This is a genomic window from Cystobacter fuscus, from assembly GCF_044360685.1.
Lineage (GTDB): Bacteria > Myxococcota > Myxococcia > Myxococcales > Myxococcaceae > Cystobacter > Cystobacter fuscus_C.
This window is the reverse complement of record NZ_CP043491.1, coordinates 11,362,754-11,418,480: the sequence shown is the minus strand read 5'-3', so window position 1 is coordinate 11,418,480 and position 55,727 is coordinate 11,362,754. Positions and strand designations below refer to the sequence as shown.

At 69.8% G+C, this 55,727-nt stretch carries 52 protein-coding genes (1 of these 52 cut by a window edge); 23 read left to right on the top strand and 29 right to left on the bottom strand.

What is annotated here, in order from left to right; genetic code table 11:
* On the bottom strand, positions 1 to 161 hold the beginning of the coding sequence (locus tag F0U63_RS46735; RefSeq protein WP_395841627.1) for a hypothetical protein. It extends 529 nt beyond the left edge of the window; 161 of the gene's 690 nt are visible here — the first part of the coding sequence; its start codon is at positions 159 to 161; the stop codon falls past the left edge of the window.
* 203 nt (positions 162 to 364) lie between these two features.
* On the opposite strand from F0U63_RS46735, the gene rpsN reads away from it, so the two are divergent.
* Positions 365 to 667: a 30S ribosomal protein S14 gene (gene rpsN / locus F0U63_RS46730; protein ID WP_395841625.1), complete on the top strand. Its 303-nt coding sequence runs from the start codon at positions 365 to 367 to the stop codon at positions 665 to 667.
* Between the two features lie 12 nt (positions 668 to 679).
* Positions 680 to 916 (top strand): 50S ribosomal protein L28, encoded by a 237-nt coding sequence (gene rpmB, locus F0U63_RS46725; protein WP_071897742.1) that lies wholly within the window; start codon positions 680 to 682, stop codon positions 914 to 916.
* Between the two features lie 66 nt (positions 917 to 982).
* On the opposite strand, the gene F0U63_RS46720 is transcribed toward rpmB, so the two are convergent.
* The 3 genes from F0U63_RS46720 to F0U63_RS46710 form a co-directional block, all read right to left on the bottom strand.
* The gene (locus F0U63_RS46720) at positions 983 to 1,207 is read right to left on the bottom strand and encodes a hypothetical protein (RefSeq protein WP_395841622.1); all 225 of its coding nucleotides are present in this window, start codon (positions 1,205 to 1,207) and stop codon (positions 983 to 985) included.
* Positions 1,204 to 1,368, bottom strand: a complete 165-nt coding sequence (rpmG, locus tag F0U63_RS46715; RefSeq protein ID WP_002628749.1) for a 50S ribosomal protein L33 — start codon at positions 1,366 to 1,368, stop codon at positions 1,204 to 1,206. The genes F0U63_RS46720 and rpmG overlap by 4 nt, the downstream gene beginning before the upstream one ends.
* 258 nt (positions 1,369 to 1,626) lie before the next feature.
* Positions 1,627 to 2,079, bottom strand: coding sequence for a Fur family transcriptional regulator (locus F0U63_RS46710; RefSeq protein WP_395841620.1), 453 nt, complete (start codon positions 2,077 to 2,079; stop codon positions 1,627 to 1,629).
* A gap of 230 nt (positions 2,080 to 2,309) precedes the next feature.
* On the opposite strand from F0U63_RS46710, the gene F0U63_RS46705 reads away from it, so the two are divergent.
* Positions 2,310 to 2,474: a hypothetical protein gene (locus F0U63_RS46705; RefSeq protein WP_395841618.1), complete on the top strand. Its 165-nt coding sequence runs from the start codon at positions 2,310 to 2,312 to the stop codon at positions 2,472 to 2,474.
* Positions 2,475 to 2,478: 4 nt separating this feature from the next.
* Here the strand turns inward: F0U63_RS46705 and F0U63_RS46700 are convergent, their stop codons facing one another.
* Both F0U63_RS46700 and F0U63_RS46695 read right to left on the bottom strand, forming a co-directional pair.
* A complete protein-coding gene (locus tag F0U63_RS46700) occupies positions 2,479 to 3,489 on the bottom strand; it encodes a TerC/Alx family metal homeostasis membrane protein (protein ID WP_395841616.1) in 1,011 nt (336 codons plus the stop codon).
* A 36-nt stretch (positions 3,490 to 3,525) separates the two neighbouring features.
* Positions 3,526 to 5,517 carry a S9 family peptidase gene (locus F0U63_RS46695; RefSeq protein ID WP_395841614.1) on the bottom strand — a complete coding sequence of 664 codons (1,992 nt, stop codon included), beginning with the start codon at positions 5,515 to 5,517 and terminating at the stop codon, positions 3,526 to 3,528.
* A 337-nt stretch (positions 5,518 to 5,854) separates the two neighbouring features.
* Between F0U63_RS46695 and F0U63_RS46690 the strand changes: the two genes are divergently transcribed.
* From F0U63_RS46690 to F0U63_RS46670, 5 genes are all read left to right on the top strand, one after another.
* On the top strand, positions 5,855 to 7,279 hold the full coding sequence (locus tag F0U63_RS46690; RefSeq protein WP_395841612.1) for a CHASE3 domain-containing protein: 1,425 nt from the start codon (positions 5,855 to 5,857) through the stop codon (positions 7,277 to 7,279).
* Positions 7,276 to 7,728 carry a response regulator gene (locus tag F0U63_RS46685; protein ID WP_395841610.1) on the top strand — a complete coding sequence of 151 codons (453 nt, stop codon included), beginning with the start codon at positions 7,276 to 7,278 and terminating at the stop codon, positions 7,726 to 7,728. The genes F0U63_RS46690 and F0U63_RS46685 overlap by 4 nt, the downstream gene beginning before the upstream one ends.
* Complete coding sequence (locus F0U63_RS46680; RefSeq protein WP_395841608.1) at positions 7,725 to 9,353, top strand: ATP-binding protein; 1,629 nt, start codon at positions 7,725 to 7,727, stop codon at positions 9,351 to 9,353. Before F0U63_RS46685 ends, F0U63_RS46680 begins: the two co-directional genes overlap by 4 nt.
* Positions 9,354 to 9,423: 70 nt before the next feature.
* Positions 9,424 to 9,621 (top strand): hypothetical protein, encoded by a 198-nt coding sequence (locus tag F0U63_RS46675; protein WP_395841606.1) that lies wholly within the window; start codon positions 9,424 to 9,426, stop codon positions 9,619 to 9,621.
* A gap of 157 nt (positions 9,622 to 9,778) precedes the next feature.
* Entirely contained in the window at positions 9,779 to 10,087 is a 309-nt protein-coding gene (locus F0U63_RS46670) for a hypothetical protein (RefSeq protein WP_395841604.1), read from the top strand.
* Positions 10,088 to 10,132: 45 nt separating this feature from the next.
* On the opposite strand, the gene F0U63_RS46665 is transcribed toward F0U63_RS46670, so the two are convergent.
* Positions 10,133 to 11,008: a mannosyltransferase family protein gene (locus F0U63_RS46665; protein WP_395841602.1), complete on the bottom strand. Its 876-nt coding sequence runs from the start codon at positions 11,006 to 11,008 to the stop codon at positions 10,133 to 10,135.
* Positions 11,009 to 11,229: 221 nt separating this feature from the next.
* On the opposite strand from F0U63_RS46665, the gene F0U63_RS46660 reads away from it, so the two are divergent.
* The 4 genes from F0U63_RS46660 (at position 11,230) to F0U63_RS46645 (ending at position 15,608) form a co-directional block, all read left to right on the top strand.
* On the top strand, positions 11,230 to 11,907 hold the full coding sequence (locus F0U63_RS46660) for a hemolysin III family protein (protein ID WP_395841600.1): 678 nt from the start codon (positions 11,230 to 11,232) through the stop codon (positions 11,905 to 11,907).
* A 207-nt stretch (positions 11,908 to 12,114) separates the two neighbouring features.
* Positions 12,115 to 13,056, top strand: coding sequence for a hypothetical protein (locus tag F0U63_RS46655; protein ID WP_395841598.1), 942 nt, complete (start codon positions 12,115 to 12,117; stop codon positions 13,054 to 13,056).
* Positions 13,057 to 13,290: 234 nt separating this feature from the next.
* A complete protein-coding gene (locus F0U63_RS46650) occupies positions 13,291 to 14,970 on the top strand; it encodes a hypothetical protein (protein WP_395841596.1) in 1,680 nt (559 codons plus the stop codon).
* An 11-nt stretch (positions 14,971 to 14,981) separates the two neighbouring features.
* A complete protein-coding gene (locus F0U63_RS46645; RefSeq protein WP_395841594.1) occupies positions 14,982 to 15,608 on the top strand; it encodes a hypothetical protein in 627 nt (208 codons plus the stop codon).
* Positions 15,609 to 15,632: 24 nt separating this feature from the next.
* Here F0U63_RS46645 and cutA read toward each other — a convergent pair whose 3' ends face one another.
* From cutA to F0U63_RS46585, 12 genes are all read right to left on the bottom strand, one after another.
* Positions 15,633 to 15,971 carry a divalent-cation tolerance protein CutA gene (gene cutA / locus F0U63_RS46640; RefSeq protein WP_395841592.1) on the bottom strand — a complete coding sequence of 113 codons (339 nt, stop codon included), beginning with the start codon at positions 15,969 to 15,971 and terminating at the stop codon, positions 15,633 to 15,635.
* A gap of 16 nt (positions 15,972 to 15,987) precedes the next feature.
* Positions 15,988 to 16,473, bottom strand: coding sequence for a PilZ domain-containing protein (locus F0U63_RS46635; RefSeq protein ID WP_395841590.1), 486 nt, complete (start codon positions 16,471 to 16,473; stop codon positions 15,988 to 15,990).
* 44 nt (positions 16,474 to 16,517) lie between these two features.
* Positions 16,518 to 17,009, bottom strand: a complete 492-nt coding sequence (locus F0U63_RS46630; protein WP_395841588.1) for a PilZ domain-containing protein — start codon at positions 17,007 to 17,009, stop codon at positions 16,518 to 16,520.
* Between the two features lie 50 nt (positions 17,010 to 17,059).
* Positions 17,060 to 18,463 (bottom strand): glycoside hydrolase family 1 protein, encoded by a 1,404-nt coding sequence (locus F0U63_RS46625; protein WP_395841586.1) that lies wholly within the window; start codon positions 18,461 to 18,463, stop codon positions 17,060 to 17,062.
* On the bottom strand, positions 18,460 to 19,122 hold the full coding sequence (locus F0U63_RS46620) for a hypothetical protein (protein ID WP_395841584.1): 663 nt from the start codon (positions 19,120 to 19,122) through the stop codon (positions 18,460 to 18,462). Before F0U63_RS46620 ends, F0U63_RS46625 begins: the two co-directional genes overlap by 4 nt.
* A gap of 29 nt (positions 19,123 to 19,151) precedes the next feature.
* Entirely contained in the window at positions 19,152 to 20,843 is a 1,692-nt protein-coding gene (locus F0U63_RS46615) for an ATP-binding protein (protein WP_395841582.1), read from the bottom strand.
* A gap of 137 nt (positions 20,844 to 20,980) precedes the next feature.
* Positions 20,981 to 22,036 carry a chemotaxis-specific protein-glutamate methyltransferase CheB gene (gene cheB, locus F0U63_RS46610; protein ID WP_395841580.1) on the bottom strand — a complete coding sequence of 352 codons (1,056 nt, stop codon included), beginning with the start codon at positions 22,034 to 22,036 and terminating at the stop codon, positions 20,981 to 20,983.
* The gene (locus F0U63_RS46605; RefSeq protein WP_395848532.1) at positions 22,033 to 24,261 is read right to left on the bottom strand and encodes a response regulator; all 2,229 of its coding nucleotides are present in this window, start codon (positions 24,259 to 24,261) and stop codon (positions 22,033 to 22,035) included. The genes cheB and F0U63_RS46605 overlap by 4 nt, the downstream gene beginning before the upstream one ends.
* Positions 24,262 to 24,263: 2 nt before the next feature.
* Positions 24,264 to 25,913, bottom strand: a complete 1,650-nt coding sequence (locus tag F0U63_RS46600; RefSeq protein ID WP_395841578.1) for a methyl-accepting chemotaxis protein — start codon at positions 25,911 to 25,913, stop codon at positions 24,264 to 24,266.
* Positions 25,910 to 26,539: a chemotaxis protein CheW gene (locus tag F0U63_RS46595; RefSeq protein ID WP_395841576.1), complete on the bottom strand. Its 630-nt coding sequence runs from the start codon at positions 26,537 to 26,539 to the stop codon at positions 25,910 to 25,912. The genes F0U63_RS46600 and F0U63_RS46595 overlap by 4 nt, the downstream gene beginning before the upstream one ends.
* Positions 26,539 to 28,035 carry a CheR family methyltransferase gene (locus F0U63_RS46590; protein ID WP_395841574.1) on the bottom strand — a complete coding sequence of 499 codons (1,497 nt, stop codon included), beginning with the start codon at positions 28,033 to 28,035 and terminating at the stop codon, positions 26,539 to 26,541. The genes F0U63_RS46595 and F0U63_RS46590 overlap by 1 nt, the downstream gene beginning before the upstream one ends.
* Positions 28,032 to 28,508: a chemotaxis protein CheW gene (locus tag F0U63_RS46585; RefSeq protein WP_395841572.1), complete on the bottom strand. Its 477-nt coding sequence runs from the start codon at positions 28,506 to 28,508 to the stop codon at positions 28,032 to 28,034. The genes F0U63_RS46590 and F0U63_RS46585 overlap by 4 nt, the downstream gene beginning before the upstream one ends.
* 229 nt (positions 28,509 to 28,737) lie before the next feature.
* On the opposite strand from F0U63_RS46585, the gene F0U63_RS46580 reads away from it, so the two are divergent.
* Positions 28,738 to 29,202, top strand: a complete 465-nt coding sequence (locus F0U63_RS46580) for a response regulator (RefSeq protein ID WP_395841570.1) — start codon at positions 28,738 to 28,740, stop codon at positions 29,200 to 29,202.
* 12 nt (positions 29,203 to 29,214) lie between these two features.
* On the opposite strand, the gene F0U63_RS46575 is transcribed toward F0U63_RS46580, so the two are convergent.
* The 3 genes from F0U63_RS46575 to F0U63_RS46565 are packed head-to-tail and all read right to left on the bottom strand — an operon-like array spanning position 29,215 to position 33,614.
* Complete coding sequence (locus tag F0U63_RS46575; protein WP_395841568.1) at positions 29,215 to 30,033, bottom strand: helix-turn-helix domain-containing protein; 819 nt, start codon at positions 30,031 to 30,033, stop codon at positions 29,215 to 29,217.
* 35 nt (positions 30,034 to 30,068) lie between these two features.
* Positions 30,069 to 32,264 carry a cation:proton antiporter gene (locus tag F0U63_RS46570; protein ID WP_395841566.1) on the bottom strand — a complete coding sequence of 732 codons (2,196 nt, stop codon included), beginning with the start codon at positions 32,262 to 32,264 and terminating at the stop codon, positions 30,069 to 30,071.
* Between the two features lie 60 nt (positions 32,265 to 32,324).
* Positions 32,325 to 33,614, bottom strand: a complete 1,290-nt coding sequence (locus tag F0U63_RS46565; protein ID WP_395841564.1) for an ATP-binding protein — start codon at positions 33,612 to 33,614, stop codon at positions 32,325 to 32,327.
* A 352-nt stretch (positions 33,615 to 33,966) separates the two neighbouring features.
* On the opposite strand from F0U63_RS46565, the gene F0U63_RS46560 reads away from it, so the two are divergent.
* Positions 33,967 to 35,541, top strand: a complete 1,575-nt coding sequence (locus F0U63_RS46560) for a phytoene desaturase family protein (protein ID WP_395841562.1) — start codon at positions 33,967 to 33,969, stop codon at positions 35,539 to 35,541.
* Between the two features lie 50 nt (positions 35,542 to 35,591).
* Complete coding sequence (locus F0U63_RS46555; RefSeq protein WP_395841560.1) at positions 35,592 to 36,911, top strand: RIO1 family regulatory kinase/ATPase; 1,320 nt, start codon at positions 35,592 to 35,594, stop codon at positions 36,909 to 36,911.
* Here F0U63_RS46555 and F0U63_RS46550 read toward each other — a convergent pair.
* On the bottom strand, positions 36,908 to 37,078 hold the full coding sequence (locus F0U63_RS46550) for a hypothetical protein (protein WP_395841558.1): 171 nt from the start codon (positions 37,076 to 37,078) through the stop codon (positions 36,908 to 36,910). The genes F0U63_RS46555 and F0U63_RS46550 overlap by 4 nt on opposite strands.
* 211 nt (positions 37,079 to 37,289) lie before the next feature.
* On the opposite strand from F0U63_RS46550, the gene F0U63_RS46545 reads away from it, so the two are divergent.
* The 3 genes from F0U63_RS46545 to F0U63_RS46535 all read left to right on the top strand — a co-directional run bounded on the left by F0U63_RS46545 (position 37,290) and on the right by F0U63_RS46535 (position 41,689).
* Positions 37,290 to 37,526 (top strand): hypothetical protein, encoded by a 237-nt coding sequence (locus tag F0U63_RS46545; RefSeq protein WP_002628781.1) that lies wholly within the window; start codon positions 37,290 to 37,292, stop codon positions 37,524 to 37,526.
* Between the two features lie 117 nt (positions 37,527 to 37,643).
* Complete coding sequence (locus F0U63_RS46540; RefSeq protein WP_395841556.1) at positions 37,644 to 39,581, top strand: hypothetical protein; 1,938 nt, start codon at positions 37,644 to 37,646, stop codon at positions 39,579 to 39,581.
* Positions 39,578 to 41,689: a hypothetical protein gene (locus F0U63_RS46535; protein WP_395841554.1), complete on the top strand. Its 2,112-nt coding sequence runs from the start codon at positions 39,578 to 39,580 to the stop codon at positions 41,687 to 41,689. Before F0U63_RS46540 ends, F0U63_RS46535 begins: the two co-directional genes overlap by 4 nt.
* 88 nt (positions 41,690 to 41,777) lie before the next feature.
* Here the strand turns inward: F0U63_RS46535 and F0U63_RS46530 are convergent, their stop codons facing one another.
* Complete coding sequence (locus F0U63_RS46530) at positions 41,778 to 43,202, bottom strand: glycoside hydrolase family 76 protein (protein ID WP_395841552.1); 1,425 nt, start codon at positions 43,200 to 43,202, stop codon at positions 41,778 to 41,780.
* 291 nt (positions 43,203 to 43,493) lie between these two features.
* Here F0U63_RS46530 and F0U63_RS46525 point away from each other — a divergent pair, with 291 nt between their 5' ends.
* The gene (locus F0U63_RS46525) at positions 43,494 to 46,946 is read left to right on the top strand and encodes a CARDB domain-containing protein (RefSeq protein WP_395841550.1); all 3,453 of its coding nucleotides are present in this window, start codon (positions 43,494 to 43,496) and stop codon (positions 46,944 to 46,946) included.
* Positions 46,947 to 47,024: 78 nt separating this feature from the next.
* On the opposite strand, the gene F0U63_RS46520 is transcribed toward F0U63_RS46525, so the two are convergent.
* From F0U63_RS46520 to F0U63_RS46510, 3 genes are read right to left on the bottom strand one after another with little or no spacing between them, the layout of a single operon-like run.
* Complete coding sequence (locus F0U63_RS46520; protein WP_395841548.1) at positions 47,025 to 47,606, bottom strand: transposase; 582 nt, start codon at positions 47,604 to 47,606, stop codon at positions 47,025 to 47,027.
* Positions 47,607 to 47,652: 46 nt separating this feature from the next.
* The gene (locus F0U63_RS46515; protein ID WP_395848531.1) at positions 47,653 to 48,120 is read right to left on the bottom strand and encodes a helix-turn-helix domain-containing protein; all 468 of its coding nucleotides are present in this window, start codon (positions 48,118 to 48,120) and stop codon (positions 47,653 to 47,655) included.
* A 55-nt stretch (positions 48,121 to 48,175) separates the two neighbouring features.
* A complete protein-coding gene (locus F0U63_RS46510) occupies positions 48,176 to 48,679 on the bottom strand; it encodes a hypothetical protein (protein ID WP_395841546.1) in 504 nt (167 codons plus the stop codon).
* A 131-nt stretch (positions 48,680 to 48,810) separates the two neighbouring features.
* Between F0U63_RS46510 and F0U63_RS46505 the strand changes: the two genes are divergently transcribed.
* The 4 genes from F0U63_RS46505 (at position 48,811) to F0U63_RS46490 (ending at position 53,419) form a co-directional block, all read left to right on the top strand.
* On the top strand, positions 48,811 to 50,643 hold the full coding sequence (locus F0U63_RS46505; protein ID WP_395841544.1) for an ABC transporter ATP-binding protein: 1,833 nt from the start codon (positions 48,811 to 48,813) through the stop codon (positions 50,641 to 50,643).
* Between the two features lie 90 nt (positions 50,644 to 50,733).
* Positions 50,734 to 51,222, top strand: a complete 489-nt coding sequence (locus F0U63_RS46500; RefSeq protein WP_395841542.1) for an NUDIX hydrolase — start codon at positions 50,734 to 50,736, stop codon at positions 51,220 to 51,222.
* A 22-nt stretch (positions 51,223 to 51,244) separates the two neighbouring features.
* Entirely contained in the window at positions 51,245 to 51,541 is a 297-nt protein-coding gene (locus F0U63_RS46495) for a hypothetical protein (protein WP_395841540.1), read from the top strand.
* An 18-nt stretch (positions 51,542 to 51,559) separates the two neighbouring features.
* On the top strand, positions 51,560 to 53,419 hold the full coding sequence (locus F0U63_RS46490) for an OPT/YSL family transporter (protein WP_395841538.1): 1,860 nt from the start codon (positions 51,560 to 51,562) through the stop codon (positions 53,417 to 53,419).
* A gap of 45 nt (positions 53,420 to 53,464) precedes the next feature.
* Here the strand turns inward: F0U63_RS46490 and F0U63_RS46485 are convergent, their stop codons facing one another.
* Both F0U63_RS46485 and F0U63_RS46480 read right to left on the bottom strand, forming a co-directional pair.
* A complete protein-coding gene (locus tag F0U63_RS46485) occupies positions 53,465 to 54,070 on the bottom strand; it encodes a 2,3-diphosphoglycerate-dependent phosphoglycerate mutase (protein ID WP_395841536.1) in 606 nt (201 codons plus the stop codon).
* A gap of 14 nt (positions 54,071 to 54,084) precedes the next feature.
* A complete protein-coding gene (locus F0U63_RS46480) occupies positions 54,085 to 54,237 on the bottom strand; it encodes a DUF2379 family protein (protein WP_395841534.1) in 153 nt (50 codons plus the stop codon).
* Positions 54,238 to 55,727 lie beyond the last annotated feature (1,490 nt).

The following is a 55,727-nucleotide window of genomic DNA, read 5'->3' as shown; positions in this document are numbered from 1 at the left end:
GGGGGCGGCGCGACCTGGGACGGTGAGGCCATGGGCTCGGGGAGGGGCTCCGCCGCCACCGGCACGGCCGTGACCCCGTCTCCCGGCTGGCTGAGCCACGGCGCGGCGAGGAGCGCCAACGCCAGACCTCCCACTCCCACGCTCCACACGATTCGAGACACCGCGATCCTCCCGGACGTCCGTTCCCTCCGCGGGAAACACCGCGCTTATGCCATCAGAGTGCAAACGCAATCAAGTTGCATTTAAGTGGTGCGCGTTCTTTTTGGGGTGGCGTGTTCTAATGCAACTCGGTTGCATCTGTGGGGTTTCCGGGGTACTGCCTGGGCCTCGGACCCTCAACGACCCAAGAGGAGGCGGTCAGCGGATGGCGAAGACGAGCAAGATCGAGAAGAACAAGCAGCGCGAGGCGCTGGTGAAGCGGTACGCGGAGCGGCGGGCCGCCCTCAAGGAGGCCATCCGCGTGGCGGCCACGATGGAGGAGCGGATGCGGGCGCAGACGGCGCTGGGCAAGCTGCCGCGCGACTCCAATCCCAACCGGGTGACGAACCGGTGCGCGCTCACGGGCCGTCCCCGCGGCTACCTGCGCCGCTTCGGGCTGTCGCGCATCGCGTTCCGCGAGAAGGCCCTGTCCGGGGAAATCCCCGGGGTCATCAAGTCGAGCTGGTGAGGAGCCACACACATGTCCAAGGTCTGTCAGGTCACCGGGAAGCGGCCGTTGGTGGGCAACAACGTCAGCCATGCCAACAACAAGACGAAGACGCGCTCGCTGCCGAACATCCAGACGCATCGCTTCTGGGTGCCGAGCCTCGGCCGCTTCGTGCGGCTGCGCGTGAGCGCCCATGGCATCCGCATCATCAACAAGCGGGGCATCGAGCGCGTCATCGCGGAGCTGCGCGAGCGCGGCGAGAAGTTCTGATCGGGACGTGAACGCCACGGGGGGAGGCCCGGGCCCTTCAAGCCCGCGCCTCCCCCCGTCTGTCTTTCAGGACACCGGCTCGGAGACGCGTTCCGCGGAGCGCACGAGCCGCAGGTGCCTGGGCCGCTCACGCGTGGCCTCGTCCTCGCCGTCCTCGTCCTCGCCGGGGGGCGCCACTCCGATGAGCTCCGGGGGCACGAACTCCCGGAAGCGCTCGCGCGTCCGGGCCGCGCCCGGCCCCGGCGAGGACGCCGCTCCGGCTCCTCCTCCACGCCGGGACCGCCTCCTCATGGCTTGCCTTCCACGAACAGCACGTGCTTGCGCACGCGGGGGTCGTACTTCTTGAGCTGGAGCTTCTCCTGCGACTTCCGCTTGTTCTTCGTCGTCGTGTAGACGTAGCCGCTGCCGGCGCTCGAGACGAGATGGACGATGGTTCGGTTGCCCTTGGGCATGGTGCGCTCTTTCCTCTCGCGGCCAGGACTGCCTCCTGGCGCTCATGCAATCGGATTGCATCTGTTACCCAGGTTCTCCCGCTTTTGCAACACGGTTGCATGAGGCTCGGGTCCGCACGAAGCGGACGCGCCTGGAGACGGGCGACGCCGTGAGGAGGGAGTCTGGAGGAGGGGGGAGGCGGGCGCACGGGGGCGCCCAGATGCCCGCGCCTTCAGGCGGGCGGGGGGAAGCCGTGGCCGGGCGAGGAGCGCGCGGGCCTAGCCGCAGCGGTCACACAGGCCGCGCAGCTGGATGTCCACCGTGCTGTCCACCACGGCCTTGGGCAGCCCCTTGGTGGGCGCGAGGCGGACGGACTTGGCCGGCAGGCACGACACGGCGCCGCAGTCCGTGCAGGTGAAGTGCGGATGCGGATCATGGTGGCCGCCCGACGCGTCGCGCTTGAGCTCGAAGCGCCACACCCGGTCTCCCAGGTCCGTGCGCACCACGAGGCCGACCTCGGTCAGGTCCGTGAGGTTGCGGTAGAGCGTGACGCGGTCGTAGCCCTCGTCCTTGAGCGCGTCCACCAGGTCCGCGTGACTCAGCGGCGTGGTGGCGGCTTCCAGTTCCCGGAGGACGGCGATCCGAGCCGCCGTGCTGCGCAGTCCCGAGGAGCGCAGCAGTTCCTGGTATTCGCCCAGGGTCGGTGGAGATGTGGTTTTCCTGGCAGCCATCGTCTTATCGAATAACCCAACTCCCGCGCGCTTGCACCTGGGTTGCTCCGGACGCCCCGGGAACCCGGGGGCTGGCGCCGCCCTCGCCCTCCGGGGAGGTGCGAGGCCCGCGCCTTCCCGCCGCTGTTCCGTCCGAGACAGACGGAGGGCTCCGCCTCGGGTCCGCCCTTTCGTCCCAGGATGGCTGGCGCCAGTCTCACCTCTCAAGACCCACACGAAAGGACATGGGCATGGCAGAGCAGCGGACCGTCGGACGCGCGCTCCAGGACCCTGCGGACAAGCGGTCTCCGGCCCGGAAGAACGAGTTCCTCCGGGAGAAGAAGGCCGCCGCGAAGACGTCCCGCGCCGTCCCCGCCCGCCGCTCCACCTCCGCTGCTCGCACGAAGAAGAAGTAGAGGCCTACGCCCGGGCCTCCTCCCGGTGTCCGCCGTGAGGCCCTGCTCCGGGGGCGTCCCGGTGGCGCGCCCGCAGGCTGAAGCCCACCGCGGTGCCGATGCACACCACGATGACGGCCACCGAGGGCAGCGGCGGCACCTCGATCCACTCCGACAGCAGCATCTTCAGCGCGGCGAACGCGAGCACCGCCGCGAGCCCGAAGCGCAGGTAGCGCAGCTCGTGCGCCGAGCTGGCCAGCGCGATGTAGAGCGCGCGCAGCCCGAGGATGGCGAACACGTTGGAGGTGTACACCACGAACAGGTTGCGGCTCACCGACAGGGCCGCGGGCACGGAGTCCACGGCGAACGCCACGTCGGACAACTCGATGGCGGCGAGCGCGACGAACAGGGTGGTGGCCTGCCACCCCTCCTTCGTGCGCGTGAAGAAGGCCCGATCCGGCGCCTCCCGCGTCACGGGCAGGCGCCGCGTCAGCCACGTCACCAGCTTGTTGTCCCCTGGTTGCTGGCCGTGCGGTGCGCGCGCCACTCGCCAGGCGGCGACGAGCAGCAGGGCGCCGAAGCCGTAGACCACCCAGTGCCAGCGCTCCATCGCCTCCAGCCCCACGAAGATGAACACCCCGCGGAACACGAGCGCCCCGAGGATGCCCCAGAAGAGCACCCGGCGCTGATGGTCCTCGGGCACCCCGAGGCTCGAGAAGATGACGAGGAAGACGAACAGGTTGTCCAGGCTGAGGCTCTTCTCGATGAGGTAGGCGCCCAGGTACTCCTGGGCCGCCACGCCTCCGTGCCTCCAGGCCACGAAGCCCGCGAACCCGAGCCCCATGGCGATCCACGCGACGCTCCAGAGATAGGCTGCCTTGCGCGACTCGGCATGCGTGCCACGGTGGGACCTGAGGTCGACGACGATCATCCCGAGGACGATCACCCCGAACAGGCCCCACTCCCATGGCGATACCGGATTGGATTGCATTCCGGGGAAGCTGGAGATGGCCCGGGGCGGCCACAACTTCCGCACGCCCGCCCGCCCGTGGGCGGACGGTGCCCAGGAGGGCTAGGAGCCAGACGAGGGCTCGATGACCACCGGCTCCAGGGGATCCGCCAGGGAGAGCCCCATGACGCGCGCATAGAAGGCCAGCTCGGTCTCCAGGGCCTTGCGCGCCTCGGGGGTGCCGCGGGGCGACTGGGCCTCACCGTCGATGAGCAGCAGCGCCGTGGGCACCCCGTGCGCGCGCAGCTTGCGCACCAGCTCCTCCGTCTCCCGCGACGGTACCCGCGTGTCCTGCCGGCCCTGGATGAACAAGAGCGGGCTGCGCTTGAGGTTGTCCAGGTGGAAAGCCGGGGACCGGTCATGCAGGAGCTGCCGGGACTCGAGCAGGGGGCCGAGGAGCTGATCCAGGTAGTGCGCCTCGAACTTCTCCGCGTTCTCCGCCAGGGACTCCAGGTTGGACACGCCCGCCGCGCTGGTGCCACAGCGCAGGATGTCCCGGAAGGCGAGCAGCGACAGCGTGGTGTAGCCACCCATGCCGGCGCCGCGCGCCACCAGGCGCCGGGCATCCACGCGGCCCTCCTGCACCAGTCGCAGCGCGGCGTTGGCGCAGTCATCCACGTCCATGACGCCGAAGTTGCCGTACAGCGACAGGCGGTAGTCGCGGCCATGGCCCGTGCTGCCCCGGTGGTTGACGTCCACCACGCCGAAGCCCCGGCTGGTGAAGTACTGGATCGTCCAGTCCAGCTTCGTCGAGGCCGCGCCCGTGGGGCCGCCGTGGCTGAGGATGAGCAGGGGCGGCTTCTCGCCCGCGGGCGCGCGGAAGTCCGGGTGGGTGGGGGGGTAGTACCAGGCGTGCGACTCGCCCAGCTCGGTGGTGGGGTAGTGCAGGGGCTCGGGGCGCGACAGGTAGGGCAGGAGCGACTCGGGCACCGTGCTCGAGGCCTTGATGACGTGGGGCTTGCCCGACTCCATGTCCAGCCGCACCACGCTCGCGGGCTGCTCGGGCCCGCCCCCCACGAAGTACGCCGTGGCGAAGCCCCCGCGCACATGGCAGATGTCCGTGTAGGGCGTGGCCAGCTCGGAGAACTGGCCGAGCACCACGTCCAGCCGCCCCAGCTTCCACTGGCCCTGCTCGTTGAAGGCGCACACCACGTGCCGGGGCGAGATGAAGGTGTAGGTGGACATGCCCAGGCTCCACTGGGCCGTGCCGAACTCCGCCCGGCGCTCGAGCACCGGCACCACGTTGCGCCCCTGCAGCCGGTAGAGGTTCCACCAGTTGTTGCGGTCGCTCACGAAGTACAGCTCGCCCTGGGGCGACCACTCGGGCTGGAAGATGGACTCGGTGGAGCCGCCGGCCACGAGCCGCGCGTGGCGCAGCGTCCCGTCCTCGTCCACGTCCGCCACCCACAGCTCGCACCCGTCCCACGGCATGCTCGGGTAGTCCCATGCGAGCCAGGCCATGCGCCGGCCGTTGGGGCTGAGCACCGGCGAGGAGTAGAAGTCGCGCCCCTGCGTGAGCACCGTCTGCTTCTGCCCGTCGATGTCCACCGCCACGAGGGAGATGCGCGGCTGGCCCTCCTGGAGGTTGCGCCAATCCTCGCGCACGCACAGCACGCGGTTGCGCGCCCGGTCGATGCTCAGGTCCGCGTAGCGGTGCTTGCCGCCCGTGTCCGGGGTGATGGGCACCGGCGTGCGGCCCGGGTTCACCCGGTACAGGCGCTGATCCGGGTGGGGGCCGCCGCTCGCGTGGTTGACGAACACCACCCGCCCCTCGGACACGGTGAACGAGCCGCCGCCCCGGCCGTACACCAGACTGCGCGCGCTGTAGGGAGCGCGGCCCTCGGCGGGCGCGGGCAGCAGGTCCGAGTGCGTGCCCTCCGCGGTGCGCCGCACGATGACGTGCCGGCCCCCCTCGTTGGCGCGCACCTCCAGCCAGTACACGTCATCCCCATCGACGGCCACCTCGCCCAGCGAGAGCGACTGGGAGGCGATGAGCTCGGCGGTGAGGGGGGACTTCCAGGCGCCATAGGGCGCTTCCCGGCTTGCGAGCGTCATGTGCTGGCCCTTCCATGGAATGCATGAATGAAGCGTTCCTCCGCTTCTAACATCCCCGGGCGACGTCGCGCTTCAGACAGGGGGGGGGCCACGGGGAGGGAAATGTCGGATTCTGCTCGGCCTGACACTTTCTCCTCCCGCGCTCCGCGTGGGAACGAGCGCACCCCGGGTCGAATCCGCCGGGGTTCGGGCCGGCTCCTGGGCGGACGTCCATGGAGTCCGCCTCTCGGAGCAGCCCTCCTACCGAGCTGTCGCCGCCGTGTCCGGTGGAGTGGGTTGAAGGGCGTCTGTCGGGCGCCAACCTTCACGGGAACATGCCTTCTACCCTCGACGAGTGATGCCCCAGACCGAGTCACGCCGCTTCCGCCACCTGCTGCTGCGCGCCGTCCTGCTGCCGTTGGGGCTGTTGCTGCTGCTCGCGGGCATCCTCTTGTGGTCGGTGGGCAACCTCATCCGCGCCCAGGAGGGGGCACGCTACTCCCAGGAGGCCCTGACCCGGCTGGAGCGGGCGCGCCAGCTTCTCATCGACCGGGAGACGGGCTTGCGCGGCTACCTCCTCACCGGCAAGCCCGCCTTCCTGGAGCCCTACCAGACGGCCGGGCAGCAGCTCCCCGCGGCGATCGATGCGTTGGAGCAAAGCCTGGCGGGCGAGCCCGAACAACACGCCTGGATGACGCAACTGCGCGAGCACTGGCGGAATTGGGATCAGTTCGCCGAAGAGGAGTTGTCCCTCTTCCACGAGGGGGGAGACTGGCTGTCCGTGGTGCGCTCGGGCGCGGGCAAGACCCGCATGGATGCGCTCCGCGCCACCCTGGATACCATTGGCGCCGAGATGCGCCAGCGCGCCACCCTCCAGGGGAGCGAGGCCGAGCACGCGGGCCGGACCATGCTCATGCTCGGAGGGCTGTGGACGCTCGCGGTGGGCGCGCTGCTGGCCTGGTTCAGCCGGCGCCAGCTCATCACCCTGGCCCGGGAGTACGACGCCAGTCTCACCCAGGTGCAAGCCCAGGCGGATGCCCTGCGCGCCAGCGAGGCCCGGTTGGAGTCGCGCGTGGCCCTGCGCACCCACGAGCTCACCGCCGCCAACAAGGAGCTGGAGTCCTTCAGCTACTCCGTCTCCCATGACCTGCGCTCCCCCTTGCGCGCCATCGACGGCTTCGCCCAGGCGCTGCTCGAGGACGACGGGCCGCGGCTGTCGCCCGAGGGCCTGCGGCTGCTCTCGCGCCTGCAGGCGGCCGCCATGCGCATGGGCCAGCTCATCGACGATCTGTTGCAGCTCTCGCGCGTCACCCGCGCCGAGGTGCAGCGCGAGCCGGTGGACTTGAGCGCGCTCGCCACGTCCGTGCTCCAGGAGCTGCGCCAGCGCGAGCCCGCGCGCGACGTGACGTGCTCCATCCAACCCGGGCTCGCCGCGCCGGGAGATCCGCGGCTGCTCCGCGTGCTCCTGGAGAACCTGCTGGGCAATGCCTGGAAGTTCACCAGCAAGCGCTCCGGGGCCCTCATCGAGTTCTTCTCGGAGACGGTCGGTGGAGTGAGCCAGTACGTTGTGCGTGACAATGGCGTGGGGTTCGACATGGCATACGCGGGCAAGCTCTTCAGTCCCTTCCAGCGGATGCACAAGCCCTCGGACTTCCCGGGCACGGGCATCGGGCTGGCCACGGTGCAGCGCATCGTCCACCGGCACTGCGGGGACATCTCGGTCCAGGCCACCCGTGGCGCGGGCGCCACCTTCCGCTTCACCCTCCAGGAGGTGCGGTCATGAGCGGCCCACGGTCCATTCTCCTCGTCGAGGACAACCCGGATGACGTCGACCTGACGCGGCGCGCCTTCCAGCGCGCGGGCCTCACCCAGCCGATAGACGTGGTAGAGGACGGTGTCGAGGCGCTCGACTACCTCTTCGCGCGCGAGGCCTACGCGCATCGGGCCCAGGAGCCCCTGCCCGGGCTGGTGCTGTTGGATCTCAAGCTGCCTCGCCTGGACGGGCACGCGGTGCTGCGCCAGATTCGCGCCAACGCGCGCACCCGCTTCCTGCCCGTGGTCATCCTCACCTCCTCGGACGAGGAGAAGGACCTGGTGGAGAGCTACAGCCATGGCTGCAACAGCTACGTGCGCAAGCCGGTGAGCTACAACGAGTTCGTCGAGGCGGCACGCCAGCTCGGGGTCTACTGGCTGGTGCTCAACCGCTCGCCGCCCGCGGGGGGGCGTGCATGACGACACCGCTGCGGGTCCTGATGGTGGAGGACAACCCGGACGACCAGGATCTGGTGGAGCGCGAGCTGCGCCATGGCGGCTACGAGGTGCACACCCACCGGGTGCAGTCGGCCGAGGAGCTGCGCGAGGTGCTCGTGCCCGGGCGCTGGGACATCATCCTCTCCGACTACAGCCTGCCCGGCTTCGATGCGCCCTCCGCGCTCGGCATCGTGCTCGACAGCGGCCTGGACATTCCCTTCATCGTCGTCTCCGGCAGCGTGGGCGAGAACGAGGGCGTGGAGGTGATGAAGGCCGGCGCGCGCGACTACTTCCCCAAGAGGAACATCACCCGGCTGCCGGCCGCGGTGGCGCGCGAGGTGGAGCAGGCCCGGCTGCGCCAGGAGCGCGCCTGGGCCGCGAGGGATCGGGATCTGCTGGCGCGCGCTGGCGAGGTGCTGGCGGGCTCGCTGGACTTCCCGTCGACGCTGGAGCGGGTGGCGCGCGTGCCGGTGCCGGAGCTGGCGGACTGGTGCGCCGTCTACCTCCCCGAGGAGGGACGCTACCTGCGCACGGTGGCGCTGGCGCACGAGGATCCCGCGCGGATGGCGCTGGCGTACGAGACGGACCGGCTGTTTCCCATGGACCTGGCGGCCCCCTCGGGCCCTCCCCGCGTCTTCCACACCGGCGAGCCGCTGCTCCTGACGGAGGTGCCCGAGGAGCGCCTGGCCCTGCTGGCGCGCTCCCCGGAGCACCTGCGCCGCATTCTCGCCATGGGGCTGCGCTCCGTCATCCACGTGCCGCTGGTGGGGCGCAGGGGGACGCTGGGTGTGGTGACGCTCGGCACCACCGGGAGCAGGCCGCGCTTCTGCCAGCGGGACATGCCCGTGGTGCAGGAGCTGGTGCGCCGCGCCGCGCTGACGCTGGAGAACGCGCGCCTGTACCACGAGTCCCAGGATGCCATCCGTCTGCGTGACGAGTTCCTCGCCGTGGCGTCCCACGAGCTGCGCACCCCGCTCACCTCGCTGGGCCTGCAGTTGAGCTCGCTGGTGCAGCGGGCGCGGCGCGAGTCCGCCATGGACATGGTGGAGCGGTTGGATCGGGGCCTGCGCCAGGTGCGTCGCCTGGGCACGCTGGTGGAGACGCTGCTGGACGTGTCGCGCCTGTCCACCGGCGAGCTGCCGCTGTCGCCCGAGCGGATGGACCTGGGCGAGGTGGTGCGCGAGGTGCTGGAGCGCTTCGAGGCGGAGTCCCAGGCCATGGGCTGCGCGCTGCGGGTGGAGGTGACTCCAGGGCTCGTCGGCGAGTGGGACCGGATGCGGGTGGAGCAGGTGGTGTCTGGCTTGCTCGCCAATGCCCTCAAGTTCGGGGCGCGCCATCCGGTGGAGGTGCGGGCGTGGGCGCAGGGCGAGGTGGCGCGGGTGGTGGTGGAGGACCGGGGCATCGGCATTCCGGAGGATCAGCTCGAGCGCATCTTCGAGCGCTTTGGCCGGGCGGTGTCCTCGCGCTCCTACGGAGGGCTGGGGTTGGGGCTGTATGTGGCGCGCCGCGCGGCCGAGGCGCACGGGGGCCGTGTATGGGCCGAGCAGCGCGAGGGCGGCGGGGCCCGCTTCACCCTGGAACTGCCCTTGCGCGCCCGGGCGACATAGCCGCCCAGGGCTCGTGCCAGCTGTATTTGTTTTTCCTCACTCGCTGCTCACGCGCGAGCAGGTGGGGGAGATGTTCGCGCGTCTGGCGGCCGAGAATGTCCAGGGCCGGCGGCGCATGCTGGTAGAGCCCCAACGCGCGGAAGTCATCGTGGGCGGCGCCGCGGTGCTGCTGACCGTGCTGCGCGAACTCGACATCCCCGAGCTGATCGTGAGCGAGTCGGACATTCTGGACGGGCTTGCCGCTTCCCTGCGGGGGTCCGGCTCCTGAGGGTGGCGGGCCCCTGACGGGCCTCGCGCGTCCACGCTCGCTGCCACGGACGATGGGAGCCTGACTGCTTCAACACTCCTTTTCGTCACCTCCGTGTTTCACGAATGGCACTGACAGTGGATAGACTGTGAATGGCTGCGAAGTGTGGGAGGTGTCCATGACGTGGGTGCTCCAAGCGGCAGTGGTGTTGGCTGTCCCGTTGACGCTCCTGGGCGCGGTCAAGGCAGGCGCTCTCGTTCTCCGTAAGGTCCGGGAGGACAGGGAGGGCGCTGCGATGGCCGCCGACCTCCTGTTCAGCCGTATGCCCGGCATCAGCGGGTCCACGGGCTGGTGGACGGACCAGTTCGACGGTTTCAGGGACTGGTTGGCGGACAAGATCGACGGAACGTCCAGCGACGGCGATTCCTCGGGCTTCGATGCTTCATCCGACGGGGATGGCGGCACGACGGCCACAAGCGCTGACTGATCACCCTCCTCCCTCCACTCCGGTGGACGCGCGGCCCGGGGCGTCTCAGTTGGGCCCGAGCCCCACCGCCCACCGGAACGAGAAGATGGCGAGCAGGCCGAGCCCCACGGCGAGCAGCCCCACGCCCACGGAGCGGTCCAGGCGGAACAGGGCCACCAGCGGCAGGCCGAGCTGGCGCTTCCACGCGGCCTGGACGTGCACGAAGTAGAGCGGATCCCCGTAGAGCTGCCAGTGCAGGCCGAGCAGGGGCAGCACGGCCACCACCGGCACCAGGAGCCAGAGGACGCGTGGCGTGAGGCGCGGGCGGCCGTCCCCGGTGCGGCACAGCTCGAGGAGCGCGGGCAGGCAGAGGATCCACCCATTGGGCCGGGCCCACACGGCGAGCGCCAGGGCCAGGGCCGCCACGCCCTCGCGCCGGGTGCGCACGCAGTACAGGGCGAAGACGCCGAGGAAGAGCGCGGTGGACTCGGGGTAGACGGCGGAGAAGAAGTGGCTGCCGGGATAGGCCAGCAGGCACGCCACGCACAGCTCGGCGAAGGCGCCCGGGCGATCCAGCCGCACCAGCTTGTCGAGGTAGACGACGGCGAGCGCCAGCATCACCTGGGAGAGCAGCAGGCCCACGTGGAAGAGGGACGCTCCACCGAGCAGCTCGGACAGCCCGCGCACGAGGCTCGGGTACAGGGGGAAGAAGGCGGCGTGGTAGACCCAGCCGTCGGGGCGCCAGGGGGGATAGGCGTCGCGGGCGATGTCCAGGTAGAACATCGTGTCCCAGCGCCCCCAGACATCCAGCGCGCGCACGGGCAGGTACATCCAGCGGAAGTGCTCGTCCCCGCCGGCCCAGTGCACGCGCGGCGGCCCGCGGGTGAAGAAGGTGCCCAGCACCATCCACCCGAGCACCCACAGCCGCGTCCCACGAGCCACGCGGCCAGCCGAGCGCCACGGGGCAGGTGCCGCCAGCGCGCGGACAGGGAGGAGAGGAGCGGGGGCACGGGGCCGCGGGAGATAGCACGCTTCGCCTCGCCGGGGTCTACCTCCACGCCAGTGTGCACGAGGCGGCAGACCCTGTCGCCAGACGTCCGCGCCTGGACAGGAGGGGGCCACGTGGTGACACTGCGGTGACCTGCCAGCGGTACGAAAAGGTCATGGCATCCCCCGAGCGCATCGAGACTCTCCGGATCGAAGAGGAGGAAGTGAAGCCCCTGCTGCGCGGCGTGTCCCATGCGCTCGCCTTCGTGGCGGCGCTCGCCGGGTGCTTCTTCCTGGCCCAGGCCCCGGCCGAGGGCGCGCGGCACGTGGCCGGCCTGGTGTTCGGCGCCAGCCTGGTGCTGATGTTCGGGGTCAGCGCGACGTACCACTGCCCCAACTGGAGCCCCGTCGTCTACCAGCGCCTCCAACGGTGCGACCATGCGGCCATCTACGTGCTCATCGCGGGCTCCTTCACGCCCATCGCCGTCCTGGACGAGGCGGGGGGCTGGGGCCCTCGGATGCTCTGGGTGATGTGGAGCGCGGCGCTCACGGGGGCGGGGCTCTCGCTGCTGGGCCACTCCGGGCCGCGAGGGCTGCGCTCCGTGCTCTATATCGTGCTGGGGTTCGTGTCGGTCCCGGTGATGCTGCGGCTGCCCGACGTCATCGGCCCCGTGCGCGTCGGGTGGCTCGTCTTCGGCGCCGTCGTCTACGCCCTGGGCGCCGGGGTCTACGCGCGCAGGTGGCCGGATCCCCGTCCCACCCTCTTCGGCTACCATGAGATCTTCCACCTCATGGTCATCACGGGGGCCTCCGTGCACTACGCCGTCATCCTCGACGTGCTGCGCGGCGGGTGAGCGGGTGATGACTCCAGACACCAGGTGGTGAGTGCCGTCATCCCACCGCGGGACGCTGGGGTAGCCGGGGGACTGGTGCTCTCATTCCAAGTGACTGATTTCCCGAGAAGGGGGGAGTCCGGGCCCTCGTGCGCGGCCGGGGGGGCGTTGGCATGGGTCCTGCTCTGTTCGTGCTCACTCCGCCCTCCTGGCCTCCCGGATTCGAAAATGTCCATCTCGGTCAACCGCCCTTCCTTCTCTTCTCCTGTCTGGAGCACCTCCAAAAGCGAGCCGGTCTCCTCCCCGGACGAGATCGTGGAGAGCACCCCCACGCCGCAGCCGGGCAACGACGTGTGGCAGTCGCTGCTGACCGACTCCTTCGAGCAGGGCCCGGGCAATCTCGAGCAGCTGACGCAGGTGCTGGGCCAGCTCACGCAACTGCTGAGTGAGCTGCAGGGGGACGACTCGTTCGAGGCGCCGCAGGACCTCGCGTCCGGACCCGAAGTGGGTGCCCCCGCGCCCACGCCGAGCAGCCCGGCCAACCCGGCGCACCCCACCTACGACAGTGACGCGGGTCCGGGGTTTGGTCCGCCCTCCGCCGGGTCCACGGATCCGGTGAATCCGAGTGAGCCGTGGCTGGCCAAGAACAACGTCGGCTCGCCGTACAACAGCAACATGCAGCTCATCGACCCGAGCCAGAAGGACCAGTTCAAGTACACCAACACGTTCGTCAACAACACGAACCAGCCGCAGACCGTCACGCTCTGGAACAAGACGGGCGAGGACGGCGGCCCGAACAGCGGGCAGTACTTCGACAAGAGCACGCCGAAGACGTTCACGCTGCAGCCCGGCCAATCGCAGACCGTGGCGTTCGACAGCAACAGCAGTGTCGCGTGGTGCGTGTCGAAGGACGGCACGGCGAATCCGGGCGCGAACGCCGGCCAGACCTGGGGCGAGGCGACGTTCGCGAACTCCGGCACGGGCTGGAGCGGTTATGACGTCAGCCAGATTGAACCCGCGGGCCACAATGGCCGCATGTCCATCTCGAACGACGCCACGGGCAAGACCGTGACGGAGGCCAATGCCTGGCAGACGCCCTCGGACAACCCCGCGGGCCTCGACGTGGGCGTCCCCGCCGGCCCGCTGAATCTGACCACGACCTTCAGCTGAGGGAGCGGCCTCGCGAGAGGCTGGAGGTCTCGGCGGTGAGGTCCGACGATGTGCCCGTGACTGTTGTTACGAGTCCTCTGTTACGAGTCCTCTGACACCTTCCCCGGGACACCTTCCCCGGGACACCTTCCCCGGACGCCTTCCCCACCCAACCCGGTGGCTTGACGGGTACGCCCGCATTTTCATGTAATTCCGGAGTGACGGTTTTAGCCACGTCGCTTCTGGAGGTGCGCCGTGTCCAACCATCTTCCTGGCGCTCGCCCCATAAGGGCGAGGCTGAGTCCCTGCGTTGGTGGTTGGGCCCTCCTTGCCCTCTTCCAGTTCTCCTGCGCCACGGGCAGCCCCCACGGGGGTTTTGTCGGCTACCGCTACCACTCGCTGACGCCCCCAGCGGCGCCCAAGCAGCGTGTGGCTGCCACGGCGGAGCCCGGGCTCGAGTCCGCCACCGTGTACGACGTGGACTTCCTGGAGCCCGGCGCCATCGCCACCCGGCCGGTGCCTATTCCCAGAGCCGAGTTCCAACAGGCCTTCCTGCGCCTCTCGCGCGACGTGCGGCTGGGTGCGAAGACGCCACAAGCGGCCGCCCGGGAGTTGCTCCACCTGCTGCCATCACCCAAGGGCGTCGAGACGGTGGCCAGCCAAGGAGACTGGCTGCTGGAGGTGTATCGCGACCATGCCTACACCCTGGTGCCCGAGCGCCAGGAGGGGCCGGTGGTCCTCACCCCCGCAGCGGATGAGGCTCTGCGGGCCAGGTACCTCCAGTGGTGTGCGCCCCGGGGAGGGGGTGACTGCCTGGGCCTTCTGGACGACGGGCCCTACCTACGCACGGACGACCGGCGGGCGTTCGCCCTGGCGCTGGCGTTCGGCCACGTCCTCGACGAGACGCGCGAGGCCCTGGTGCACGAGTTACTGGACGTGCGGATGATGGTGTCCACGGTCGTCTGGACGGTGACCCTCTACTGCATGATGTGGGTGGTGCCCGAGCCCACGAGCAAGGCCTTGGCTGCTGGCATGACCCTCCTGCTGATGGGCTACCTGGGCCTCCAGACGCTGTACGGCCTCATGGATGGATGGGCCCGCATGGCCGACATGGCGCACCACGCCACCACCTTCGAGGAGCTGCGCGCGGCGGGTGGAGAGTTCGGCAAGGTGCTGGGCGAGGACGCAGCCCGGGCCATGATTCTCGCCGTGGCCTCGCTGGGCGGGCACACGCTGGGGCAGGTGCTGCCGCGGGTGAAGTCGCTTCCGGGCTTCAAGCTCGCCGGCAAGCAGTTCAAGGCGCAGGGGGGCGCTGGCGTCATGGAGCGCCTGGAGGTGACGGAGGCGGCGCTCGCGACGGAGGGCGCCCTGGCCCAGGCGGTGGCGGCGGTGGACACGGTGGCTACCTCCCCGCAGGGTCCCATGGCCGTGGTGCTGCTCAAGAAGGGACAGGGCTTCGGAACTGCACAGGCGCCTGGGGGCCGCTCCGCCGAAACCGTCATCCGTCACCGGGGCGGCAACCGGCAGGTGGAACTGAGTGACGGACAACGCTGGCACTTGCCCCGGGGCAAGTCGGCCGCGGACATTCCTGCCGAGGACAAGGTGGGGGACATGCTCCAGGAGGCCGTCACCCAGGCCGCGAACAAATGGAGGCCCGACAGGTTCTCGGACGCGGAGAAAGAGGCCATCAAAAATGCTATGGACAAGGGCGAATACTGGCTGGCGCGACTGCTAGAGCGCGAGGCCCGGGGGCGCTTCGTGCACGAAGAGGTGAAAGCTCAGTTAGGAGGGAGCCTTCGGTTCAAACACCAGGGTGTAGACGTGGTTGACCTGAAGACAGGCCGCCAGTACGAGATTCTTTCTGGCTCGGAGTCAAATCTGGCGCGTCACGGCAGGCGCATGGCGGGCGAGTTCTTCCGGATGCTCACCTTCTGAAAGGGTCTACCATGGGGTTGCTCGAGAACGTCATCATCGAAAACAAGGAAATTGAAAACGAGCGGCTAGAGTTGTCTGACAAGAATTCGCTCTATCTCCTTGGCCCCAACCTGTCGCTTAGAAATTGCACTGTCATTCTCAAGGTCTCCGCCAGGAACCTGATCATCGTTGGAGCACGGTTCATTGATTGCACCTTCGAGGTGAAGCAGGAGCTAAAAAATCACCAGCAATGGGTGAAGGCCTCCCTACGGGGGTGCCGCTTCAAGGGGCGGCTGACCGGGTGCGACTTCGGGCACTGGCCCGACTACGGCACAGGATGGGAGAACGGGGCCATCGAGGACTGCGACTTCACCGAGGCCCGTCTGGATGGCTGCCGCATCATGGGCTCCGACCCCACCACCCTGCGCTTTCCCAAGTGGCCCTGTTTCACCTTCCTTGACCCGATCCCTAGGGCTCCCGAGCTATGCGGCGTCAAGTGGCCGGGCCGCTTTGGACGTATTACCGTGGAGGAGCTTCACACCCAACCGGCTCCTACCAGGTCGCTCACCTATCACGCTCCCTCGGTAGCCAAACGGATGGAGACCACAGAGGAAGAACTCAGGGCCGTCATTGAGCAGTTCGACTGCATCCTCTACTGACGGGGCGGTGGATCCAACTCCTCGTCACGGCGCGGTGCGCACGTTGTCTGCAATCCATTGCAGGTAGGGCGCGTGGCCGGCCGCCACGTCCAGCCGCAGCACCTCCGGGCACTCATAGGGGTGCAGCGCCACGACGCGCTCGCGCAGCGCCTCGAAGAGGGGCGCGCGGGACTTGAGCACCAGCAGCGCCTCGGGCTCGTCGTGCACCTTCCCCTCCCAGCGGTAGATGGAGCGCAGGCCGGGCACCACGTTGCCGCACGCCGCCAGCCCCTCCTCCACGAGGGCGCGGGCCAGCTCCGCGGCCTTGTCCGCCGTGGGCGCGGTCACCAGCACGAGGATGGCATCGGTATGGGCCTGGCTCATGCACCCCTCCCTGGGCTTACTTGATGCGCTCGAGCGCCAGATCGAACAGCGTCGACTCCAGGCGCTGCTCTTCCTTCTCCGACAAGCCGAGGATGGAGAACGAGACGCGGTGGGTGCCCAGCTTGCGCTGCGTCGACACCTGCTTCGCGCGGCCCACCACCGGCTCCTGATTGCCCGGCAGGCGCAGCGAGAAGCCTGGCTCCTCGGACTCGGGCGGAGGCTTGTGCATCATCACCGAGAAGCCGCCCACCGAGACATCCAGCGTCACGGCCCGCACGGCACCCGCGGCGAACGTCAGGTCCACCTGCAGCCCCTGGGCGACACGGAACATCCGGCGCGCCGAACGGGTCGCGGGCACGCTCAGCCCCTGGGCCGCCGTGAGCGCCCGGGCGAAGTACTCGCGCGCGGCCTGGTAGTTGCGCTGCTCGCTCTCCGACAGCTGACCCTGGCGTGCCCGGTGGTGCAGGCGCCGGAACTGTTCCACCCATTGATTGGGGCTCATTCCGGGGCTCCGGGGCTAGGGGGACTGGTGCCGCGAGCCACGGCTCACGGAGGGGTGATACCCACGCGCTCGAGGGCGAAGTCGATGAGGAAGCCCTCGAGCAGATCGCACTCGCGCTCGGTCAGGTCCAGGAAGGCGAACGAGGCGCGGTGCTTGTCGGCCCGCTGGAACTGCGACACCACGCGCACGGTGCCCGCCAGCGTCGTGCCGTCCGGCAGGTACAGCAGGGCGCTCGGCCGCTCCTTCACGTCCACCGCGTGCGGCAGCATCACCGAGAAGCCACCCGCGGACAGGTCCAGGGTGTTCGTCCACACGTTGCCGTAGGCCATCTGCAACTCCACCGGCAACTGGTGCGCCACGCGGTAGTGGCGCCGGGCCTCGGCCCCGTCGAGCATCAGGCCCTGCGCGTTGAGCAACGCCCGCGCGAACTGCTCGCGCGCCGCCATGTAGGCGGGCCGCTCCAGCTCCGCGAGCTTTCCCTGCCGCGCCTTGGTGTGGAGTTCGCGGAACTCATCGATGAACTGGATCACGCCCATGGTGTCGCTCCTGTCTCCTCGTTCTTACTGGGATTTTCGCCCTGCCGCCATCAGGGAGTGGGTGTGAGACCGAGGTTGCGCGCCACGTCGCGGAAGGCTTCCACCGCGGGCGTCACCTGACGCTCTCGTCCTCCGGTCCAATCGACCCGGAACAGGCCGAAGCGGGGCTCGTAGCCCTCGGCCCACTCGAAGTTGTCCATGAGACTCCAGTGGAAGTATCCGCGCACCGGCACGCCCTCCGCCACCGCCCGCTCCACCGCGTACAGGTGGCTGCGCAGGAAGTAGGGCCGGCGCTCCCCGGTGCGATCATCCATGCCGTTCTCCGTCACCACCAACGGCACGCCCAGGTTCGCGTAGCGCTTGAGGAACAGGTAGAGGCCCTCGGGGTAGATCTCCCACCCCAGGTCGTTCGTCTCCCGGCCCTCGGGTACGTATTTGTGGGAGAAGGACGGGGAGAAGTCCTGCCGGATGTGGTCGCGCGTGTAGTAGTTGATGCCGAGGTAGTCGATGGAGCCCTTGAGGCCGGGCACGTCGCGCTCGATGGTGATTTCCCCGGGCACGAGGATGGAGATGTGGCCGGTGCGCAGGGCCTCGGTGACGCTCTGGTTGAAGAAGGAGTCGGTGAGGCCGGTGACCACGGAGTCGGTGGTGGAGCCGGTGGCCGGTTGGAAGACACGCACGTGGTGGACGAGCCCGATGAGGCTGTTCTTGCCGTCGCCATCGGCATCCCAGGTGTCGAACTTGCGTATCTCCTGCGCGGAGCGGGCGTGGGCCTCGAGCAGGCGCGCGAGCACCTCAGCGGCGATGCCCGTGCTCTGCTTGCCCGGGGGCCACACGCCGTCCATGTAGCCGAACACGGCGTAGACGTTGGGCTCGTTGATGGTGCCCCACCAGTCCACGTGCTCGCCGAGCAACTCGGCCACGCGGCCGGAGAAGCGCGCGAAGTCCTCCACGGTGGTGGGGTTCTCCCAGCCGCCCTTGGCGGACACCCAGCGCGGCAGGGTGAAGTGGTGCAGCGTCACGTTGGGCTCGATGCCGTTGGCGCGCAGGGCGCGGACCCACTGGACGTAGCGCTCGGCGGCCTCGGCGTTCCACTTGCCCTCGGTGGGCTCCAGGCGGCTCCACTCGACGCTGAAGCGGTAGGCGTTGGCGCCCAGTTGCTTCAGCAGCGCGATGTCCTCGTCGAAGCGGTTCCACGAGTCCGCGGCGATGCCGGACACTCTGCCGTCGTGGATGTGGGGCGAGCCGTCCGGGTAGTGGCTGGTCTCCCAGTCGGTCCAGTCGTTCTGGTTGTTGCCCTCCACCTGGTGGCTGGCGGTGGAGGCGCCCAGGAGGAAGCCACGGGGCAGGCCCTGGCCGATGGGCGCGGCGTTGATGGTGGCGGGATCGAACGAGGGCCGCCCGGTGCAGCCCGCGAGGAGGGAGAGGCCCAACAGCAGGGCACGGCGGCTCATGGCGATACTCCGGTGGAGGCAGGGGCGCGGGTCGAGAGGCCCACGGTGAGGAAGGCGGACTGGGAACCGGTGAGCTGGAAGAAGAATCCCTCCAGCCGCAGGGCCAACGAGGAGGAGAGGGGGATGGAGGCCCAGGCGCGCGCGCCCACGGGCAGCACGTAGGCCAGGCCCACGCCCTTCCACGAGGCGCCGAGGTGGGCGGGCACGAGGCCGTGCAAGTCCAACAGCCCGGCGTGCAGGTCCACCGGGCCCACGCGGCGCAGGGCCTGAATGGAGGGCAGCACCTGGACGGCGGGCCGCGAGCCGTAGCCGAGGTTCACCACGGGGCCGCCGACGAGGCTCCACAGCTCACCGGTGTAGCCCACGCGGGCGGTGAGGGTGAGGCCCGCGCCGGTGCGGCCGGACTGCAGGGGCACGAGTGATAGCAGCGCGCCCTCCAGGGTGAGCCCACCGAAGAGCACATGGCCGGAGAGGGCCTGGGAGGTGAGCAGGTCCGCCCACGCGCCTCCCGTGCCGACGAGACCGGTGGAGAGCACGCCCACCTCGGCTCGCAACTGCGCGGGGGCGAGGGCGCGAGGCGCGGGGGCGGTGACGTCATCGCCCGCGGACGCGGAGAAGGGGGCGGCGAGCGCCAGGAGCAGGGCAAGCGGGGAGCGCATAGGACGCCCCCCACTCTAGCCCGGAGCGCCTAGCCCGCCGAATAGACACTCGCACCCGTGCCGCGGGCGGCGCGGTCGGCCAGGGGCAGGGTGAAGGTGAAGACGCTGCCCTTGCCCCACTCGCTCTGGGCCCAGATGCGGCCGCCATGGGCCTCGACGATGCCCTTGGCGATGTAGAGCCCCAGGCCCGTGCCCCGGCTCTCCGCTTCCTTCGCCTGCCAGTAGCGCTCGAAGATGTGCGGCAGCGCCTCGGGGCGGATGCCGGCGCCGGTGTCGCGCACCCACAGCTGCACCTCGCCGCGCTGCACCCGTGCGCCCACCACCAGCTCGCCCCCCTCCGGGGTGAACTTCACCGCGTTGCCCAACAGGTTGCCGAACACCTGCAGCACCCGCGTCCGGTCGCAGCGCACCCGCACGTCTTCCTCGGCCAGCTGCGTCATGACCTTCAGGCCGCGCGCCTCCGCCAGCGGACGCACGCTCTCGAGCGCCTCGCTCGCCAGCGATGCCACGTCCTGCTCGGACGGCTCCAGCGGCAGCCCGCCCGCCTCGATGCGGCCCCAGTCCAGCAGATCCGAGATGAGCCGCGCCATGCGCTCGCCCGCCGACTGGATGCGGCTGGCCTGCTTCTGCACCTGCTCGCCGCCCGGCTTGCCCTGGGCCCCTCGCATCAGCAGCGCCGAGGCCAGCTGCACCACGCCCAGCGGGTTCTTCAGGTCGTGCGACACCACCGCGAGCAGATCCTCGCGCGCGCGCGTGGCCCGCCGCGACTCACCCACCAGGCGCGCGTTGTCGATGGCGAGGCTGGCGCGCACGCACAGGTCCTCCACCAGCGCCAGGTCGCTCGGGCCATAGCGGCGCCCCGAGGTGCTGGAGATGAACGTCACCGCGCCCAGCGTGTGCCCGCGCGCCTTGAGCGGGACGATCATGTACGAGCACGCCTGCAGGCGCTGGAGCATCTCCGGGTGCTCGGGCTCGGTGGCGGCCGCGCGCAGGAGCGAGTCCGTCACCGCCGACACCAGCTCCGGCTCGCCCGTGTGCAGCACCCGCAGCACGCCCACCTGCGCGGGCCGGCGCTCGAAGCGGGTGCTCATCGCGCGGGCCTGCTCGCCCTGGGTCGGGTCCAGGTGGGCCACGGCGGCGCGGGAGACCCACGGGCCCTGCTCCACCGCGTCCACGATGCACCAGTCGGCCAGGTCCGGCACCGCCAGGTGCGCCAGCAGCGTGTACATGCCCTGGGGATCCGGCGCGTGGGAGAAGAGCGTCGTCATCGCCTGGTAGAGGAAGGACTGGCGGCGCTCGGCGGCCTCCACCTCGGCGCGCGCGGCCTGCTCCAGGCCCAGGGCACGCGCGTACACCGTCTCCGCCTCGGTGAGCGGACGCACCATCACCAGCAGCCGGGGCGGGGTGCCCGCCTCGCGCACCGCGGTGAGGGTGAAGCTGTGGGGCCGGGGGCCTCCGGAGGGGCTCGGCCAGATGGCCTGCACGACGGGCGCGCTGCCTTGCGCCAGGGCGGTGGCGCACGCGGCCTCCAGGCGGGCGCCTTCTTCCAGCAGGGGGGCCAGCCGGGCCCAGGGCTGGCCGATCAGCAGCTCGGGGGGCATGCCCAGGACGAGCGCTCCCTTGTCACTGCACGCGAGCACCCGCCCCGTTTCATCCAGGAGATAGGCCGGGTCCGGTTGGGCCCTGAATGCCAGTTCGAATCCGGAGGGGGGAGGGCTCATGGTGTCGCCACAACCAGCGATGGGGGGAATCTCTTCATTTCACGCCCAAGGAAATCAGTCCAGGCTGGGAGCGGACTGGCGAGCGAGCGTGCGAGGGTACGTAAGAACGGGGAGTGGAATCCGCAACTCCCCGCGGGCTACTCGCCCTCCGTCATGCCCGCCAGCTCACGGAAGCGGCGGGCGAAATTGTCCAGGGGCAGCACCTCGTCGGTCACACCGGCGGACACGGCCACGCCCGGCATGCCGTACACCACGCTGGTGGCTTCGTCCTGGGCCATCACCCAGCCGCCCGTCTCGTGCACCTCGCGCAGACCATCCAGGCCGTCCTGGCCCATGCCGGTGAGGACGGCGGCGGCGATGCCCGCGCCGTAGACGCGCGAGGCCGAGCGGAACAGCCACGTGCCCGAGGGCCGGAAGCCCCCCACGGGCGCGGCGTTGGAGACCTCCACGTGTCTGTCCGCCCGGATGCCCAGGTGGCGATCATCCGGCGCGATGTAGACGACACCCGGGCGCAGGAACTCGCCGTCCTCGGCCACCTTCACCTCCAGCTTGCACACGCTGTCGAGCCAGGTGGCCATGCCCTTGCCGAAGCCCAGGGCGATGTGCTGCACCACGAGGATGGGCAGGGGGAAGTGCGGGGGCAGCTCGGAGAGGATGCGGTGCAGCGCCGCGGGGCCCCCGGTGGAGGCGGCGATGACGACCACCTCGGGCTTGCGCCGGCGCGCCGTGACGAGGGGGGCGCGGGTCGTGGGGGCTCCATCACGGCTGGGCCAGTGCCGGATGACCTTCACCTCGGCCATGGCCTTCACCGTGTCGCGCAGCCGCCGCGCCTCGGCGTCGAAGTCCGGCGCCTGGGGCCCCACCAGCTTCTGCAACACCGCGAGCGCCCCGGAGCGCAGCGCCGTCATGGACGTCTGGATGTCGCGCTCCACCAGGGTGCTCACCACCACCACGGGCGTGGGCACCTCCGTCATGATGCGCTTGGTGGCCTCCAGTCCATCCATGTTCGGCATCTGGATGTCCATGGTGACCAGGTCCGGACGCAGGCGGCGCGTGAGCTCCAGCGCCTCCACGCCATCCTTCGCCTCGCCCACCACGTCGAAGGTGGGGTCCGCGCGCAGGATTTCCACCAGCAGGCGCCGGGCGGTGGGCGAGTCCTCGGCGACGACGACACGGAGCTTGTCGGGCTTCATAGGAGCTGTCTCAGGGTCTCCAGCAGATGGGATTGATCGAACGCGCTCTTGACGAGGTAGGCGCTGGCGCCCACCTGGAGCCCGCGGGTCTTGTCCTCGTCGGAGGAGCGCGCGGTGACGAGTACCACGGGCAGGCGGCCAAAGCGCGGGGAGCCGCGAACCGCCTCGGTGAGCGTGAAGCCGTCCATGCGCGGCATCTCCACGTCGGAGACGAGCGCGTCGGCGCCCTCCGTCTGGAGCCGCTCCCACGCCTCCTGGCCGTCCGAGCACGCGAGGACCTCGTAGCCGGCGGCCTCGAGGATGCTCTGCTCCAGGGCGCGCGTGGTCATGGAGTCGTCGGCGAGCAGCACCCGGCGGCGGGCGGAGGGGGCGGCGGCGACGGGGAAGAGGCCCGCGGCGGCGGTGCGGCCCTCGGCGGCGCGCACGAGCGAGGGGGCGTTGAGCAGGGGGGCCAGGCGCCCATCGGGCAGCACGGCCATGCCGGACACGTGGCGCGCGCGGCGGATGCGCGGGCCGAGGCCGCGGATGAGCACCTCCTGCTCGGCCACCACCTCGTCCACGCCCAGCACGGCGTGCACCTCGCCCGCGGACAGCAGCAGGGCGCTCGGGTGCGGGCGCGGCGTGCCCGCGGGCAGGCCCAGCACCTGGGCGAGCGTGGACAGGGGGATGAGCGCCTCGGGCCCGGCCCACAGCTGCCGGCCCTCCACGCGCCGCACGTCCCCGGGCGCCAGTCGCAACAGGCGCTCCACGCTCTCGCCCGCCACGGCGAACGTCTGGCCACTCACCAGCACCAGCAGCACCCGCAGGGTGCTCAGCGTGAGGGGCACGTCCAGCACGAAGCGCGTGCCCTGGCCGGGGACGAAGGACACGTCCACGTTGCCGCGCAGGGCCTCCACCTGCGAGCGCACCACGTCCATCCCCACTCCGCGCCCGGACACCGCCGTCACCGCCTCGGTCGTGCTCAGCCCGGGCATGAAGATGAGCCGCGCGTCACCCGCGTCGTCCAACACCGGCAGCCCGCGCGCGCGCGCCTTCTCCCGGATGGCGCCCAGGTCCAGTCCCCCCCCGTCGTCCTCCACCACCACCTGCACCCGCCCGCCGCGCAGCCGGGCCGTCAGCGTCACCACGCCTTCCTCGGGCTTGCCCGCCTCGCGCCGCGCGGCCGGGGCCTCCACGCCGTGCGCCACCGCGTTGCGCATCAGGTGCAGCAGCGGCTCGCGCAGCCCCTGCAGGAGCGAGCGATCCAACTCCAGCGCGCCGCCATGCACCTCCAGCCGCACCTGCTTGCCCGCCGCGCGCGCCAGGTCCCTCGCGTTGCGCTCCAGGCCCGCGCACCCTTCCGCGAAGGGCAGGGTGCGCGCGCGCCGCACCTCCTCGTCCAGTCCACTCGCGGCCTGCGTGAGCGTGCGCCGGTCCGCCGCGAGCGCCCGGCCGAGCTGCGCCAGCCGCGTCTCCAGCCGCCGCGCCACCAGGGACTCCGCGCCGGTGAGGCGCTGGCGCAGGTGGGTCAGCTCCTCGCTCACCGCCTCCAGCGTCTCCACCCGGCCCTCCAGCCGCAGGCCCGCCACGCGCAGCTCTCCACTGCGCGCCAGGAGCGCGTCCAGCTTCTGCGCCGACACGCGCACCGGCAGCCCCTCCGCGGCCGGTGCGGAGGACTCCGGCGGGGGCGGCGCCGTGACGGGCGAGGGCGGAGGCGTGGCGGAGGCGGGCGGCGGTGTGGCGGGGGAGGACGGAGGCGTGGCGGAGGCGGGCGGCGGTGTGGCGGGTGCCGGGCGCGTGGGCTCCGGTGGGGTGGGCACGAGCGCCCGGGCGCGCAGGGACTCGGGGGACTGGGCCGCTTCCTCCAGCCGGGGCAGCAGCTCCTCGAGCGGCGTGCCCTTCAAGTCCTGCTTGGTGGCGAGCCGTCGCCCCGCGTCGTCCAGCGCGTCCGCGGTGGCGAAGCACAGCTCCATCAGCTCCGGGTGGGCCGGGCCCTGGTTGTCCACCGCGGCCAGCACTTCCTCCAGCCGGTGGCACGCCGTCTCGATGAGGCCCACGCTCACCGCGCGCGAGGCGCCCTTCACGCTGTGCACCGTGCGCAACAGGGAGTTCATCAGCTCGCCGGCCCGCGCGGGGGTCGTGGCCTTCTCCAGCGCGAGCAAGTCCCGGTTGAGCGCGGCCACGTGTCCCTCGAGCTCCTCGAGGAACGTGGCCATCAGGGCCTGGGCGAGGCGGTCGCGGTCCATCGTCATGCGACGCGTCCGTACTCGCTCAAGAGGCTCTTGAGCTTCTGGCCCATGCCGTTCAAGTCCTGCATGGCGCGCTCGGTCTGCCGGGTGCTGGTGAGGGTCTGCTGGGTGGCCTGGCTCACGTCGCGCATGGCCTGGCGGATCTGCCCGATGCCGGTGGCCTGCTGGTTGGCGGAGGCGGAGATCTGCGCCGCGGTGAGCGACGCCTGGCCGAGCAGGTCGCCCAGCGTCTGGATGGTGCTGCCCGCCTGCGCCACCACGCGCGTGGCGGTGGTCACGCTCTTGGTGCCCTCCTCCGTGGTCATCACCGCGCCCTGGGTGGCTTTCTGGATCTGCCCCAGGATCTGCCGCACCTGGGCGGTGGCCTTCTTGGACTGGTCCGCGAGTGCCTTCACCTCGGCGGCCACCACGGCGAAGCCCCGGCCGTGCTCACCGGCGCGGCTGGCCTCGATGGAGGCGTTGAGGGCGAGCATGTGCGTCTGCTCGGAGATGTCGTTGACGGTGGTGATGATGTCGCCGATGGCCTGGGCCTGCTCGGCCAGGGCGAGGATGCGCGAGGCGATGGACTCCACCTGCTCGCGCACGGCGACCATGGAGGTGACGGCCTCGTCCACCGCGCGCCGGCCGTTGCGGCCCACCTCCTCGGCGTGGCGGGCCGACTCGCTCACCGTGCGCGCGCGCCCCGCCGCCTCCTCGGACGTCTGGGCGATCTCCTCGACGGTGCTCACCGTCTCGGCCACCGCGCTGCCCTGCTCCTGGGCACCGGCCACCTGCTGGGTGGTGCTCACCAGGATTTCCGACGTGGTGCCCGCGAGCTGGTTGACGAACTCGGCCACCGTCCGCAGGGTGTGCTCACGCTCCGCGGACTGTTTGGCCAGCTGCGCCTCGGCCTGCTGGCGCCGCTCGGCCATGGCGTTGAAGGCGGTGGCGAGCTCCCCCGTCTCGTCGTCGTTCACCACGTCGATGCGGTGGGCGAAGTTGCCGCGGCCGATCTGATCCGCGCCCGTCACCAGCTTGTCCATGGGGCCAGTGATGCTCCGGGTGATGAACCAGCTGCCCAGGCTGACGACGAGGAAGCCGAGCAGCGTGCCCGTCGCCAGCACCCAGATGCTGCGCTGGGCGCTCTCCTTCGCCTGCCGCTCGTTGTCCACCCAGCGCTGATCCTCGATGCGCAGCATCTCGTTGAGGAGCTCCCGGATGCGGTCCATGTTCTCCTTGCCCTGGCCGGAGCGCACGAGCGCGAGCACCGCGTCGGTCTGGCCCTGCTGGCGCAGGCTGATCGTCTTCGCCAGCTCCGCGAGCTTTTCGCTCACCAGGGGATCGAGCCGGGCGAGCCGGGTCTGCTGGGTGGGCTCGTCGCGCAGGTAGTCGCGCAGGTTGGAGATGTTGGCGTCCAGGTTCCTGCGCGCCTGGTTGTAGGGCTCCAGGTAGCTGGTGTCGCCGGTGAGGATGAAGCCGCGCTGGCCCGTCTCGGCGTCCACCAGGTTGGCGATGATCTCGCGCATGAGGCGGGCCTGCTCGCGGCTCTCGAGCAGCAGGGTCGTCGTCTGGGTGATCTGCTGCGCGCCCTGGTAGGCCACCGAGCCCACGGCGAGCAGCGCCAGCAGCGACAGGCCGAAGCCGAGGGCGATCTTCTTCCCGATGCTCATGTAACCCTTTCCTCGGAGAGGTCGAAGAAGAGGCGACCATCCCCCAAGAGCGCCTCCCCCTCCAGCACGATGATCCCCTCGCGGGTGATGCCCGACACGAGCGTTCGATCCTGTCCACTCAGCGCCGCGGGAGGTGGCAGGAGCGCGTCATGGGTGAGCGAGAGCACCTCCTCCACGCGGTCCACGCGCAGGCCCAGCTCCGCGCGCGCCAGGCCCAGCACCAGCACGGGGCCATGCTGGGTGGGCGCGGGCCGGCCGAACAGGGGCGCGAGCTCCACCACCGCGAGCACCTCGCCGTGCAGCAGGGTGACCCCGCGCAGCTGCGGCGGCGCGCCGGGCAGGAGCACGCGCTGCTCCGAGGTGCGCAACACCTCGCGCACGAAGCGCGTCTCCAGCGCGTAGTCCTGCTCGTCCACGTGGAAGAGGATGAGCTCGAGCTGGTGGCCCGGCGCGGCCGTGGGCGTGGCGGTGCGGGAGAGTTGCCGCGCGCGCTCGTCGAGCACCGCCTGCTCCTGCTCGGGATCGGGCTGGAGGGAGGCCTCGGCCGAGGCGGCGAGCCGCGCCAGCTTCCGGTAGGCCGCGCTCCAGTCCAGCCCGCGCTGCTTCATGTCCTCGTCGTCAGGCATCAGCCCTTCTCCTGGGAGTCATCCAGCCGCTGGAGTTCCTCGCGTGCCACGCGCAGGAGCCGGTCGGCGCGCTCGCCATCGGCCAGCGGCACGGGCTGCTCGGGAGGCAGCGCCGCGCACAGGCCGGCGGCGGTGGAGAAGGCGCGCCGTGCGCCCTCCAGCTCTCCCTGGCGTCGCAGGATGTGGCCCAGCATGAGGTGCGCCACCGCCAGACCCGGCTCCAGGTAGATCGCCTGGCGCGCGGCGCGCTCGGACTCGCGCAGCTTTCCCTGGCCCAGGAGCACCAGGGACTCGAGGTAGCGTGGCTCCACGGCCAGCGGGTGGCGCCCACTCGCCTCGGCACAGGCGCGCAGGGCGGCCGGCGCGTCGAAGTTGGCCAGGGCGCGGATCGCCACCCCCACGGCCTCCTCGTCATCCGGCATCGCCGCGGCCAGCCGCGCCGCCTCGCGCCAGTCCCCCCGGGCCAGCGCCTGCTGGGCCTCGTCCAGGCCGCCCACGGGAGCCGCGGGAGGCGGCGGCGCGGGAGGCGGCGGAGGCGGCGCGGGAGCCGGCTCGGGGAGGGGCGGAGGGGGCGCGGCGGGAGGAGGGGCGTGAGGGAACTCGGATGCGGGAGGCACCACCTGGAGCGGGGTGTGGCGGAAGGAGCGCAGGCGGGTGGGCCGGGTCGCGTCCGGGCGGTGGTAGACGATGCCCCACTCGGTGACGATCGTCTCGAAGGGGGCGAGCCCGTTGAGCGCGGGATCCGAGGGGCCGGTGATGAGGAAGCCGCCGTCGGCGAGCGTGGCGTGGAGCCGCCGGGCCACGCCCTCGATGGTGGGGCGGTTGAAGTAGATGAGGACGTTGCGGCAGAAGATGATGTCCATGCCCCACACGCCCTGGGCGGTGGAGGGCCAGGAGTCCTCGGCGAGGTTGAGGTAGCCGAAGCGCACGTGGGAGCGCACCTCGGGGGCGAGCCGGTAGCGCTTGCCGTCCGGGTGCAGGTAGGGCCGCATGTGGTCCACCCACGGGCCGCGCAGGGACCACTCGCCGTAGCTCGCCTCCTCGCAGCGCGCGAGCGCCGCGCGCGACACGTCCGTGCCCAGTACGTCCATGCGCCCGTGGCCCTCCTTCATCAGGAGCACCGCCAGCGAGTAGGGCTCCTCGCCCGAGGAGCAGCCCGCGCTCCACCCGCGCACCACGTGCCCCTCGCCCCGGTGCTGGCGCAGGTCCGGCAGCACCTCCTGGCGCAGGAAGTCGAAGTGCTCGGGGTTGCGGAAGAAGTACGTCTCCCCCACGGTCAGCTCGACGAGGAGATCATCCAGGGCGGCGGGATCCGCCTCCAGCCGGGGCAGGTAGGCGGAGAAGTCCTCGGCGAGTCCCGCGCGGGCCATGGCCCGGTCGATGCCCTCCATGGCGGCCGCGAGGCAGCTCGGCGTGAGCAGGCCGGCGCGCGCGGCGACGAACTCGAGCACCGCGGTGTAGCCCCAATGCCGCCAGGGGGGCGTGGAGTCGCTCACCGCGCGGCACCCTCGTGCGTGAGCGCGTCCTCCAGCTCGAGCGCCTCCGCCTCCGACAGGAAGGTGCGCAGGTCATGCAGGAGCACGAGCCCGTCGGGCAGCTTCACCACCCCGGCCACGTAGCCCACCCCGGGCAGCTCCCGCGGCGTCGTGTCCAGGGCGTGTGGCTCGAGGGGTTGCATGCCCTCGGCGCGATCGACGCGCAGCGCCATGACGCGGGGTCCCGTCTGGGTGATGATGAAGTGATCCGAGGGAAGGAGTCGGCGGGCGGGCAAGCGGAAGCGGCGGCGCATGTCCAGCACGGGGATGAGCTCTCCGCGCAGGTTGAACAGGCCCTCCACGACGGAGGGTGCCCGGGGCAGGGGGGTGAGGCGGACGGCTCGGACCAGCTCGCGCACGTCCTCCAGCGGCAGTGCGTAGCGCTGCGACTCCAGCGTGAAGAGTAGGATTTCGCGAGCGGGGGGCGGCGCCATCGGCGGCTCATCCTATGCAGTCCGGCACCGGAGTGCCTACCTCGATGGCTCGGGGGGAAGCGGGCCCGGGCACGAAGATGGCATGTGGGCGTTCACTAGGTGAAGCTGGAGTGATGTCTCCGGAGTCGCCCTCGTGGGACTCGAATTGTTGGCTTTTTGACACGTGCTGTTGCACGCTCTCCGTACTGGCCTACCTTCCCGCGTTTTCCGCTGAAAGTGAGCGGTCCCCATGCTTCCTGCCTGCGCCTCCGTGCTCGTGGTCGAAGCCCAGCTCGATGTGCTCGAGGCCATCCAGGCGGCCTTGGAGTTCGAGGGGTATGGGGTGGCCGCGGTCATTGGGTCGCGCGGTGCGCTCGAGGCGCTGGAGCGCATGGGGCGGCCGGGGCTCGTCTTGTTGGACGAGACGCTGCCGGAGATGGAGCGCGCGCGGCTCATCCGGTTCATCCGCCAGGAGCCGGCGCTGCGCTCGGTGCCCATCGTCCTGCTCTCCGTGGACGAGCACATCCGCCTTCCCGAGGTGCAAGCGGTGCTGCGCAAGCCCTTCAACCTCGAGCGGCTGTACACCGTCGTGAAGACGTACTGCGAGACGCGGGGCGGGGAGGCGCCCGCCTCGCGTTTCACGTCCACCGAGGCCATGAGGACCGAGGACGAGGCGGGAGCGGCGGAGCGGCGGCGGGGCGTGTTGCGGACGTAGGGGCCGGGCCGCTCAGCGCAGGGATTCCAGCTCCGCGAGCCGCGTCTGCACCTGGGAGGGCTGCTCCGCGTCGGACAGCCGCTCGGCGAGGCCATGGCTGGCCAGCCGCGCCACGTGGGCCAGCCGCATGAGCCGGTGCGTGCGCTGCTCCCCGTCCACGAGCACCACGAGCAGCCGCAGGGGCACGCCGTCCGGGGTTTCGTCGGGCAGGGGCTGGGCCAGGGTGACGAGGGCGGCGAGCGGGGGGGTGTTCTCCACGAAGGCATGGGGCACGGCCACCCCGTTGCCCACGGCGTTGGAGGACTCGGCCTCGCGCCGCCGCAGCTCCGCCACGAGCTGGGACGCGCTCACCCCGGGCAGGTCCGCGGCGAGCCGCCCCGCCGCCACGTCCAGCGCGTCCTCCAGCGCGGAGCACGTCAGGCGCAGCACCATGCGGCCAGGGGTGAGCACCGGGCTCAGCGCCGGCGCGGGCGCGTCGGGCCAGGGCGCGGGGGCGGGAAACTCCGCGTCCAGGAAGGCCCGGACGCGCAGCAGTTGCTCGGAGGTGAGACGCCGGCGCGCCACGTCCACCAGGAGCGCGCTGGCTCCGGGCACCTCCTCCAGGTAGTTGGCCACGAAGGGGCTCTGCCGGTGCGCCACGTCCATGAGCAGCGTGGGGGGCACGTCCAGCTCACGGGCGATGGCGGCGAGCCGCTCGGGCGTGGGGACCGCGTCCACGCCGTTCTCCACGCGGCTCAGATAGGCGCTGGACACGCCGATGCGGCGCGCCAGGTCTCGCAGGCTCAGGCCCGCGTCCACTCGCAACAGACGGAGGGTGGCTCCTGGGTGCATGGTGTCGGAGGCGCTTCGTTTCCGGGTGCCGGGGGTCAGGACGCACCGCCGCCAGCCCGCAGGGGCTCGGCCGGCGAGGCGTTGGTGCCGGTCAGGGGGGTGGCCTCGGTGGCGGGCTTCTCGGCGGGCTTCGGCTGGCGCACGACGAGCAGCGACAGGTTCGAGTCCCGCACGAGCCGCTCGCGCTGCAGGCCGAAGAGGTGGCCCTCCAGGCCCCACTCCGCGCCCACGCCCACCACCATCAAGTCGTAGCCGTGGGCGGCCTCGGCCAGCACGGCGTCCTCGGGCGAGGCGTGCGCCACCACCTTGAGGTGCACCTGGCTGGAGGACCCCGGGAAGAGCTCGTCGACGAGCAGCCGCGCCGGCGTGCGGCCCGGCTGCGGCGTGGGCGACGTCACGTGGAGGATCGTCACTTCCGCGCCCGCGCCCTTGAGCAGCCGCCGCGCCAGTCCCAGCGCGGCCCGATCATGCCGGCTGCCGCTGTAGGGCACCAACACCCGGCGCACGCCCTCCAGGCCCCGGTCCACCAGCACCGCCACGTCCGCGGCCGCCTCGCTCATCACCTCGTGCACGGTGCCACCGAGCACCGTCTGGCCGAAGAGCGGCTTGTGCCAGCCGAGCACGATGAGGTCGGCGCGCTTGGCCTCGGCGGTGCGGCAGATGTCGAGCCCGGGCTCGGCGGACACGAAGGACAGCGGACGCACCTCCAGGCCCGTGCGCCGCGCGCGCGTGAGCAGCGCCGCCATGGGGCCCTCCTCTCCCGTGCGCTGCTCCACCTGGGGCTCCGGCGTGTGCTTCAGGTGGAAGGAGGCGCGCTCGGTGGGGGGAATGAGGTGCAGGGCGTAGAGCGAGCTGGGCGCCTCGCCGCCGGTGAGCGCGCGCCCGAGCGTCACCATGCCCGCGCCCGCCTGGCCATGCGACACGCACATGAGCATGGTGAAGGGCTGCACGGTGGGCAGCGTGAGCGGCGCGGGCGTGACGGCGCGCTCCAGGGCGAGCTGCTCCGGCGGGTAGATGACGCGCAACAGCGGCGTGGTGAGGAACGTGGTCACCAGCGCCATCACCACCATCATCGTGAAGAGGGTGGGCGAGATGACGCCCAGGTCCAGGCCGAGGTTGAGCACGATGAGCTCCATCAGCCCGCGCGTGTTCATCAGGATGCCGATGGCTCCCGCCTCGCGCCAGCTCGAGCCCGTCAGCCGCGCCGCCACCGCGCTGCCTCCGAACTTGCCCAGGCACGCCAGGAGGATGATGAGGCCGCACATGAGCCAGTGGTCGGTGCTGTTGAGCAGGCCAATCTGCGTGCGCAGGCCGCTGAAGGCGAAGAAGAGCGGCAGCAGCAGCACCACCGCCACGTCCTCCAGCTTCTCCGCGAGCGCCTCGGCCAGGCCTCCCTCCTTGGGGATGATGGCGCCGAAGAGGAAGGCGCCGAAGAGCGCGTGGATGCCGATGAGCTCCGTGGCGAAGCTCGAGGCGAGCAGCATGATGAGCGTGAGCGCCATCACGTTCTGGTTGAGCCCCTCGCGGCTGGCCACGCGCGCGCCCAGCCGGGCGAGGAAGGGCCGCACCGCGCCCATCATGAAGGCGATGTAGCCCAGCGCCACGACCGTGGTGATCCCCGCCTCGGCCAGGTTGGTGGCCCGCACGATGGAGACGACGAAAGCCAGCAGGCACCACGCCGTCACGTCGTCCACCGCCGCGCAGGTGATGGCGAGCGCGCCCACCTTCGACTGCATCAGCCGCCGCTCGGTGAGGATGCGCGCGAGCACCGGAAACGCCGTGATGCTCATCGCCACGCCCATGAAGAGCACGAACGAGCTGAAGGGCACCGACGGGTCGCTCAGCCGCGGGTAGAACCACAGCGCCGCCCCCGCGCCCAGCGCGAAGGGCACCACGATGCTCGTGTGGCTGATGACCACCGAGGCATGGCCCCGCCCCTTGAGCAGCCGGGGATCCAGCTCCAGTCCGATGAGGAACATGAAGAGGATGAGCCCCACCTGGCTGAGCATCTTGAGCACCGGCATGGAGCTGACCGGAAACAGCGTGTCCATCGCCGAGGGCCACAGCCACCCGAGCAGCGAGGGACCCAGGAGGATGCCAGCCAGCACTTCGGCGATCACCAGCGGTTGGCCCAGCCCTCGCACTCCCCGTCCCAGCAGCCGCGACAGGCCGATGATGACGATGAACTGGGCGATGAGCAGACTGACCGCACTGAGGGTAAAGGCGTGCACTCGGATCCTCCTGGCGGGTTAGGTGTTAAGTGAGCACTTACCAGCCGGTGGCCGGACGCGTCAACCCAAGGGGGGTGGGGGCAGGTGGGGGTGGATGCGGGGCAGCCGGACGCTGAAGGTGGTTCCCTGCTCCGCGCTGGAGCTCACCTCCAACTGGCCGCCGTGGGCGAGCACGATCTGCCGCACGATGTAGAGCCCGAGCCCGAGCCCGTCCTGGTTGGAGGGCCCGGTGCCGGGGCCGCGGCGGAAGGGCTCGAAGAGCACGGGCAAAAGCTCCGGGGGAATGGGGGGCCCGTGGTTGTGGACCGTGAGCACCACGTGATCCACGCCCTCGCCCCTCAGGGTGACGCGCACGGGCTTGCCCTGGGGACTGTAGTGGACGGCGTTGCTCACCAGGTTGGAGATGACCTGGCTCAGCCGTCCCGCGTCCCACTCGCCCGCGCCGTGCCCGAGCACGCGCAGGCGCACGCGCGCTCCGGGCAGGGACGTGCGCACCTCGTCCAACGCCTCGCGGCAGATGGCGGCGAGGTCGGCCACCTGGGGATGCACGGGCATGCCGCCGCCCAGCCGGCCGCGGGTGAAGTCGAGCAGCTCGCCGATCATCCGCGTCATCCGCTCGGTGCTGGCGCGGATGCGCCCCACCATCCGGTGCTCGCTCTCGTCCAGGTGGCCGGAGCGGTCGAGCACGCGGGCCGACAGGTCGATGGCGCCCAGGGGGTTGCGCAGGTCGTGCCCGACGATGCCGAGGAAGCGCTCGCGGAACTCGGCCGTCCGGCGCAGCCGCTCGAGCGACTCGGCGCAGCGGTGCTCCATCTCCAGGCGTTCGGTCTCGTCGCGCGCGGTGAGCACGGCGCCCGCGGGCGAGCCATCCGGGTGGTGGAGGGGAAAGGCGGTGCCGCTGAGGATGCGCACGGTGCCGTCCGGGCGGCGCACCATCCAGCGCGCGTTCCTCACGTGCTCGCCCCGGAGGGCGCGGTAGAGCGGCATGCCCTCCAGGGGCAGGGGGCGGCCGTCCAGGGTGAGCAGGCCGAAGGTGGTCCAGTCCCGCGCGTGCACCTCCAGGTGCGAGACGCCATGCAGACGCCTGGCCTCCGCGTTGAAGATGCGCAGCACCCCCTGCGCGTCCGCCATGATGATGGCGTCACCACTCTGCTCCACGAGCAGCTCCAGCACCGATGCCCGCTGCTCTCCGGCGCGGGACATGGGGGGCTCGCGGGGGGGCGGGCGCTCCGGCTTCGAGCGGGCCCGGGCCCGCGGCCGTGACGGGTGGACGAGCCAGGCGCCCAATACCCCGGTGAGGCTGTTCATCGCCAGGTAGCCCTGGGAGAGCAGGGTGAGCAGCCGTTCCATGCGCGAGCTTGCCTCCTGTCCCGAGTCCTCCTGGCGCGAGCGTCGCCCGGCGCCGGCCTCCGGGCCTGCTCCATGCGTAATCACTCCGCGTACGGGGACGGGGAGCACCAGGGGGGCGGCCCTCCAGGGCCCCGGCCGTGCCGGTACCGGCTGGGGGATGGCGAGGGAGCCACCGCCCATCCGGAGGGCCCTGAGGGCCTGGAGAAGGACACCCGAGACAGCCTTTTTCATTCGTGCGGGACAACGTCCGGAGCGCCAAAATCCGTACCCTGGGTGACAAGTGGAGGGGGGTGATGGAACTCGCCCGTCAGGAGGGCTGGAACTCTGCTGGGTTCCAGGCATCGTGTGGGAAATGGTTCGTCATGTCATCGTCGTGGGAGCGGGGCCCGGAGGCTTGTCGGCGGCAATCAACCTCGCGGGCCTGGGCTTGAAGGTCACCGTGGTGGAGAAGGACCCGGTGCCCGGGGGCCGGATGAAGGGGCTCGCCCTCGGGGAGGCGGGCGAGTACGCGCTGGACACGGGGCCCTCCATCCTCCAGCTCCCCGGGGTGCTCGAGCGCATCTTCACGCGCGCGGGCAAGCGCATCTCCGACTACGTGAAGCTGGTGCCGCTGGACACCAACACCCGGGTGCACTTCTGGGACGGCACCCACCTGGACACCACGCGCGACGCGGCGCGCATGGAGCGCGAGGTCTCCAAGTTCGGCCCCGACAAGGCGCCCGCGCTGCGCCGCTGGCTGGAGGAGGGCCGGGAGAAGTACCCGCTCGCCTACGAGAAGTTCATGGCCACCTCGGCCGACAGCCTCGGCTACTACGCACCCTGGCGCCTGTTCCCCACGCTGCGCTTCAAACCCTGGCAGACGCTCTACAAGCACCTGGACGGCTTCTTCCACGACGATCGCATCACCTACGCGCTGGCCTACCCCTCCAAGTACCTGGGGCTGCACCCCACCAACTGCTCCTCGGTGTTCGGCGTCATCCCCTACCTGGAGCTGGCCTTCGGCGTGTGGCACGTGGAGGGGGGCTTCCGGGCCCTGGCGCGCGGGATGATGAAGTGCGCGGAGGACCTGGGCGCCACCTTCCGCCTGGGCACGCCGGTGGAGCAGGTGCTGGTGGAGTACGGCCGCGCGGCGGGTGTGCGGCTCCAGGGCGGCGAGCGGCTGGAGGCGGACGCGGTGGTGGTCAACGCGGACCTGCCCTACGCGGCCCAGCAGCTCGTGCCCGCCGAGTCGCGCGCGGGCACCCGGCTCACGGACGCCGCGCTGCAGAAGGCGAAGTATTCGTGCAGCACCTTCATGGCCTACTACGGCCTGGATCGCGTCTACGACGAGCTGCCCCACCACCTCATCTACCTCTCCGAGAGCGCGCGGCGCACCGACGCGGACGCGCTGGAGGACCGCGAGGTGGACGTGGACGACCCGCCCTTCTACGTGTGCAACCCGTGCGTGACGGACAAGAGCGGGGCGCCCGCGGGCCACTCCACGCTCTACGTGCTGGTGCCCACGCCCAACACCTCGCGCCCCGTGGACTGGGCCGCCACCGAGCGCACCCTGCGCGAGCGCCTGCCCACGATGTTGGAAAAGGTGGGCATGAAGGGGGTACGTGAGCACATCCGCGCCGAGCGCTACTTCACCGCGGAGACGTGGCGGGATGACTTCAATGTCTTCCGGGGCGCGGTGTTCAACCTGTCCCACACCTGGATGCAGCTCGGGCCGCTGCGCCCCCATGTGAAGAGCCCCAGCGTGGAGTCCCTCTATTGGGTGGGAGGGGGCACGCACCCGGGGAGTGGCCTGCTCACCATCATGGAGAGCGCCAACATCGCCGCGGATTACCTCTCACGGGAGGCAGGCAAGGGACCGCTGGCTGACTGGCCATACGTCCCGCCCATCGAGGGGGCGCCCGAGGGAGCGCGAGCACGAGTGGGCTGAGCCTCTCGGAAAGACGTGATAGAACCCAGGGACCTTCGCCGCGAAAACGAATGAACGAAGCGCTCCAAGTCCTGCTGACCGATGGTGTGATTGACGAAGTGGTGGGCCGCCTCAAGAGTGGCAAGGAGGCGGACGTGTACCTTGTGCGTCACGGCGGCGAGGTGGTGGCCGCCAAGATCTACAAGGAGCGCGAGCACCGCAACTTCCGCAACAATTCGGGCTACCGCGAGGGGCGCCAGGTGCGCAACAGCCGCACCGCGCGCGCCATCGCCAAGGGCAGCCGCTTCGGCGTGGCGGCGGCGGAGGAGGCGTGGAAGACCGCCGAGGTGGAGGCGCTCTTCAAGCTGCACGCGGCGGGCGTGTGCGTGCCCCGGCCGGTGATGTTCTACGAGGGCGTGCTCCTCATGGAACTGGTGCTGGATCTGGAGGGCCACCCGGCGCCGCGGCTGGAGGAGGCGCAGCTCACGCCCGAGGAGGCCTCGGCGCTCTACTTCGACCTGCGCAACCAGGCCATCCGGATGCTGTGCTGTGATTTGATCCACGGCGACCTGTCCGCGTTCAACATCCTGCTGGGCAACCGCGGCGCCACCATCATCGACTTTCCGCAGGTGGTGGGCGCGGCGGCCAACAGCCAGGCCGAGCACTTCTTCAGGCGCGACATCGAGAACCTGCGCCGCTACTTCGAGGCGGTGGACCCGAGCCTGCGCGCGCGCGCGGGAGACGCGGCGGAGATCTGGCGGGCCTACGTCAAGCGCGAGCTGACGCCGGACTTCGAGCCCACCGGGCGCTTCCAGGGCGAGCCCTCGCGCGAGCGGCGCTTCTCGGGAGGTCCGCGCTCGCAGGACGGCCGGGGTCCTCGTCCCCCGGGAGATCGCCCGCCGCGCCGGGACGCGGATGGTCCCCGGCCCTGGCGCGACCAGGGGCCTCGGGAGCAGCAGGGGCAGCAGCAGGGGCCTCGGGAATCACGGCCGCCGCGCGAGGGGCAGCCCTTCCAGCAGCAACAGGGTCCCCGGGAGCCGCGGCCACCGCGCGAGGGGCAGCCCTTCCAGCAGCAACAGGGTCCCCGGGAGCCGCGGCCACCGCGCGAGGGGCAGCCCTTCCGGGAGCAGCGTCCTCCCCGAGGCGATCGCCCTCCACGTGGCAACGGCGAACGTGGCAACGGAGATGCGCAGCGTCAGGCGGGGCTTTCGGGTCCGCGCTCCTCGCAGCCACCGGGCCCGCGGGGGCGTCCGATGGACCGTCGGGGCGATCGGCCCGAGCGCGGCGGGCCGCCGCATCCGGGGCGCGGAGGGTCGGGTCCCCAGGTCTCCTACGTCCAGAAGAACCCGGCGCATCCCTCGTCTCCCGCCAAGCCGGACGACGAGTCCTAGGAGTAGCGGGTCTGCTTGAGGCCGGGTTGGCACGCCACCTCGAGGAAGGTGGTACTGCGACCCCGGACGAGGACCCAGAGACATCGCATGACACAGGCTGCTCCGAACTCCCGGTAGATGATGCCGAGGTTGTCGAGCACCTCTCGTCCAGTGATGACTCCGCGCATGGCACGCTCCTTCAGTGTGATGCGCTCCTCTGCAAAGGGTTTGCCGAGTCCCTCGGGGGACGTGGAACCGGCGTGTTCGGCCGTGGACGTCTCAAAGGTCCCGTCCGCCGTTGGCCCGTGCGCGTGAATCTGCGTCCGAGTGGGATGGCCTGTCTGGAACACTGAAGTTCCTACAACCCGTCGTCCGCTGTCCCACCCTCAGGAGGTTTCCATGCGCCGCACCGTCCTCGCCGCCCTCGTCGCTTTTTTCCTCGGAGGCTTCACCCAGCACGCCCTCGCCGAGGGGCAGCCCAAGCTGGACGAGGCCCTCGTCCACCTGCGTTATGCGCTGGCCGCGCTCAACGCCGCGCCCGATGACAAGGGCGGCCACAAGGCCAAGGCACTCGAGCTCACCCAGAAGGCCTTGGAGCAGGTGAACCAGGGCATCGCCGCGGGCGGCAAGCGCTGATCCTCCCGGCGCAACTCCTGGCTCTCAAGATTCGATAATCTCCCATCTCGGTATTTTGGATACATCCCGCCGCCGGCCTGACCGGTGTGCGCTCCTATCAGTTCGCGAGGTTGCATCATGGCGATCGACAAGGCCGGTGGTTCCAAGCCCCAAGCCTCCACCCGGTCCACCGAGGCGAAGCCGGCCCAGGGCCCGGCCCGGCCCGCGACGGCTCCGGCCGTGCCGCCGCGCAACCAGGTGAAGCCGCAGCAGCCCAAGGGGCGGGATGGTTTCGAGCGGGGCATGACGCCCGCCCAGCAGCAGCAGCGGTTGGGGTCCACCCCGGCGCTGGCGCCGACGCAGGCGCCGGCGGCCGCGGACCGCAAGGTGCTGGAGAAGCTGGGCCTGACGGCGGAGGACGTGCAGAAGGCGGGCCCGGCGCTGCCGCACCTGCAAAAGGCGGCGGAGTCCGTGGTGCAAGGACACCCCGAGCAGGCGTTGGGGCACCTGCGCGACGCGGCGTTCGCCGCGCCCGAGGTGGCCACGAAGGCGCTCAAGGGGTTGGCGCAGAACCTTCCGCCCGGGCTGGGCCGGTCGCTGCTGACGGATGACCGGGTGGCCCGTGAGCTCATCACCAACGCGGGGCTGCACGACTCGTTCGGCAAGCTCATGCGCGACCCGAAGGACACGGGGGCCCTGCGCGAGCTGCTCTCCAACAACTCGGCGCGTGACGCGGTGCTGGGCGCGGTGGGTAATGATCCGGCGGTGAAGGGCCAGTTGGAGCGCATCGGCCTGACGCCTCAGGACCTGGTGGATGCCGGAGCGGCGGCGCCCAAGTTGCTGGAGGCGTTCGAGAAGATCCAGCAGGGGGACGTGAAGGGCGGGCTGGAGTCGGTGCAGGCGGCGGTGCAGGCGGCGCCCGGGCTGGCGGCGAAGATTGGCGAGAAGGTCGTCAATGCACTGCCCCAGAGCGTGAAGGCGCAGTTCCAGAAGCTGGGCATCACCGAGCAGCAGCTGCGCTCGGCGGGTCCGGCGCTGCCGCACCTGTACGAGGCGGCGGACGCGGCTTCCAAGGGCGACTGGGGCAAGGCCTTCAATGGCTTGCGTGAGGCGGCCATCTCGGCGCCAGACCTGACCACCCAGGCGATGAAGGGGCTGGCGCAGCAGTTGCCCGCGCAGCTCGGCGCGGTGAAGTCGCTGCTGACGGACGACGCCTTCCTGCGCCAGGTGGTGACCAACCGCGATCTGCACGCGCAGGTGGGCAAGCTCTTCAATGAGCAGACGCGCATGGAGGGCCTGCGCGGCCTGTTGAACAACGACGCCGCTCGCAACGCCACGCTCTCGGCCATCGGCAATGACCCGGCGGTGAAGGGCCAGTTGGAGCGCATTGGCCTGACGCCGCAGGACCTGGTGGAGGCCGGAGCGGCGGCGCCCAAGCTGCTGGAGGCGTTCGAGAAGATCCAGCAGGGGGACGTGAAGGGCGGGCTGGAGTCGGTGCAGGCGGCGGTGCAGGCGGCACCCGGGTTGGCGGCCAAGATTGGCGAGAAGGTCGTCAATGCCCTGCCCCAGAGCGTGAAGGCGCAGTTCCAGAAGCTGGGCATCACCGAGCAGCAGTTGCGCTCGGCGGGTCCGGCGTTGCCGCACCTGTACGAGGCGGCGGACGCGGCGTCCAAGGGCGATTGGGGCAAGGCCTTCAATGGCTTGCGTGAGGCGGCCATCTCGGCGCCGGACCTGACCACCCAGGCGATGAAGGGGCTGGCGCAGCAATTGCCGCCGCAGCTCGGCGCGGTGAAGTCGCTGCTGACCAACGACGGGTTCCTGCGGCAGGCGTTGACCAACCGCGATCTGCACGCGCAGGTGGGCAAGCTCTTCAATGAGCAGACGCGCATGGAGGGTCTGCGCGGCCTGCTGAACAACGACGCCGCTCGCAACGCCACGCTCTCGGCCATCGGCAATGACCCGGCGGTGAAGGGCCAGTTGGAGCGCATCGGCCTGACGCCGCAGGACCTGGTGGACGCCGGAGCGGCGGCGCCCAAGCTGCTGGAGGCGTTCGAGAAGATCCAGCAGGGGACGTGAAGGGCGGGCTGGAGTCGGTGCAGGCGGCGGTGCAGGCGGCGCCCGGGCTGGCGGCGAAGATTGGCGAGAAGGTCGTCAATGCCCTGCCCCAGAGCGTGAAGGCACAGTTCCAGAAGCTGGGCATCACCGAGCAGCAGCTGCGCTCGGCGGGTCCGGCGCTGCCGCACCTGTACGAGGCGGCGGACGCGGCTTCCAAGGGCGATTGGGGCAAGGCCTTCAATGGCTTGCGTGAGGCGGCCATCTCGGCGCCGGACCTGACCACCCAGGCGATGAAGGGGCTGGCGCAGCAGTTGCCCGCGCAGCTCGGCGCGGCGAAGTCACTGCTGACGGACGATGCCTTCCTTCGCCAGGTGGTGACCAACCGCGATCTGCACGCGCAGGTGGGCAAGCTCTTCAATGAGCAGACGCGCATGGAGGGTCTGCGCGGCCTGCTGGGCAACGATGCCGCTCGCGACGCGGCGCTCTCGGCCATCGGCAAGGATCCAGGGGTCCAGGGCATGCTCGCGAAGGCGGGCCTGGAGCCCAAGGATCTGGTCGAGGCGGGGGCGGCGGCGCCGCACCTGTTCGACGCGGCGCGGTCGTTCGCCGATGGGAAGATCAACGAGGGCATCGACGCGCTGAGCAAGGCGGCCGAGGCGGCGCCGGACCTGCTGAACAAGCTGGGCGAGCGGCTCGTGAGCAAGCTGCCCGAGGGACTGCGCAACAACATCACCGCCCTGGGCATCACCCCGTCCGAGCTGATCCAGGCGGGCAAGGGGCTGCCGGATCTACTCAAGGCGGGTCAGGCGCTGGGCCAGGGAGACTTCCAGGCCGCGATCACGAACCTGCGCAACGCGGCGGGGAAGATTCCCCCGTCCATCGTCGAGAAGGCCATCACCACGACGGCCGCGAAGCTGCCGGACAACGCCTTCTCGGGCATCGCGCGCTCGCTGCTCACCGACAAGGAGCTGGTCCACCAGCTCGTCACCAACCCCGAGCTGCACGCCTCCTTCAACAAGATGATGTCGGGCGACCTGGTGCAGGGGGCCCGGGAGATCCTCGGCAACGCAACGGTGCGGGACGCGGCGGCCCACGCGCTGGCCCAGAACGCGGGCTTCATGGAGAAGCTCAAGCCGTTCGGCATCCAGAGCGGCGCGGACGTGGCGGCGCTGGGCGGCACGGCCTTCGACGTGATGGAGGCGGGAGCCCAGTTCGCCCAGGGCAAGCCGGGCGAGGCCCTGCGCTCGCTGGGCAAGGCGCTGGGGGACATCCCCCCGGACCTGCGCGGACGCATGGTGGGCGCGCTGGCGGACAAGCTCCACGTGCCGGAGTGGGCGGGAGACACGCTCGCCGCGGCGGCGAGCCTGCTGGGCAACGAGCAGGTGGGCAAGGCGCTGGGGGATGCGTTCGGCGCGCTCCAGCGCGGCGACGTGAGCGGCTTCCTCTCCGGCATCGCCACCACGGGCAAGACCATCGCCGAGACGGCTCCCGAGGCGGCCAAGGCGTTCCTCAACTCGCTATCCAAGATTCCGGGCAGCATCGGCCGGCTGTTCGAGGACCACGAGCTCAACGCGGCCATGGTGGACTCGGGCGCGGTGACCAACATCTTCGAGGCGGCCGAGAAGCTCGGACGCGGCGACATCGGCGGGGCGCTCAGCGAGATCGCCCAGACGGGCACGGCGCTGCTCGGCCAGGGCGAGCACTTCAAGATCGCGGGCCAGGAGCTGCCCTTCGGGAGCCAGGGCATCGAGAACCTCACGCGCATGTTCGGCCGCTTCGTGGACGCGCTGCCCGAGGAGCTCAAGGAGCGCATCGCCACGGAGGCCGCGAAGTTCGGCGCCAAGGCGGGCCTCCGGTCGGTGCCGCTGCTCGGCAACATCGTCAACGGGGTGAGCGCCATTGGCAGCGCCAAGGACCTGGTGGACGCCATCAAGGCCGAGCCCAAGGACGCGCTCAACATCGCGCTGGCGGCGGGTCAGCTCGGCCTGGACGTGGCGGGCGTGTTCCCCGGACTCAACAGCATCACGGGTCCGCTCCAGGCCATTCTCGGCACGGCCCGGGTCGTCAAGGGAGCGTCGGACTTGATTGGCGACATCAACGAGTTCCAACGAGGCCTCGTCGGCGCCTGACGCGCTCCCGGGACGCCGGCACCCGGCCGGAAGCCGCTGACGACTCAGCGGCTTCCCGCCTCGGCTTTGCGTGTGCCGCGTCGTGGGCTCAGGGCGTCGCGTTCAGCAGATCGACGACGCTGTGCTGACGGGCCGCGTCCGTGGAGTCCAGGCCCCCGGCCCAATGCAGGCCATACGCGTCCAGGCTGTTGCGATCCTTCGCGTAGGCGGAGTCCGCCTGACGGCGCAGATAGGCGGTGTAGGGGTGATCGGACAGCAGCGAGTTCAGTGCGCCCAATCCACGGACATACGCTCCCTTGAACGAGGGGCCGTCGCCGCCGCAGCCGCCATTCTCACACGGCTCCCGGAGGATTCCGTTCGAGTTGAGCGCCGTGCTCGTGGTCGACGCGTCCGCGATCTGGCGTGCGCGGGTCAACAGCGCACTGTCACCGGTGGCGCGGTACAGCTCGACGAGCGCGCCGATCAGGACTCCCTGGTTGTATGACCAGGTGACATCCCCGTTGTTCCGGCAGGTGCTCAGGTTGACGCCGTCATTCACCAGGTTCGACGAGTTGATCATTCCGGTGCTCTGGAACCAGGACCACTCCGCGCGGGCCCGCTGCAGATAGACGGTGTCACCCGGAATGCGGTTGTGCAGCGCGGCGGTGAGTTGCAGGTAGAGGCTGTTGGCGATCGCGTTCTTGTACGTCTTGGCCGTGCTCCACCAGACACCGCCGCCGCACAGGTTGTCCCAATAACGCGCCATGTAATCGGCGTCGGCCCGGGCGGTGTCCAGATACCGGGGGTCATGGGTCAGGTCATACGCGGCGATCCACGCGAGTCCCCACCAGCCGGTGTCGTCGATGTAGTCGTTGGTGAAGTTGCCGCCCTGGGCGAAGCGGTTGCGGTCGTAGGTGTTGGCGATGGCATAGCTGTAGCTCTGCATGCCGGACACCCGGATGTTGTCGATGATCGACGTCAGTGCGTTGGCCGAGTTCCACCAACCCGTGGTGCTGAAGAGGCCGGTGTTGTTGTCATAGAACTGCATCAGGGCGGTCGCCGCGGCGGTGCGCCGGTCCCAGGCATTCCACCTGGTGCGGGCCCAGGGGGTACAGGCGATCTCGGGCCGGTCGCCGGCCTTGCCGCAGGCGCGCATCGCCCCCACGCCACGGGCGCCCCAGTCGTCCACGTTGAACATCGAGGTGCGCCAGCCACGGAACCCCTGGGGAGTCGTCGTGGTCCCGAGCTTGCTGCCCGAGGCCCAGGAGCGTCCCCCATCGAAGGAGCGATCGAGCCAGACCTCGTCACCCGGGTTGCCGTTCTCGATGGACGCCCACGCCATCGCGTCGTCATCGTCGAAGTGCAGGACGACGGTCCGCGAGTAGATGGTGGCGGTGACCGGTTGGCGATCCGTCGGCGACAGCGCCGGGTCTCGGCCATCGCAATACTTGTTACAGATGGCCGCCGCTGCGACCGACGGCACGGACACGAAGAGCGCCGCGAGGGCGCCGACACCGTGCAGCACTTTGGACATGGTCTCTCCTTTGGAGTTGAGCGTCCAAAGCCAATCGCCATGCTTCCGGTGATTGACTTATGGAACATTAGAGTCCATTATCACGGATAACAGGTAAAACAAGTTTCGAGTTCACCCGCCCCCATCATTCCCTGTCGATGTTCCCGGAGCGTTCCGGTTCTGCTTTCCACTCGGGCCGAAAAAAAGCGAGTGAAAGGAAAAATTCAATTCTGGTAACCCGACGCCAGGCGCGATCGCCTCTAAAGGCGAGGTGGCGGATTTCGCCCATCATTTCTCATCAAGGTTGGATTCATGAGCAATTTCAAACGTTCAAGACTGGTGCTTCGTGCCACGGGCTCGATTCTGTTCCTCACGAGCGCGTGCACTCCAGAGGGCGGTTCGCCTGACGGGCAAGGTGTCGTGTCGTTGGGCACGGCGGTCGCCGAGCGGAGCGCGTCCCTGGCTCCGGCCGTGCTCTCCGCGGGCAAGCCCGCCTCCGCCAGCAGCAGCAACGCCCCCTACACGGCGAACAACCTCACCGATGGCAACCCGAGCTCCTACTGGGAATCGGCCAACGGTGCCTTTCCCCAGTGGGCCCAGGTCGACCTGGGCTCGGCCGCGACCGTCGAGGACGTCGTCCTGCGGCTCCCGGCCGACTGGGGTGCTCGTAACGAGACCCTGTCCATCCAGTCCTCCACCGATGGCGCCTCGTTCACCACCCTCAAGGCGAGCGCGTCCTATCCGTTCAGCCCGTCCATGGGCAACACCGTGACGATCGATGTCCCGGACACGTCCGCGCGCTACGTGCGCGTCACCCTCACCGCCAACACCGGCTGGAACGCGGGCCAGCTCTCCGAGTTCGAGGTCCGCGGCACCGCGAGCACTCCGACCGACCCGCCGCCGAATCCTCCCACCGGCACGAACCTCGCCCTCGGCAAGCCCATCGTGGGCTCCTCGACGGAGTGGCAGTACGTGGCCACCAACGCCAACGACGGCAGCGCCGACACCTACTGGGAGGGCGCGGGCGGCCAGTACCCGAGCCACCTGACGGTCTCGCTCGGCACGAGCGTCGACCTCTCGGGCGTCGTCATCAAGCTGCCTCCGTCCGCTGCCTGGTCGACCCGCACCCAGACCTTCGAGCTCCAGGGCCGCGTTCAGGCCAGCGGGTCGTGGACCTCGCTCAAGGCCTCCTCGGCGTACACGTTCAACCCGGCGACCGGCAACACGGTCACCGTGCCGTTCACTGGCACCGCCGCCGACGTCCGGGTCGTCTTCACGAGCAACACCGGGTCCGGCAACGCCCAGGTCTCCGAGCTCCAGGTCTACGGCACCCCCTCGGCCAACCCCGACCTCACGGTCACCGGAGTCACCGCGACGCCGGCCTCGCCAATCGAGTCCGACACGATCACGCTGACGGCCACGGTGAAGAACGCCGGCACCCGGCCGTCGGCGGCGACGTCCGTCAATCTCACCGTCGATGGCACCGTGGGCGCCACGGCCTCCGTCGCCAGTCTCGCGGCCGGTGCGTCCACGACCGTGTCGGCGTCGATCGGGAAGAAGACCGCCGGGTCCTACACGATTGGCGCGGTCGTCGATCCGGAGGGCACTGTCGTCGAGCAGAACGAGAGCAACAACGCGTTCAGCAACCCGACCCGGCTCACGGTGTCGGAGGCTCCCGGGCCCGACCTGCAGGTGCTGAGCATCAGCCCGAACCCGGCGAACCCGGCCGTTGGGGCACCAGTCAGGTTCAGTGTGGCGGTGAAGAACCGGGGGACCACGGCGGTCGGGGTGGCCACGGTCACACGAGTCGCGGTGGGCGGCGGCGCGCTCGATGCCACCACGCCGGCCATCGCCGCCGGAGCGACCGTCACCGTGACGACCAGCGGGAGCTGGACCGCCACGAGTGGGGGCGCCACCGTCACGGCCACGGCCGACGCGACTGGCGTCGTCGCCGAGACCAACGAGAACAACAACACGGCCTCACAGTCGATCGTGGTCGGGCGTGGGGCGGCGGTCCCGTGGGTCTCCTACGAGGCCGAGGCTGGCCGCTACCAGGGCACCCTGCTGGAGACGGACCCGCTGCGCACCTTCGGGCACACCAACTTCGCCACCGAGTCCTCGGGCCGTAAGTCCGTGCGCCTGAGCAGCACCGGCCACTACGTCGAGTTCACCTCGACGAACGCGGCCAACGCGATCGTCGTGCGCAACTCCATTCCCGACGCGCCGAACGGAGGCGGCCAGGAGGCCACGATCAGCCTGTACGCCAATGGCACCTTCGTGCAGAAGCTGACGCTCTCGTCGCGGCATAGCTGGCTGTATGGGAACACCGACGGCCCGGAGGCGCTGACCAACACGCCCCAGGCCGACGCCCGGCGGCTGTTCGACGAGTCGCACGCGCTGCTCGCGCAGTCCTATCCGGCCGGCACCACGTTCCGCCTGCAGCGCGACGCGACGGACACGGCGTCGTTCTACATCATCGACCTGATCGACCTCGAGCAGGTGGCTCCTCCGGCGAGCAAGCCCGCCGAGTGCACCTCGATCACGAACTACGGCGCGGTGCCGAACGATGGGCTCGATGACACGGAAGCCCTCCAGCGGGCGGTGACGGACGATCAGAACGGCGTCATCAGCTGCGTGTGGATTCCCGCGGGGCAGTGGCGGCAGGAGAAGAAGATCCTCACGGACGATCCGCTCAACCGCGGGATGTACAACCAGGTGGGCATCCGCAACGTCACGATCCGCGGCGCGGGCATGTGGCACTCGCAGCTCTACACCACCATTGAGCCGCAGAACCAGACGGGGAGCATCAACCACCCCCACGAGGGCAACTTCGGCTTCGACATCGACGACAACGTGCAGATCTCCGACATCGCGATCTTCGGCTCCGGCCGGATCCGTGGAGGCGATGGCAACGCCGAGGGAGGTGTCGCCCTGAACGGCCGGTTCGGCAAGAACACGAAGATCACCAACGTGTGGATCGAGCACGCCAACGTGGCGGTCTGGGTGGGCCGTGACTACGACAACATTCCCGAGCTGTGGGGTCCGGCGGACGGTCTGCAATTCAGTGGCATGCGCATCCGCGACACCTATGCGGACGGCATCAACTTCAGCAACGGCACGCGCAACTCGCAGGTGTTCAACTCGTCGTTCCGCACCACGGGTGACGACTCCCTGGCGGTCTGGGCCAACCCCTACGTCAAGGACCGCGCGGTGGACATCGCCCACGACAACCACTTCATCAACAACACGGTCCAACTGCCCTGGCGGGCCAATGGCATTGCGATCTACGGCGGCTATGGCAACACGATCGAGAACAACCTCGTCTACGACACGATGAACTACCCCGGCATCATGCTGGCGACCGACCACGACCCGCTGCCCTTCTCGGGGACGACGCTGATCGCCAACAACGGGCTCTATCGGACCGGTGGCGCGTTCTGGAACGAGGACCAGGAGTTCGGGGCGATCACCCTGTTCCCGTCGACCCGGGAGATCGTCGGCGTCACCATCCGGGACACCGACATCGACGACTCGACCTACGACGGCATCCAGTTCAAGAACGGTGGTGGCAACATGCCGAACGTCGTGATCAGCAACGTGCGGATCAGCAACTCGCGCAACGGTGCCGGCATCCTGGCCATGAGCGGCGCTCTCGGCAGCACGACGCTGACGAACGTCACCATCACCGGCTCGGCCGACGGCGACATCGTCAAGCAGCCGGGGTCGCAGTTCGTCATCAACGGGGGGGCGTCCGCCCAGCCATGAGGTGACGCGAACGAGGACCTCCGGCGCGTGGCGCTGTCTCCACTCGCCGGGGGTCCCCGGCGCTCCCATGGAAGGCGACTAAGTAGGTCGCCAGAAGTTCTCTAACAAATCGCGCAGCCAGAAGCCTTCGGCGAGGCAGCCCGCCTTGCGGAGGGCTTCCTGGGCAGAGAGGCCCAGTACCCATTGGATGGCGGCGTCGACGTGCTGCTCCACGGTAGGGTACTGGCGATTGGCCGATACGAGCTGCTTGAGTGGACGCCACAAGTGGTCCATGCAGTTGAGCTCCGAGTGCTGCTTGGGCAGCAGGAGCAGATGGATACCGAGGCGGCAGGCCAGCTGCTGGGACTTCTGGGCGGTGTGGCAGCTGGCCCTGTCGAGCACCAAGAGCAGCGGGCGGCCGGGGTAGGCGGCGCGCAGCGTGCGCAGAAAGGCCATGAAGTCCTCCTGCCGGCTGCGCCTGGTGGCCATGACGACACGCCTGCCGGTGCGCGGGTTGATGGCGCCCCAGAGCGTGCGCTTGGCATTTTCACCTGTAATGGGCACCACTGCCTGCTGACCGACAGGAGCCCATACGGCGCGCAGCGGTGGAAACCAGCGCAGCACCGTGCTGTCCATGACGAGCAGCACCGCACGGGGGAACTGGCGTTTGAGGCGCTTCAAACGGCGGACAAGGCCCCCTTTTTCTGCCCTGGATGGGGCGCCGCCGTCACGTACACATACCGGGGTCGCTTCCACGCCAGCCCCGCCTCGTGCAGTCGGCGACGCAGCGTGCGGGGGATACCTCGAAGCCCTGCCTCTGCAAGTGCGAGCGGAGCAGCGGCACCGTCCAGCCATGGCTCGCCCAGCCAGCCCTCTCTGGACTGCTGCGCACTACTCGACGCAGGCGCCTGCTGGTGAGGCGCGGGGCTTTTCTGGGCCGGCCTGAGCGCGGGGCATCCAACAGCGCTGATGGAGTGCGTGCTGCAAGGTAGCGCTCAAGCCAGAAGTAGACCGCTGGTCGACTCAGGGCTGCCAGGTGCGCGACCTCACCCGGGCCCTTGCCCTCGGCGATGAGCTTGATGGCCAGAAGACGACGGAAGTAGCGGGCGTCGCGCGCCTGCCGCAACGCCCGCTCCAGCTTCCGCCTGTCGTATGCTGTCAGCCCCAGTTCGGCAGGGCTCCTTGCCGGTCGCATGCTCCAGAAGCTGTGCATGCGGCCGGAATTTGTCTCGGAACTTCTGGCGACCTACTTAGCCGAGCTTCTGGATGAAGGCGGCGGCGAGTTCCGCCTTGCGCGCGGCCTTCTCCTTGGCGGGCAGCACGAGGATGCGCTCGGGGGGGAGCACCTTGCGCGCCTTGTCCTGGAGCAGGGCGCTGTACTTGGCGACGTAGTCGTCGCCGATCTTCTGGGCCATGCCCGTGGCGAGCGCCAGCATGCGCTGCTCCTCCAGCCCCGCGAAGTCGAGCACGCAGGCATCGGCCTGGCCGAGGTAGAGCAGCCAACTGGTGCTGTAGAGCCCCACGCGCTGGTTGTCCCCGGCGACCTTGTCGAGCGCGGCCTTGTAGAAGGGGGCGAGCTGGGGGTTCTCCTTGGTGTTGCCGGTGAGCAGGGGCCGGGCGTCCTTGTTCTGGGCCAGCTCGTTGATGATGGCCTCGTTGTCCACGAAGGTGAGCCGGGACGAGGCACAAGCACTGGCGATCCAGGGGGCGGAATCCGCGGGCTCGTTGTCGAAGACGATGACGAAGCGCTTCATCGGGACGGCTCCAGAGGAGGAGAGGGGCCGCGCCATCATAGCCCCGGAACGTGGCGGGCGGATTGTCCAAGTCCGTTCGGGGAGCAGGCGGGCCTGCGGCGAATGACGGAGGGACGCGTTAGAGAGGGAGCGTGCCTCCTCCGTCGCGTCCGACTTCCCCTGCTCCCTCGCTGAAGGCCCGGCTGAAGAACGCGGGCAGCCTTTTCCGGCAACTGCCCGGCACCTTCCGTCTGTTCTGGGAGGCCAGTCCCCGGATCGCGGTGGCGCTCGGGGCGCTCACGCTCCTGGCCGCGGTGATGCCGGCGGCGATCGCCTGGGTGGGCAAGCTCATCGTGGACGGGGTGGTGGCGCGCGAAGGGGTGCTGCACCTGGTGGCGCTGGAGTTCGGGCTGATGGTGGGCTCGACGGTGGTGGAGCGCTCCCTGTCGCTGGTGCGCGAGCTGGGGCGGGCCAACCTCAGCAACCTCATCAACGAGCGCATCCTCCACAAGGCGATGGAGCTGGAGCTGCGCCACTTCGAGGACTCGGACACCTACGACAAGATGCAGAACGCCCGGCGCGAGGCCAACAGCCGGCCGCTGGGGCTGGTGATGGACGTGTTCTCCATCGTGCGCAACCTCGTGACGCTGTCCACGTACGCGGTGCTGCTCGTGTCGCTGTCGCCCTGGAGCGTGGCGGTGCTGGTGGTGGCGAGCATCCCGGCGTTCATCGCCGAGGCGCGGCTGGCGGAGGAGGGCTTCCGGCTCTACTCGTGGCGCGCGCCCGAGGGCCGCAAGCTCAACTACCTGGAGTGGATCCTCACGCGCGACAGCCACGTGAAGGAGGTGAAGGTGTTCGGGCTGGGGCCGCTGGTGCTCGGCCGCTACCGCACGCTGTTCCAGAAGTTCTTCCAGGAGGACCGCGCCCTGGCGCTGCGGCGCATGGGGTGGGGACTGGGCCTGGGGCTCGTGTCCCTGGGGGCCTTCTATGGCTGCTACGCCTTCGTGGCGAGCCGGGCGTCGCTGGGCACCATCACCGTGGGTGACATGGTGCTCTACCTGGGGGTGTTCCGGCAGGGCCAGGGGGCGTTCCAGGGCATCCTGTCGAGCGTGGGCAGCATGTACGAGGGCGCGCTCTTCATGAGCAACCTCTTCGCCTACTTCGACATCTCCACCGGCCAGGAGGCGCCCCGGGCGCTGCCGGCCCGCTCTCCGCCCCGGGGGCACCACAACGCCATCGAGCTGCGCGACGTGTCGTTCCGCTACCCGGGCAAGGAGGCCTGGGCGCTGCGCCACCTGACGCTGCGGCTGGAGCCCGGCGAGAAGCTGGCGCTGGTGGGGGAGAACGGCGCGGGCAAGAGCACGCTCGTGAAGCTGCTCCTGCGGCTGTACGAGCCCACCGAGGGGGACATCTTCTACGGGGGCGTCAACCTCAAGGACATGGATCCAAAGGACTTGCGCTCGCGCTTCGGCGCGGTGTTCCAGGACTTCGTGCGCTACCAGTTCAACGTGGCGGAGAACATCGGCCTGGGTGACGTGGAGGCGCTGGAGGACCGGCCGCGCATCGTCCGGGCGGCGGAGCAGGGCGGGGCGAGCACCGTCATCGAGTCGCTGCCGAGCCAGTACGACACGATGCTGGGCGGCTGGTTCGAGAAGGGGCTCGAGCTGAGCGGAGGGCAGTGGCAGAAGCTGGGCGTGGCGCGCGCCTTCATGCGCGAGGACGCCGAGGTGCTCATCCTCGACGAGCCCACGGCGAGCATCGACGCGGAGTCCGAGCACGCCCTCTTCGAGCGCTTCCAGCAACTGGCGGCGGACCGCATCGCGCTCGTCATCTCGCACCGCTTCTCCACGGTGCGCATGGCGGACCGGATCGCCGTGCTCCACGGCGGGCAGGTGGAGGAGCTGGGCAGCCACGCGGAGCTGATGGCGCGCGGTGGCCGCTACGCGCACCTGTTCAACCTCCAGGCCCGCGGCTACCGGGACTGAAGGGTGCTTCACGAGGCGTGCGGAGTTCCCCGCGCGGGGCCTACCCGCCGATGACTTGCGACGGGGCTCCCAGGCGATAAGAGGTTGGGCATGCGCTACACGCCCATCATTGGAACGCTTGGCTACGTGATGTCTCCAGACGGCACGAAGGTGTTGCTCGTCCACCGCAACGCGCGCCCGGACGACGCGCACCTGGGCAAGTACAACGGCCTGGGGGGGAAGATGCAGGCGGACGAGGACGTCGTCGCGTGCATGCGGCGGGAGATCCGCGAGGAGGCGGGCATCGAGTGCACGCAGCTCACGCTGCGCGGCACCATCAACTGGCCGGGCTTTGGTCCCAAGGGAGAGGACTGGCTGGGGTTCGTCTTCCGCATCGACCGCTTCGAGGGGACGCCGGCCGAGCGCAACGTGGAGGGAGAGCTGTCATGGGTGCCGGTGAAGGACATCTTCGGCCTGCCCTTGTGGGATGGGGATCGGCACTTCCTGCCGCTGGTGTTCGACGAGGATCCGCGGGCGTTCCACGGGGTGATGCCGTATGAGAACGGACATGCGGTGGGTTGGTCCTTCTCCCGCATCTGAAGGTGTTGTTGGAATGCCGGGCATGAAAAGACTCGTGTGGCCGTGTCTGTTGGCGTGGGGGTCCGTGCTGGGGGGATGTGGAGACCGTCCCGTCGACGAGGAGCCCGTGTGTACGGAGGGGAGAAGGGCGTTCGCGCGCCCGGCGGCGGGAGGCAACTGCCAGAGCTACGCGTCCTCGTGCGAGGTGCCCGCGGGCGCCGTGCTGTGCTGTGGGGGTTTTGCCTATGGTGGCTGTCCCACGTCGAAGCAGTGCGTGGACGATCCCCTCGACGCGTGCGAGCCGGGCCAGACGAGCGACTGTCCGGGGATCTGCCAGTAGGCTAGCCTCGGGACCCCCATGGCCCGGCCCGTCCTCCCGCCCTTCGAGTCCTCTCCCACTGGTATTCCCCAAGCGCCGCCGTCCCTTCAGCGCCCGCGCTACGGGTGGCTTCCCCCTCCGGGCTCGTGGAAGTTCCACCTGCTGCTCAGCACGGTGGCCATCTTCGTGCTGGGGCCGTTGGGGGGGATCGCCGCCTCGTACATGAACTTCAGCCTGGGCGTCTTCGTGGGCGGGCAGGTGCTGGCGGGCATCCTCGGCAGCGCCGTCACCTACGGCTATGGCCCCGAGGGCAAACACGGCGCCAACTACATCCAGACCATGGCGGCGTCGGTGGCCTCCATGTGCGCCATGGCGGTGCTCATCCAGGCCATGGTGTGGCTGGGCATGCCGCAGCCGCCGGCCTGGCACCTGATGCTCTTCATGGGGTGCGTGGGCATGTTCGGCGTGGGCGTGGGGATGATCTACACGCCGCTGCTCGTGGACCGGCTGCAGCTGGAATACCCGTCGGGCCACGCGGTGGCCAACATCCTGCGGGCGCTTACCGACAAGCGGCTGTTGAAGCGCTCCATCGCCAAGCTGGGCGGAGGCGCGGGTCTGGGCGCGTGGGTGGCCTGGCTCACCGAGCACGTGGCCAGGCTGGGTGCGATCGGGCTGAGTGCGTCCACGGTGGGCGCGGGCCTGGTGGTGGGCAGCCGCAACACGGTGCCCGCCGCGGTGGGGGGCCTGCTGGGCCTGGCCGCGACGCCGTGGCTGCGCGAGCACGGCTGGCTCAAGCCGGACGAGCCCTTCCGCAAGATTGGCTTCCTCGTGGGCCTGGCGATGATCTGCGGCGCGGCGCTGGTGGACCTGTCCCTGCTGGCGGTGCAGGCGGTGGCGCGGGTGCGCGACCGGGCGCGGCTGCCGGCGGACGCGGTGCCCGCGTGGAAGCAGGTGAATCTGCCCCGGCTCATCGCGTGGGTCGTCTTCTGGGGCGTGGCGCTGGTGCTGGTGGCCACGCGGCTGCTCGGCCAGCCCCTGGGCTTCATCCTCTTCGGCATGGCGCTGTCGCTGCTCTTCGTGCTCATCAACGGCATCGCCTACGGCATGACGGACCAGAACCCCATCTCCAGCGCCTTCGTGGTGTCGGTGCTGCTCATGTCGCTCTTGGGGTTGAAGGATCCGCTGGTGGGCCTGATGTCCGCGAGCATCCTGCTCATCTGCACCTCGGTGGGCAGTGACATGCAGCAGGACCGCTCCACGGGCTGGCGCCTGGGCACGGACCGCACCCTCCAGTTCCGCTACCAGGTGGTGGGCATCGTGATGGGCGCGGTGCTGTGCGTGGGGCTGGCGCGCGTGTTCATGAGCGCCTATCCGGTGCTCGCCATCAACCAGCTCGATGACCCGACGCAGCCCGTGGGGCAATGGGGCTCGGCGATGACATACAAGCTCGTGGGCGCCATCCGCGGCCTGGGCACGCTGTCGGACTACTCGGTGAAGGCGCTGCTCTTCGGCCTCGCGTTGGGCCTGCTCATCGAGGTGGCGCGCAAGCTGCTCAAGCGCGACGGGCGCTACCAGCGCTTCGTCCAGGGCTCGCGCGCGGGCTTCGCGGTGGGGTGGGTGATGGATGCGGTGGTGCTGTCCAGCCCCTACGCCTCGTCGCTGGGCGCTTTCGTCAACCTGCCGGTGGCGTTGTGGTTCGGCGTGGGTGGCAGCCTGTCGTCGCTGTGGAACACGCTGTCGCGGCGCGCGCCGCCCGCAGCGGCCGGCTCTCCAGGCGAGGGCGAGGTGCTGCCCGAGGACATGAGCACGACGTCGCTGGTGGGCGGAGGCCTCATCGCCGGCGAGTCGCTCTACTTCCTCGTCATCGGACTCATGGGGCTGGTGGCGCTGCTGGGCTGAGCCGGACGGAGGGGGGCCCTCGCGGGGCCCCCGGCGCCTGGGGACTCAGGCGTGCTTCTTGATGACCTCGCACTCCTTGGACATCTCGTAGACGAGCGGCACGCCGGTGGCGAGCTCCAGGCCGATGACCTGCTCACCGGAGAGCTTGTCGAGCTTCATCACGAGCGAGCGGTTGGAGTTGCCGTGGGCGACGACGAGCACGTTCTTGCCCAGGCGGAGGTCGCCGCTGATGCCGCGATCATAGAAGGGGAGCACGCGCTTGGCGGTCATCTCGAGGGACTCGCCATTGGGGGGCGGCACGTCGTAGGAGCGGCGCCAGATCTTGATCTGATCGTCGCCCCAGCGCTTGGCGGCGTCTTCCTTGTTGAGGCCCTGGAGGTCGCCGTAGTGGCGCTCGTTGAGGGCGGCGTCGCGGATGACGGGGACGCGCTGGCCGAGCGACTCGAGGATGATGGCGAGCGTCTCCTGGGCGCGGGTGAGGGCGGAGGTGTAGGCGACGTCGAACTTGATTCCGAGGCCCTGGAGGGACTGGGCGGCCTGCCGGGCCTCGGCGCGGCCCTTTTCGGTCAGGGGCACGTCCACGAAGCCGGTGAAGCGGTTCTCATGGTTCCACAGGGACTGTCCGTGTCGGACGAGGGCGAGGATGGGCATGTCCGCCCCCTACTTCAGGTGGGCCCGGCTGTAAACACCCTCACCGGCTCCACGGGGGGCCGAGGTGGGGTCCGCTCCTGGAGTGTCCGGCTTCGAGCGGTGCGGTACTTCGGCACGACCTCTACGGCCAGCACGTCGCGCATCCTGAACAGTGCGCCGCCACGCAATCACGGGAGAATCACCCCGAATGAGGGCATCGGCTCTCTTTGGCTGTTTGAGAGCTTAGCTTCTTTCGTCGCGGACTCGCTGATGCCTGCTGATTGGGTGTATGCGCGCATCAATGCTCAATAACAGTGTACAGGGAGCCAGCGGATCTCATGACTTTGGCGCCTTGAATCTCGACTTCGGGCTCCCGCAGCGCAGGAACTCAAGCAACTCGGTCATGAACCTTGGGCTCTTGATATCTAGTGGGGAGCGACAGCAGTTGGAATCGCAGGCTCAATCGCTGTGCCTCATGGAGGAGCACGATCTCGCCGAGATGCAACAGCTTCCCGCGAGCCATCTCCGAGCGTGGCCCGCGCTCATTCGCTCCTATGTACCGACGGCTCTCTGGTCCGGCAGTGATCGTCTACAGGTAGGCAAGTACCTCATGGTCCTCTGCGATGGCATTCCCGAAGCTCGGGCCGGCCCAGCACTGGGCCTTCCGGAATCCGAGCTCGAGAACGAGCCGCTTCGTGGAGGACGCGTGGTCTCATGGACGCCACAGCGAGATGAGGTCGGCGAGCGCCTGGTAATCGGATTGTTTTGTGCGCTATCGTACCGTGTGAGTGCTGCGTCCCGAGCAGGTCGGCGTGCGCAATGTATGCGAGGCCTGCGCGCCCCCTCTGCCCAAGGGTTGCCGACGTTATCCGTCCTGATAAGTGCACTTGCTGGACATCCTCCTCTACTTCACCCAGGTGGGGGAGCTTCTCCAACATCAACTGGAAGCGGCTGGGTGACAGGACTCGGATGCGCAACTCGCTCATCGTCACCGTGTTCGGAGTGGTTCGGACCAGGGTTGTGGTGAAGTTCGAACTCAGGGCGAGCGGGATTCTCACCAACATCATTGGCACCCGGGTGGTTGCTGAAACCCTAGGGCGCGCGTACGAACAGCACAGGGATGGCGGGATGCGCTTGGGCCAACCTTGCTCTGGCCCCTGTTCATTTCCGCTGGTGTTATGGCACTGCTGCGCTTGGTCGTCGCCGTGGTGCTCGTCCTCACCGGCCAGGACCGCCTCCTCGCGGAGCAGGGCCTCTGGCTTGAATCCAGAAGACGATATCGCTCTCCTTGTCAGCCTCATACACGTTGCCTACCCGGCAGGCAGCCAGTCACTATTCGCAGGCCAAGCGTTTCAGCCCTGGCTAGCCCAGAGGCCCAGTCAACGCGCTCTTTGTCCCCCGCAGGCAGCAACGCTCACACACGAGAGATCGTGAGAAACCCTTGTAACAGTGCAAGTACCTTGAGCGAAGCAGGGCATTCGTACTCCCCCCCGGCTATCCGACGAGCCAGCGTACGATTCGTTGTCCATTGGAGCCATGTGGCGGTGCGTCACAAATTCGACGAAACCTCCCTGGTTGTGGATGAGTCGTTACAGTGTGGCTGTAGTTTCTTCCCGTCATCACCTTGGCAGCTTCGCTCGGAGCAGTTCCTCGCTTGTCGCCCTGGGGAGTAGGGAAG

Coding starts and splice junctions, on each gene's coding strand:
- rpsN (WP_395841625.1), top strand. CDS start 365: ATGGCGAAGACGAGCAAGATCGAGAAGAACAAGCAGCGCGAGGCGCTG.
- rpmB (WP_071897742.1), top strand. CDS start 680: ATGTCCAAGGTCTGTCAGGTCACCGGGAAGCGGCCGTTGGTGGGCAAC.
- F0U63_RS46720 (WP_395841622.1), bottom strand. CDS start 1,207: ATGAGGAGGCGGTCCCGGCGTGGAGGAGGAGCCGGAGCGGCGTCCTCG.
- rpmG (WP_002628749.1), bottom strand. CDS start 1,368: ATGCCCAAGGGCAACCGAACCATCGTCCATCTCGTCTCGAGCGCCGGC.
- F0U63_RS46710 (WP_395841620.1), bottom strand. CDS start 2,079: ATGGCTGCCAGGAAAACCACATCTCCACCGACCCTGGGCGAATACCAG.
- F0U63_RS46705 (WP_395841618.1), top strand. CDS start 2,310: ATGGCAGAGCAGCGGACCGTCGGACGCGCGCTCCAGGACCCTGCGGAC.
- F0U63_RS46695 (WP_395841614.1), bottom strand. CDS start 5,517: ATGACGCTCGCAAGCCGGGAAGCGCCCTATGGCGCCTGGAAGTCCCCC.
- F0U63_RS46690 (WP_395841612.1), top strand. CDS start 5,855: ATGCCCCAGACCGAGTCACGCCGCTTCCGCCACCTGCTGCTGCGCGCC.
- F0U63_RS46685 (WP_395841610.1), top strand. CDS start 7,276: ATGAGCGGCCCACGGTCCATTCTCCTCGTCGAGGACAACCCGGATGAC.
- F0U63_RS46680 (WP_395841608.1), top strand. CDS start 7,725: ATGACGACACCGCTGCGGGTCCTGATGGTGGAGGACAACCCGGACGAC.
- F0U63_RS46675 (WP_395841606.1), top strand. CDS start 9,424: ATGTTCGCGCGTCTGGCGGCCGAGAATGTCCAGGGCCGGCGGCGCATG.
- F0U63_RS46670 (WP_395841604.1), top strand. CDS start 9,779: ATGACGTGGGTGCTCCAAGCGGCAGTGGTGTTGGCTGTCCCGTTGACG.
- F0U63_RS46660 (WP_395841600.1), top strand. CDS start 11,230: ATGGCATCCCCCGAGCGCATCGAGACTCTCCGGATCGAAGAGGAGGAA.
- F0U63_RS46655 (WP_395841598.1), top strand. CDS start 12,115: ATGTCCATCTCGGTCAACCGCCCTTCCTTCTCTTCTCCTGTCTGGAGC.
- F0U63_RS46645 (WP_395841594.1), top strand. CDS start 14,982: ATGGGGTTGCTCGAGAACGTCATCATCGAAAACAAGGAAATTGAAAAC.
- cutA (WP_395841592.1), bottom strand. CDS start 15,971: ATGAGCCAGGCCCATACCGATGCCATCCTCGTGCTGGTGACCGCGCCC.
- F0U63_RS46635 (WP_395841590.1), bottom strand. CDS start 16,473: ATGAGCCCCAATCAATGGGTGGAACAGTTCCGGCGCCTGCACCACCGG.
- F0U63_RS46630 (WP_395841588.1), bottom strand. CDS start 17,009: ATGGGCGTGATCCAGTTCATCGATGAGTTCCGCGAACTCCACACCAAG.
- F0U63_RS46625 (WP_395841586.1), bottom strand. CDS start 18,463: ATGAGCCGCCGTGCCCTGCTGTTGGGCCTCTCCCTCCTCGCGGGCTGC.
- F0U63_RS46620 (WP_395841584.1), bottom strand. CDS start 19,122: ATGCGCTCCCCGCTTGCCCTGCTCCTGGCGCTCGCCGCCCCCTTCTCC.
- F0U63_RS46615 (WP_395841582.1), bottom strand. CDS start 20,843: ATGAGCCCTCCCCCCTCCGGATTCGAACTGGCATTCAGGGCCCAACCG.
- cheB (WP_395841580.1), bottom strand. CDS start 22,036: ATGAAGCCCGACAAGCTCCGTGTCGTCGTCGCCGAGGACTCGCCCACC.
- F0U63_RS46605 (WP_395848532.1), bottom strand. CDS start 24,261: ATGGACCGCGACCGCCTCGCCCAGGCCCTGATGGCCACGTTCCTCGAG.
- F0U63_RS46600 (WP_395841578.1), bottom strand. CDS start 25,913: ATGAGCATCGGGAAGAAGATCGCCCTCGGCTTCGGCCTGTCGCTGCTG.
- F0U63_RS46595 (WP_395841576.1), bottom strand. CDS start 26,539: ATGCCTGACGACGAGGACATGAAGCAGCGCGGGCTGGACTGGAGCGCG.
- F0U63_RS46585 (WP_395841572.1), bottom strand. CDS start 28,508: ATGGCGCCGCCCCCCGCTCGCGAAATCCTACTCTTCACGCTGGAGTCG.
- F0U63_RS46580 (WP_395841570.1), top strand. CDS start 28,738: ATGCTTCCTGCCTGCGCCTCCGTGCTCGTGGTCGAAGCCCAGCTCGAT.
- F0U63_RS46575 (WP_395841568.1), bottom strand. CDS start 30,033: ATGCACCCAGGAGCCACCCTCCGTCTGTTGCGAGTGGACGCGGGCCTG.
- F0U63_RS46565 (WP_395841564.1), bottom strand. CDS start 33,614: ATGGAACGGCTGCTCACCCTGCTCTCCCAGGGCTACCTGGCGATGAAC.
- F0U63_RS46560 (WP_395841562.1), top strand. CDS start 33,967: ATGGTTCGTCATGTCATCGTCGTGGGAGCGGGGCCCGGAGGCTTGTCG.
- F0U63_RS46555 (WP_395841560.1), top strand. CDS start 35,592: ATGAACGAAGCGCTCCAAGTCCTGCTGACCGATGGTGTGATTGACGAA.
- F0U63_RS46550 (WP_395841558.1), bottom strand. CDS start 37,078: ATGCGCGGAGTCATCACTGGACGAGAGGTGCTCGACAACCTCGGCATC.
- F0U63_RS46545 (WP_002628781.1), top strand. CDS start 37,290: ATGCGCCGCACCGTCCTCGCCGCCCTCGTCGCTTTTTTCCTCGGAGGC.
- F0U63_RS46540 (WP_395841556.1), top strand. CDS start 37,644: ATGGCGATCGACAAGGCCGGTGGTTCCAAGCCCCAAGCCTCCACCCGG.
- F0U63_RS46530 (WP_395841552.1), bottom strand. CDS start 43,202: ATGTCCAAAGTGCTGCACGGTGTCGGCGCCCTCGCGGCGCTCTTCGTG.
- F0U63_RS46525 (WP_395841550.1), top strand. CDS start 43,494: ATGAGCAATTTCAAACGTTCAAGACTGGTGCTTCGTGCCACGGGCTCG.
- F0U63_RS46515 (WP_395848531.1), bottom strand. CDS start 48,120: ATGCGACCGGCAAGGAGCCCTGCCGAACTGGGGCTGACAGCATACGAC.
- F0U63_RS46510 (WP_395841546.1), bottom strand. CDS start 48,679: ATGAAGCGCTTCGTCATCGTCTTCGACAACGAGCCCGCGGATTCCGCC.
- F0U63_RS46500 (WP_395841542.1), top strand. CDS start 50,734: ATGCGCTACACGCCCATCATTGGAACGCTTGGCTACGTGATGTCTCCA.
- F0U63_RS46495 (WP_395841540.1), top strand. CDS start 51,245: ATGAAAAGACTCGTGTGGCCGTGTCTGTTGGCGTGGGGGTCCGTGCTG.
- F0U63_RS46490 (WP_395841538.1), top strand. CDS start 51,560: ATGGCCCGGCCCGTCCTCCCGCCCTTCGAGTCCTCTCCCACTGGTATT.
- F0U63_RS46485 (WP_395841536.1), bottom strand. CDS start 54,070: ATGCCCATCCTCGCCCTCGTCCGACACGGACAGTCCCTGTGGAACCAT.